The sequence below is a fragment of the Oleiagrimonas sp. C23AA genome (assembly GCF_011759385.1).
Lineage (GTDB): Bacteria > Pseudomonadota > Gammaproteobacteria > Xanthomonadales > Rhodanobacteraceae > Oleiagrimonas.
Map to the genome: position 1 here is coordinate 57,672 of NZ_JAARLY010000002.1, position 55,802 is coordinate 113,473.

General features: G+C 64.7%; 55 protein-coding genes (2 of these 55 cut by a window edge). 26 read left to right on the top strand and 29 right to left on the bottom strand.

Annotated elements, in window-relative coordinates:
- The 5 genes from HBF24_RS03260 to HBF24_RS03280 form a co-directional block, all read right to left on the bottom strand.
- On the bottom strand, window positions 1–272 hold the 5' portion of the coding sequence (locus HBF24_RS03260) for a hypothetical protein (protein ID WP_167168952.1). It extends 139 nt beyond the left edge of the window; 272 of the gene's 411 nt are visible here — the first part of the coding sequence; the start codon lies at window positions 270–272; its stop codon lies off the left edge, out of view.
- A gap of 3 nt (window positions 273–275) precedes the next feature.
- Window positions 276–617 (bottom strand): hypothetical protein, encoded by a 342-nt coding sequence (locus HBF24_RS03265; protein ID WP_167168955.1) that lies wholly within the window; start codon window positions 615–617, stop codon window positions 276–278.
- A 70-nt stretch (window positions 618–687) separates the two neighbouring features.
- Window positions 688–1,779, bottom strand: a complete 1,092-nt coding sequence (locus HBF24_RS03270) for an aminotransferase class I/II-fold pyridoxal phosphate-dependent enzyme (protein ID WP_167168958.1) — start codon at window positions 1,777–1,779, stop codon at window positions 688–690.
- Between the two features lie 271 nt (window positions 1,780–2,050).
- Complete coding sequence (locus HBF24_RS03275; protein ID WP_167168961.1) at window positions 2,051–2,641, bottom strand: NADPH-dependent FMN reductase; 591 nt, start codon at window positions 2,639–2,641, stop codon at window positions 2,051–2,053.
- 228 nt (window positions 2,642–2,869) lie between these two features.
- Complete coding sequence (locus HBF24_RS03280) at window positions 2,870–4,081, bottom strand: MFS transporter (RefSeq protein WP_167168963.1); 1,212 nt, start codon at window positions 4,079–4,081, stop codon at window positions 2,870–2,872.
- A gap of 348 nt (window positions 4,082–4,429) precedes the next feature.
- Here HBF24_RS03280 and HBF24_RS03285 point away from each other — a divergent pair, with 348 nt between their 5' ends.
- On the top strand, window positions 4,430–5,182 hold the full coding sequence (locus HBF24_RS03285) for a DUF1080 domain-containing protein (protein WP_240922172.1): 753 nt from the start codon (window positions 4,430–4,432) through the stop codon (window positions 5,180–5,182).
- Between the two features lie 63 nt (window positions 5,183–5,245).
- Entirely contained in the window at window positions 5,246–5,755 is a 510-nt protein-coding gene (locus HBF24_RS03290; protein WP_206064168.1) for a GNAT family N-acetyltransferase, read from the top strand.
- A 19-nt stretch (window positions 5,756–5,774) separates the two neighbouring features.
- Here HBF24_RS03290 and HBF24_RS03295 read toward each other — a convergent pair whose 3' ends face one another.
- Window positions 5,775–6,494 (bottom strand): spermidine synthase, encoded by a 720-nt coding sequence (locus HBF24_RS03295; RefSeq protein ID WP_167168969.1) that lies wholly within the window; start codon window positions 6,492–6,494, stop codon window positions 5,775–5,777.
- Between the two features lie 173 nt (window positions 6,495–6,667).
- Between HBF24_RS03295 and HBF24_RS03300 the strand changes: the two genes are divergently transcribed.
- From HBF24_RS03300 to mgrA, 4 genes are all read left to right on the top strand, one after another.
- Complete coding sequence (locus tag HBF24_RS03300) at window positions 6,668–6,907, top strand: hypothetical protein (RefSeq protein WP_167168972.1); 240 nt, start codon at window positions 6,668–6,670, stop codon at window positions 6,905–6,907.
- Window positions 6,908–7,488: 581 nt separating this feature from the next.
- Window positions 7,489–8,970 (top strand): methyl-accepting chemotaxis protein, encoded by a 1,482-nt coding sequence (locus tag HBF24_RS17390; RefSeq protein WP_167168975.1) that lies wholly within the window; start codon window positions 7,489–7,491, stop codon window positions 8,968–8,970.
- 129 nt (window positions 8,971–9,099) lie between these two features.
- Window positions 9,100–10,245 carry a DUF1615 domain-containing protein gene (locus HBF24_RS03310; RefSeq protein ID WP_167168978.1) on the top strand — a complete coding sequence of 382 codons (1,146 nt, stop codon included), beginning with the start codon at window positions 9,100–9,102 and terminating at the stop codon, window positions 10,243–10,245.
- Between the two features lie 89 nt (window positions 10,246–10,334).
- On the top strand, window positions 10,335–11,381 hold the full coding sequence (gene mgrA, locus HBF24_RS03315) for an L-glyceraldehyde 3-phosphate reductase (RefSeq protein WP_167168980.1): 1,047 nt from the start codon (window positions 10,335–10,337) through the stop codon (window positions 11,379–11,381).
- Here mgrA and HBF24_RS03320 read toward each other — a convergent pair.
- Both HBF24_RS03320 and HBF24_RS03325 read right to left on the bottom strand, forming a co-directional pair.
- Complete coding sequence (locus tag HBF24_RS03320; RefSeq protein ID WP_167168984.1) at window positions 11,341–11,862, bottom strand: hypothetical protein; 522 nt, start codon at window positions 11,860–11,862, stop codon at window positions 11,341–11,343. The genes mgrA and HBF24_RS03320 overlap by 41 nt on opposite strands.
- Before the next feature lie 311 nt (window positions 11,863–12,173).
- The gene (locus HBF24_RS03325) at window positions 12,174–13,118 is read right to left on the bottom strand and encodes a LysR family transcriptional regulator (protein ID WP_167168987.1); all 945 of its coding nucleotides are present in this window, start codon (window positions 13,116–13,118) and stop codon (window positions 12,174–12,176) included.
- Window positions 13,119–13,247: 129 nt separating this feature from the next.
- Between HBF24_RS03325 and HBF24_RS03330 the strand changes: the two genes are divergently transcribed.
- Entirely contained in the window at window positions 13,248–13,910 is a 663-nt protein-coding gene (locus HBF24_RS03330; RefSeq protein WP_167168990.1) for a peroxiredoxin-like family protein, read from the top strand.
- 12 nt (window positions 13,911–13,922) lie between these two features.
- Here the strand turns inward: HBF24_RS03330 and HBF24_RS03335 are convergent, their stop codons facing one another.
- The gene (locus HBF24_RS03335) at window positions 13,923–14,705 is read right to left on the bottom strand and encodes a hypothetical protein (protein ID WP_167168993.1); all 783 of its coding nucleotides are present in this window, start codon (window positions 14,703–14,705) and stop codon (window positions 13,923–13,925) included.
- Window positions 14,706–14,900: 195 nt separating this feature from the next.
- On the bottom strand, window positions 14,901–15,434 hold the full coding sequence (locus HBF24_RS03340; protein WP_167168997.1) for a DUF1697 domain-containing protein: 534 nt from the start codon (window positions 15,432–15,434) through the stop codon (window positions 14,901–14,903).
- Window positions 15,435–15,568: 134 nt separating this feature from the next.
- On the opposite strand from HBF24_RS03340, the gene HBF24_RS03345 reads away from it, so the two are divergent.
- Window positions 15,569–16,144 (top strand): DsrE family protein, encoded by a 576-nt coding sequence (locus tag HBF24_RS03345; protein WP_167169000.1) that lies wholly within the window; start codon window positions 15,569–15,571, stop codon window positions 16,142–16,144.
- An 11-nt stretch (window positions 16,145–16,155) separates the two neighbouring features.
- Here HBF24_RS03345 and HBF24_RS03350 read toward each other — a convergent pair whose 3' ends face one another.
- A complete protein-coding gene (locus HBF24_RS03350; RefSeq protein WP_167169004.1) occupies window positions 16,156–17,523 on the bottom strand; it encodes an Hsp70 family protein in 1,368 nt (455 codons plus the stop codon).
- 124 nt (window positions 17,524–17,647) lie between these two features.
- On the opposite strand from HBF24_RS03350, the gene HBF24_RS03355 reads away from it, so the two are divergent.
- The gene (locus tag HBF24_RS03355; RefSeq protein WP_167169006.1) at window positions 17,648–18,361 is read left to right on the top strand and encodes an HAD family hydrolase; all 714 of its coding nucleotides are present in this window, start codon (window positions 17,648–17,650) and stop codon (window positions 18,359–18,361) included.
- Here the strand turns inward: HBF24_RS03355 and HBF24_RS03360 are convergent.
- Entirely contained in the window at window positions 18,358–19,641 is a 1,284-nt protein-coding gene (locus tag HBF24_RS03360) for a diguanylate cyclase (RefSeq protein WP_167169010.1), read from the bottom strand. The two genes, HBF24_RS03355 and HBF24_RS03360, sit on opposite strands and share 4 nt — an antisense overlap.
- 428 nt (window positions 19,642–20,069) lie before the next feature.
- Between HBF24_RS03360 and HBF24_RS03365 the strand changes: the two genes are divergently transcribed.
- Window positions 20,070–21,344, top strand: a complete 1,275-nt coding sequence (locus tag HBF24_RS03365; protein WP_167169013.1) for a GDSL-type esterase/lipase family protein — start codon at window positions 20,070–20,072, stop codon at window positions 21,342–21,344.
- A gap of 383 nt (window positions 21,345–21,727) precedes the next feature.
- Here the strand turns inward: HBF24_RS03365 and HBF24_RS03370 are convergent, their stop codons facing one another.
- The 5 genes from HBF24_RS03370 to HBF24_RS03390 form a co-directional block, all read right to left on the bottom strand.
- The gene (locus tag HBF24_RS03370) at window positions 21,728–22,675 is read right to left on the bottom strand and encodes a sel1 repeat family protein (protein ID WP_167169016.1); all 948 of its coding nucleotides are present in this window, start codon (window positions 22,673–22,675) and stop codon (window positions 21,728–21,730) included.
- Window positions 22,676–22,770: 95 nt separating this feature from the next.
- The gene (locus tag HBF24_RS03375; RefSeq protein WP_167169018.1) at window positions 22,771–23,826 is read right to left on the bottom strand and encodes an aldo/keto reductase; all 1,056 of its coding nucleotides are present in this window, start codon (window positions 23,824–23,826) and stop codon (window positions 22,771–22,773) included.
- A 224-nt stretch (window positions 23,827–24,050) separates the two neighbouring features.
- The gene (locus HBF24_RS03380) at window positions 24,051–25,259 is read right to left on the bottom strand and encodes a GGDEF domain-containing protein (protein WP_167169021.1); all 1,209 of its coding nucleotides are present in this window, start codon (window positions 25,257–25,259) and stop codon (window positions 24,051–24,053) included.
- An 88-nt stretch (window positions 25,260–25,347) separates the two neighbouring features.
- Window positions 25,348–26,220: an endonuclease/exonuclease/phosphatase family protein gene (locus tag HBF24_RS03385; RefSeq protein WP_167169024.1), complete on the bottom strand. Its 873-nt coding sequence runs from the start codon at window positions 26,218–26,220 to the stop codon at window positions 25,348–25,350.
- A gap of 129 nt (window positions 26,221–26,349) precedes the next feature.
- The gene (locus tag HBF24_RS03390; RefSeq protein WP_167169027.1) at window positions 26,350–27,951 is read right to left on the bottom strand and encodes a carboxylesterase family protein; all 1,602 of its coding nucleotides are present in this window, start codon (window positions 27,949–27,951) and stop codon (window positions 26,350–26,352) included.
- A gap of 155 nt (window positions 27,952–28,106) precedes the next feature.
- On the opposite strand from HBF24_RS03390, the gene HBF24_RS03395 reads away from it, so the two are divergent.
- A complete protein-coding gene (locus HBF24_RS03395; protein ID WP_167169029.1) occupies window positions 28,107–28,334 on the top strand; it encodes a ChaB family protein in 228 nt (75 codons plus the stop codon).
- A 21-nt stretch (window positions 28,335–28,355) separates the two neighbouring features.
- Here the strand turns inward: HBF24_RS03395 and HBF24_RS03400 are convergent, their stop codons facing one another.
- On the bottom strand, window positions 28,356–29,111 hold the full coding sequence (locus HBF24_RS03400) for a YdcF family protein (protein WP_167169032.1): 756 nt from the start codon (window positions 29,109–29,111) through the stop codon (window positions 28,356–28,358).
- Window positions 29,112–29,358: 247 nt separating this feature from the next.
- Between HBF24_RS03400 and HBF24_RS03405 the strand changes: the two genes are divergently transcribed.
- Window positions 29,359–31,122: a peptide-N4-asparagine amidase gene (locus tag HBF24_RS03405; RefSeq protein ID WP_167169035.1), complete on the top strand. Its 1,764-nt coding sequence runs from the start codon at window positions 29,359–29,361 to the stop codon at window positions 31,120–31,122.
- A gap of 9 nt (window positions 31,123–31,131) precedes the next feature.
- On the opposite strand, the gene HBF24_RS03410 is transcribed toward HBF24_RS03405, so the two are convergent.
- Window positions 31,132–32,427, bottom strand: a complete 1,296-nt coding sequence (locus HBF24_RS03410) for a glycosyltransferase (protein ID WP_167169038.1) — start codon at window positions 32,425–32,427, stop codon at window positions 31,132–31,134.
- An 80-nt stretch (window positions 32,428–32,507) separates the two neighbouring features.
- Between HBF24_RS03410 and gph the strand changes: the two genes are divergently transcribed.
- Both gph and HBF24_RS03420 read left to right on the top strand, forming a co-directional pair.
- Window positions 32,508–33,158 carry a phosphoglycolate phosphatase gene (gene gph / locus HBF24_RS03415; protein WP_167169041.1) on the top strand — a complete coding sequence of 217 codons (651 nt, stop codon included), beginning with the start codon at window positions 32,508–32,510 and terminating at the stop codon, window positions 33,156–33,158.
- A gap of 144 nt (window positions 33,159–33,302) precedes the next feature.
- Entirely contained in the window at window positions 33,303–35,198 is a 1,896-nt protein-coding gene (locus tag HBF24_RS03420; protein ID WP_167169042.1) for an LTA synthase family protein, read from the top strand.
- A gap of 11 nt (window positions 35,199–35,209) precedes the next feature.
- Here HBF24_RS03420 and HBF24_RS03425 read toward each other — a convergent pair whose 3' ends face one another.
- Window positions 35,210–35,392 (bottom strand): hypothetical protein, encoded by a 183-nt coding sequence (locus HBF24_RS03425; RefSeq protein WP_167169045.1) that lies wholly within the window; start codon window positions 35,390–35,392, stop codon window positions 35,210–35,212.
- Window positions 35,393–35,544: 152 nt separating this feature from the next.
- On the opposite strand from HBF24_RS03425, the gene bglX reads away from it, so the two are divergent.
- Window positions 35,545–37,767: a beta-glucosidase BglX gene (gene bglX, locus HBF24_RS03430; RefSeq protein WP_167169047.1), complete on the top strand. Its 2,223-nt coding sequence runs from the start codon at window positions 35,545–35,547 to the stop codon at window positions 37,765–37,767.
- Between the two features lie 214 nt (window positions 37,768–37,981).
- Here bglX and HBF24_RS03435 read toward each other — a convergent pair whose 3' ends face one another.
- Entirely contained in the window at window positions 37,982–38,683 is a 702-nt protein-coding gene (locus tag HBF24_RS03435) for a pirin family protein (protein ID WP_167169050.1), read from the bottom strand.
- A gap of 408 nt (window positions 38,684–39,091) precedes the next feature.
- Between HBF24_RS03435 and HBF24_RS03440 the strand changes: the two genes are divergently transcribed.
- Together HBF24_RS03440 and HBF24_RS03445 are read left to right on the top strand one after the other, a co-directional pair.
- Window positions 39,092–41,164, top strand: coding sequence for a S46 family peptidase (locus tag HBF24_RS03440; protein WP_167169053.1), 2,073 nt, complete (start codon window positions 39,092–39,094; stop codon window positions 41,162–41,164).
- A 92-nt stretch (window positions 41,165–41,256) separates the two neighbouring features.
- Window positions 41,257–41,454, top strand: coding sequence for a CPXCG motif-containing cysteine-rich protein (locus HBF24_RS03445; protein WP_167169056.1), 198 nt, complete (start codon window positions 41,257–41,259; stop codon window positions 41,452–41,454).
- An 18-nt stretch (window positions 41,455–41,472) separates the two neighbouring features.
- Here HBF24_RS03445 and HBF24_RS03450 read toward each other — a convergent pair whose 3' ends face one another.
- Both HBF24_RS03450 and pncA read right to left on the bottom strand, forming a co-directional pair.
- Complete coding sequence (locus tag HBF24_RS03450; protein WP_167169058.1) at window positions 41,473–42,048, bottom strand: flavodoxin family protein; 576 nt, start codon at window positions 42,046–42,048, stop codon at window positions 41,473–41,475.
- A 166-nt stretch (window positions 42,049–42,214) separates the two neighbouring features.
- Complete coding sequence (gene pncA / locus HBF24_RS03455; RefSeq protein ID WP_167169060.1) at window positions 42,215–42,853, bottom strand: bifunctional nicotinamidase/pyrazinamidase; 639 nt, start codon at window positions 42,851–42,853, stop codon at window positions 42,215–42,217.
- Between the two features lie 96 nt (window positions 42,854–42,949).
- Here pncA and HBF24_RS03460 point away from each other — a divergent pair, with 96 nt between their 5' ends.
- From HBF24_RS03460 to HBF24_RS03470, 3 genes are all read left to right on the top strand, one after another.
- A complete protein-coding gene (locus HBF24_RS03460; protein WP_167169063.1) occupies window positions 42,950–43,321 on the top strand; it encodes a hypothetical protein in 372 nt (123 codons plus the stop codon).
- Window positions 43,318–43,713: a hypothetical protein gene (locus HBF24_RS03465; protein ID WP_167169066.1), complete on the top strand. Its 396-nt coding sequence runs from the start codon at window positions 43,318–43,320 to the stop codon at window positions 43,711–43,713. The genes HBF24_RS03460 and HBF24_RS03465 overlap by 4 nt, the downstream gene beginning before the upstream one ends.
- Before the next feature lie 175 nt (window positions 43,714–43,888).
- Window positions 43,889–44,182 carry an RcnB family protein gene (locus HBF24_RS03470; protein WP_343162718.1) on the top strand — a complete coding sequence of 98 codons (294 nt, stop codon included), beginning with the start codon at window positions 43,889–43,891 and terminating at the stop codon, window positions 44,180–44,182.
- A gap of 81 nt (window positions 44,183–44,263) precedes the next feature.
- On the opposite strand, the gene cls is transcribed toward HBF24_RS03470, so the two are convergent.
- Window positions 44,264–45,679: a cardiolipin synthase gene (gene cls / locus HBF24_RS03475; protein ID WP_167169071.1), complete on the bottom strand. Its 1,416-nt coding sequence runs from the start codon at window positions 45,677–45,679 to the stop codon at window positions 44,264–44,266.
- A 128-nt stretch (window positions 45,680–45,807) separates the two neighbouring features.
- Here cls and fnr point away from each other — a divergent pair, with 128 nt between their 5' ends.
- Window positions 45,808–46,587, top strand: a complete 780-nt coding sequence (fnr, locus tag HBF24_RS03480; protein ID WP_167169074.1) for a fumarate/nitrate reduction transcriptional regulator Fnr — start codon at window positions 45,808–45,810, stop codon at window positions 46,585–46,587.
- Between the two features lie 97 nt (window positions 46,588–46,684).
- Window positions 46,685–47,116, top strand: a complete 432-nt coding sequence (locus HBF24_RS03485; protein ID WP_167169077.1) for a universal stress protein — start codon at window positions 46,685–46,687, stop codon at window positions 47,114–47,116.
- 12 nt (window positions 47,117–47,128) lie between these two features.
- Here HBF24_RS03485 and ligD read toward each other — a convergent pair whose 3' ends face one another.
- The 3 genes from ligD to HBF24_RS03500 form a co-directional block, all read right to left on the bottom strand.
- Complete coding sequence (gene ligD / locus HBF24_RS03490) at window positions 47,129–49,495, bottom strand: DNA ligase D (protein ID WP_167169080.1); 2,367 nt, start codon at window positions 49,493–49,495, stop codon at window positions 47,129–47,131.
- Window positions 49,496–49,498: 3 nt separating this feature from the next.
- Window positions 49,499–50,458, bottom strand: coding sequence for a Ku protein (locus tag HBF24_RS03495; RefSeq protein ID WP_167169083.1), 960 nt, complete (start codon window positions 50,456–50,458; stop codon window positions 49,499–49,501).
- Between the two features lie 92 nt (window positions 50,459–50,550).
- The gene (locus HBF24_RS03500) at window positions 50,551–51,096 is read right to left on the bottom strand and encodes a cytochrome b (protein ID WP_167169086.1); all 546 of its coding nucleotides are present in this window, start codon (window positions 51,094–51,096) and stop codon (window positions 50,551–50,553) included.
- A 141-nt stretch (window positions 51,097–51,237) separates the two neighbouring features.
- On the opposite strand from HBF24_RS03500, the gene HBF24_RS03505 reads away from it, so the two are divergent.
- Window positions 51,238–52,260 (top strand): zinc-binding alcohol dehydrogenase family protein, encoded by a 1,023-nt coding sequence (locus HBF24_RS03505; protein WP_167169089.1) that lies wholly within the window; start codon window positions 51,238–51,240, stop codon window positions 52,258–52,260.
- A gap of 12 nt (window positions 52,261–52,272) precedes the next feature.
- Here HBF24_RS03505 and HBF24_RS03510 read toward each other — a convergent pair whose 3' ends face one another.
- Window positions 52,273–52,884, bottom strand: coding sequence for a cysteine dioxygenase (locus HBF24_RS03510; protein ID WP_167169092.1), 612 nt, complete (start codon window positions 52,882–52,884; stop codon window positions 52,273–52,275).
- A gap of 215 nt (window positions 52,885–53,099) precedes the next feature.
- Between HBF24_RS03510 and HBF24_RS03515 the strand changes: the two genes are divergently transcribed.
- Complete coding sequence (locus HBF24_RS03515; RefSeq protein WP_167169094.1) at window positions 53,100–53,390, top strand: hypothetical protein; 291 nt, start codon at window positions 53,100–53,102, stop codon at window positions 53,388–53,390.
- A gap of 82 nt (window positions 53,391–53,472) precedes the next feature.
- Here the strand turns inward: HBF24_RS03515 and HBF24_RS03520 are convergent, their stop codons facing one another.
- Window positions 53,473–54,312 (bottom strand): universal stress protein, encoded by an 840-nt coding sequence (locus HBF24_RS03520; RefSeq protein ID WP_167169096.1) that lies wholly within the window; start codon window positions 54,310–54,312, stop codon window positions 53,473–53,475.
- Window positions 54,313–54,907: 595 nt separating this feature from the next.
- Between HBF24_RS03520 and pdsR the strand changes: the two genes are divergently transcribed.
- Both pdsR and HBF24_RS03530 read left to right on the top strand, forming a co-directional pair.
- The gene (pdsR, locus tag HBF24_RS03525; RefSeq protein WP_167169099.1) at window positions 54,908–55,597 is read left to right on the top strand and encodes a proteobacterial dedicated sortase system response regulator; all 690 of its coding nucleotides are present in this window, start codon (window positions 54,908–54,910) and stop codon (window positions 55,595–55,597) included.
- Window positions 55,598–55,733: 136 nt separating this feature from the next.
- Window positions 55,734–55,802 carry the 5' portion of an ATP-binding protein gene (locus HBF24_RS03530; protein ID WP_167169102.1) on the top strand. It continues 1,923 nt past the right edge of the window, so 69 of the gene's 1,992 nt are visible here — the first part of the coding sequence; it begins with the start codon at window positions 55,734–55,736; its stop codon lies beyond the right edge, outside the window.

Here is a 55,802-nt window from a genome sequence, read left to right on the forward strand (position 1 = left end):
TCGCTGGCTGCAAGGCCACGCGGCATGGCCATGTGACGATTCCAGGCCTGGGTCAGCCAGGGGATCACGGTGCGTCCGGCGATCCCCGAGAGCACCAGCACCACCTGCATTTCGATCAGCATCAGCAGGCCGTCCACACCCACTGCGCTGACCACATCGGTAAGCATTGGCGCCAGCAGCTGCAGTTCCGGGCGGAACAAGGCCAGCAGCAAGGCGACCAGCAACAACCAGCGGGCCAGTTTCCAGAGTCGTCGCTGCCAGGCCGCCCGCATGGTTTACGCCTGCTGGATCGATGATGGCTTCACGCCGGCCCAGGTTTCCAGGATGGCCTTGAGCTGTTCCCGCTGCGCCTGGGTTTGCGGATGGTCCAGTCCGTTTGCCCGGTAGCTTTCGTCCATGGCCTTGATCACCGACATCGCCTCGCGCATGCGGGCCTTGCCCGGATCACCACGCTGCATGGCGAGCATCATCAAGCGCTCGACGTCGTTGCCCTGGGCAAATTGCCTCAGCGTGCCTGAGACCAAGGTGGACAGGCCGCTGCCGTAGCCCGCCAGCGCTTCGCTGGCGGTGCGCTTGTCGCGGCTGTCGACGCGAGCTTTGACGAGGTCATCCTTCATGCGACGGCTCCTGCGTATGTGGGGCTTTCACTCTATGCCGGTTGCCACCGATAAAGGTGGCCACAACGCGTCAGGCGCCACTTGCCGCGATGCCGGCAAACTGCCGGATCGCGGCAGCGGTGTCTTCGATGCGGTAGTGGTCGGACATGGGGCCGATTTCCACTTCCGTCATGGCATAGCCATACAGCGGCGCTTCGGCGAAGGCATCGAATAGCCACACGCCGTGTTCCTGCGCGAAGTGGCGATGTTGCTCGGCGAGCGAGGCCGGTGTGCCGGGAAGCCACAGCTGAAAAGCGTTGGTGTGCGGCGTGTGTGGATGAATGACCAGCCCGGGGATGTCGGCCAGCGCCGTCGCCAGTGCGCGGGCGCGGCTCACGAATTCGGGCAGTCGCGGCAGGCGATGCTGTAGCCCGTCCAGCGCCGAGATGGCTTGCGGGTAGGCGGTGAAAAGGTCGCCACCGTAGCGGGTCTTCCATACCTTGAGCGAGGCGACGAACGATTCGGAGCCTGCCACCAATGCACCGCCAAGCCCACCCAGACCCTTGTAGTAGGACACGTAGACGCTGTCGGCCAGCCCCGCCAGTTCCGCCAGCGACAGGCCATAACCGGCAGCCGCCTCCCACAGGCGCGCACCGTCAAAGTGCAGTGGCACCTGGTGCTCGCGACACCAGCGCGAGATAGCGTGCAGCTCATCGATATCGGGAAGCAGATACCCGGCGCGGCGCAGCGGCAGTTCGACGACCACCGCGGCCAGCGGCTCGGTGAGCGCATCCAGCTGCGCGGCAGTGAAGGGCAGGGTGCGACCCAGGCGGATCGGTTGCAGTCCAGCCACACGCTCGACGGCGCTGGCCTCGTCCATGCCAATGTGGCTCAAGGGGTGGATCACCACGTTGTTGCAGCTGCGCGCCTGCGCATAGGCGCGCAGCACGCACAACTGCGCCGTTACCCCCTTGATGAAGAACAGGCCCGCAGGCTTGTCCAGGTGCGCGAGGGTGGCCTGCTCCAACTCGGCGACCGCGCCGCCTTCACCGTAGACATCCACGGCGTCCGTTGCCTGCGGCAACTGGGCCAGTCGTGCCAGCGTTTGCGCCGCCGACGGGGGTGACGGACGCGAGAGAATCAGATGGCAGGACGCTTTGAGGTCGCGATCAATCTGGGGCATGAGCGGGTACCAGGACGACAAAGCGGCCATTTTAGCGCCGCGTCCTGTGGCCTGTTCGGCGGGTGCCAAGTGCCGAAAACCACTACGGCGGCGAAACTGGCCATTGTTGATAGCGACTGGCTACGTGAAAACCAAGCAGCGAGCGGTGGTCGCTACAGGGGAAGATGCCACGCCGCGAACAAGCGCGATGTGCCAGCGTGATGCTTCTGCCGCACGCTGCGCTTGGGCAAGCAGGACCAAGTCCGCAAGCCACGTATCGCGCACAGGGACGTCAGTAGGGTGGCTGCTTGCGCTCTCTTTGCAGGCGGGCCGCTTCAGTCCACCAGGCAAGGTCGTCTGCAAAGCGCACAAACGACGTTTCCAGCGCCTTCCCGCCTTCACCGATCGGCTGGCCTTCCGTGCTGAGTGTGCGGGTGATGGTGCCCACCGTCACTGTGCTGGAAATGACCACCATGCCCATTTCCGACAGCGTTCCGTGCCACATCAGGCTGGCGCGTGCGCCGCCTATGCGTCCGGCCGAATAGCTGACAATGCCGGCCGGTCGCCAGAACCACTCTTCCAGGAAATGGTCGGTAAGGTTCTTCAGGCCAGGCTGCATGCCCCAGTTGTACTCGCCAGTGACGAAGACGAAACCGTCGGCCTGGCGGATCTTGCCGGCGAGCGTTTCCATGGCTGCCGGTGCCTGGCCGGATGGATACTCCTTGTACATGCGATCGAGCATCGGCAGGCCGATGGCTTTGGCGTCGATCAATTCGGCCTCGAAACCGCGCGCGCAGAGGTTTCGGGTGGTGTAGTGGGCCAGTCGAATGCCGGCGCGGTCGGAGCGGTAAGAGCCATACAGGACAAGAATGTGGTCGGCCACGTCGAGATCCTCTTGGCTTTTGGGGTGTGCCCATGATGCCGCAAACGGTGGCACAGGCCACGCGCTCCCGCCGAGCAGCGCACAAGAAGGTTCCCGGCGGGGCGTGATTGGCACCACCGCTGCATGTGTGATGCGGTTCGGGGCTCAGTGGGGGGCGATACCGGTCGCCGCTCGAGGGCGTTTATCTCACCTGCGCGGACCGCTGGACGAATTCGGCTCGTCGGTGCTTCAGGTGTGGGCGGCAAGCGCCGGGCGCTGGCGATCGGACCACACCATCGTGCCCCAGATCAGCATGCCGCACACGGCCAGGACCACGCCGACCAGACCGGTGGCGTGCCAGCCGTAACCGGCGGCCAGTGCCAGGCCGGCCAGCCACGGACCAATCGCGTTGGCCATGTTGAAGGCGGCATGATTGAGCGCGGCGGCCAGTGTCTGCGCGTTGCCGGCCACGTCCATCAGCCGCGTCTGCAATGGCACCAGCAGGCCACCACTCAGGCCGATCACGAACAGTGCCGCGGCCATCAGCACGACGTTGCCTATTGACACCGCATAGAAGCCGCCGGCCAGCCCCAGCAGAATCTGGAAGCCGGCGGCCGACTTGAGTAGGCGGCCACCGGAAACGATGCCGGCCACGTAATTGCCCAACACGCTGCCGACACCGAACAGCATCAGAATCACCGACACGCCCCAGGCCGGCTCGTCGGTGGTGGCCAGGAATGCCGAGCTGAAATACGAGTACACCGCGAACATGCCGCCAAAACCGATCGCGCCCATGGCCAGCGTCAGCAGCACATCACGATTGCGCAGTGCGTGCAGTTCGGCCAGCGGGTGGGCATCGGGGTGCGGGCCTTTGTAGGGCGCGGTGCGGGCCACCATCACCACGCTCAGGCAGGCCAGTGCGCCGACCAGTGCGAAGCCGACACGCCAGCCCAGTTCCTGGCCAATGTAGTTGACCACCGGCACGCCGACCACGTTGGCAATGGCCAGGCCCATGATGACGTGGCTGACGGCGTGGGCGCGCCGGCCCGGGCCGGCAATGTCGGCCGCAAACAGCATGGCGATGCCAAAGAACGCGCCGTGCGGCAGGCCGGTGACAAAGCGCGCCAGGTCCATCATCAACATGGAGCTGGACATGGCGGTGACGAAGTTGCCCAGGCCGAACACCGCCATCAGTACCAGCAGCACATACTTGCGCGGCAGTCGCGAGGTGAACACCGCAATCAGCGGGGCACCCACCACCACGCCCAGGGCGTAGGCGCTGATGGCGTGGCCGGCCACCGTTTCGCTGGCGTGGAACTCGTGCGCGAAATAGGGCAGCAGGCTCATCGCGGCAAACTCGCCCGCGCCGATGGCAAAGGCGCCGGAAGCCAGCCAGAAAATCACCACGGCCAGCGAGTAGCCGTGGGATGAAGCGTCGGGCGTGTGGATGGTGCGGGCCATGAGCAATCCAGAAATACATCGGGCGTGGCCATGGCGCAGGCCACGGTCACGTGGGAGTACGAGGGTGAAGCGTGCCGGTTCGGCTAAGGGTGCTGGCAGCGTGACGGCACCGGCTGGCGAAGGTGGGTCGTCACGAAGCGTCCGGTGATTCCACCGGACACTCCGGCCATTCTACAGACGCATGTCGCGCGCAGATACATTCCCGGTATTAGACCTTCCGCTGAGGAAATCCGGCCAAACCCTCATGGCGATATCAGATATCGTTACCTTAGACGCATGCGCGCGCGCCAGCGATGGCTACATTGGAGCGATGGCGGCACGTGTTTGCCCTGGCTACCGGAGAGTTCCATGAAGCACCTTGTTCGCACATCACTGGTTTCGGCGCTGATGCTGGCCGGTCTTTCCGCGCCAGCCTGGGCGCGCGCGCCGGCGGCGGCCTCTGCCTCCGATGCTGGCGGCTGGCAGTCGCTGTTCAATGGGCGCAGCCTGGCCGGTTGGCATTCCTACAACATGAAGGGTGCGGCCAGCGGCTGGTCGGTGGTCGACGGCGCCATCCACCTTCAGCGCACGCCCGACAGCAAGCTGGAGCAGGTACAGGATCTGATCACCGATGCCAGCTATCAGAATTTCGATCTGAAGCTGGAGTGGAAGATGAGCCCGTGCGCCGATGCCGGCGTGATGTTCAACGTGCACGAAGATCCCAAGTACACCTACACCTTCGAGACCGGTGTGGAGATGCAGATTGCCGATCTGGCCTGCACCGTGCCCGACAGTCGCGTGTTGTACGAGCGCGCCGGCGACATGTTCGACCTGTATGCGGCGCCGTACGAGTCGGTACGTGCGGCCGGGCAGTGGAACCAGATCGAGATCCGTGTCGACCACGGCCACGTACAGTTCCTCCAGAACGGCAAGAAGACGGTCGATACGCATCTGTGGACGGCGGCCTGGAAACAACGCGTAGCCAAGACCAAGTTCGCCACGTGGCCGGGCTTTGCCAAATATCACCAGGGGCACATCTCGCTGCAGGGCACCGAGAACAAGGGCCGCGCCGGGCAGCCGATCCAGCTGTGGTTCCGCCACATCCGCATCAAGCGTCTGTAGGCACTGGTCGCCGGGTGGCGCCATTGCGCACAATGGCCGGCCACCCACAGATGGCAGGCATTGGTGCAGATTCGCGATATCCGGCCCGACGAATGCGGCGCGCTCGGGCTGTTGATGGTGCAGGTATACAGCGCCCTGCCGGGCTTTCCACAGGCCGACGCGCAGCCGCGCTACTACGCCACGCTGGCGCGGGTCGGCGATTTTGTCGACGTGCCCGGCGCGCGCGTGCTGGTGGCGCTGGATGAAAGCGGCACGCTGTTGGGCGGCGTGGTCTATTTCGCCGACATGGCTCACTACGGCTCGGGTGGGCCGGGCACCGATCTGCAAAAGACCTCGGGCATCCGCCTGCTGGTCGTGGACCCCGACCAGCGCGGCCGCGGTGTCGGCCGCGCCCTGACCGAAGCCTGCATCACGCTGGCCCGCCAGGCCGGGCATCGCCAGGTGGTGCTGCATTCGACCCGGGCCATGCAGGTGGCCTGGCGCATGTATCAGCGCATGGGGTTCGAACGCGTCCAGGCGCTGGATTTCATGCAGGGTGAGCTGGGCGTTTTCGGTTTCCGCCTGGCGCTTTGAGGCGCGTGGCGAACCGCCTTCAGCCGGCCGTGCGCGCCAGGTAGACGCTCTGCGTGAACGGGCGATCCTGCAACGGGTTGTAGAAGGTCACTTCCTCGCCCCAGGCATCGGCAAACACCTCGCGCAGGCGCGTGATGAAGGCCTCATCCGGTGGCTCGTTGGACCACAGCCCGAACACGCCGCCGGGCACCAGGTGGCGGCTGAGCGCGCGCAAGCCATCGGGCTGATAGAACGAGGTGCTGCGCGGGTCCAGCAGCGCTTCGGGCGAATGATCGATATCGACCAGGATGGCATCGAAGCGGCGCGCGGCTTGCCCGGGATCGAAGCCGGTTTCGCTGCGCGCCATGGCGAAAAAGTCGCCGTGCACGAAACGGCAGCGTGGGTCGCCGGTGAGCGTGGGCCCCAGCGGCAGCAGGCCGCTCTGGTGCCAGTCGATCACCGCTTCCAGGAAATCCACCACCAAGAGCGACTGCACGCCGCTGTCTTCCAGCACCGTGCGCGCGGTGTAGCCCAGGCCCAGGCCGCCAACCACCACATTGCGCGCCTGCCCGGCAAAAGCGGCCAAGCCCTGGCGCGCCAGCGCCACTTCCGAGTCGGTGAAAAGGCTGGACATCAGGAACTCGTCACCCAGCTTGATCTCGATCACCTCCACCTTCAGCAGCGGCTCGGTGCGGCGGCGCACGCTGAGCGCGCCGATCGGCGTGGGACGGTAGTCCAGTTCCTCGAAAATCATGTCCATGCAGGCAGGCTCCGGCAGCGGCGTGGCCGGGACGGCCAGGGGGCGGGCAGTGTCGCGCATCGCGCCGCAGTGGGAAAGCCGCAGACTGCATGCGGCGCGCTTGATTTGCCTCAATACGCCGTGTCCCCGGCGGCAGGACACTGCGCCCTGGAGACACAATGAGGATTGCTGCCATGAGCGGACACGATCAGGTCGACTGGAACCAGGCGCCGGAACAGGCCAAAGCCTGGGCCGTGGACAGCCAGGGCCAGGCGCACTGGCTGCACTGGGACGCGCGCCACGACCATTTCGATGACGGCGCCTGGGTGCAACCGGGTCTTACCAACAACGTGCAATACGCCAAGACGCCGGCACAACTGTTTGGATGGGATCCCAACCACGCCTGGCGCGAAAGTTTGACATTGCGTCCCTGAGGGCGGTCGCATCGTTCGGCCCATCCCGGGGCCACCATCTCCCGGTGAGGCGGCAGCCACGAATGTTGTGCCCCTAAGACACAACGCGCTGTCGCCTCGTTTTTGTCGATACCGGGACGCAACCAGTCGTGTATCGGGCGGGTGCCGGGCCGCGAAGGTCGTGTGCACCATCCACGGTTGGGCGCTCACATACCAGCGGAAGTATCTCGTGGGCGGCTTCGTGGAACGTTGAGACGCCTCCGTTGGCGTGGGTGGCGATGCGGCACGTCCTTTCCTGTTCCTCCCCGGACCCCTCGACGCATCAGCATGGCGGTTGCCTTTGTCTAACTTCGGGGCCGGGCAGCGAATCGGCATTCACTACCATGTCGATAATCATTCTCATACAGAATGATAGATATGTAGTTTTGGAAAATATCGCTCGAGCATTCGGCGTGCCGGTCGATAAAAGTCATGACTTAAGGCACATGCGTTGTTGGTATTGACGACGGCCTTCAATGGCCCTAGCGGGCTTTCTTCAGCGGCCGGCTCTAGAGAGACAGCCCGTCGCAATGTCCTCGCATGTTTGCGAGCAGGAGGCTGTGATGACGCGTCAGCGTGCTGTGGGTATCCAGGGTAACGACGTGCCCATGCTTGGTGCGATCGCCATTACATGGCTGGGTGCGATTTTCTATGCTTGGCGCGACAACGCCCTGGCCCCGGCATTGCTGGTCGGTCTGGTGTTACTGGCGGTCAGTATCACGGTCGCCCTGGTTTCGCGTGGCGCGCGGGCGTCGCAGATACTTCTGCCCGTGCTCGGCATGTTGATGGTTGGTGTCTTGATCCAGGCGGACATTGGCAGGAACGTGGCGCACTTTGGCGTCTTTGCCATGCTCGGGGTCACCGTGGTCTACCGGTCGGTGACCGCGACTATCGCGGCCGCGGCAGCGATTGCCGTGCATCACGTGTTGTTCAATTACCTGCAAGGCCTTAGCTGGTTTCAGATTTACGGTTGGTCGCCGATCTGCTTCACCACACCCAACTGGTGGGCCGTCTTGGAACACGCTTTGTATGTGGTCGCCGAAACGGTGGTTCTGGTGGTGCTCGCGCGCCGGTCCGCGCGTGATTTCGCAGCCGTGAGCCAGATCAGCGACATGGCACACCGTCTCACGGCCGACCCCAAGCGGCTTAATCTCAACCTGACCCAATACGGGCAAGTCACCGAGCCTGGCGCGCGCCAGCTGTACGGCGCCTTCGAACAGATCGCCGGACTTGTGCAGGAGGTTCGCAACGGCGCACAGTCAGTACGTGCCGCGTCGGCCAGCATTTCCAGCGGGAACGACGAGCTTAGCCGTCGCACGCAGGAGTCGGCTGCGCGCCTGCAGCAAACCGCCGCAGCGATGGAACAGATGACAGCTGCCGTTCGCCAGACAGCCGACCATGCCGAGCACGCGCACAAGCTGGCGCGCGAGGCGGTTGATTGTGCGGCCAGCGGTGGCGAGGTCGCGAGCCAGGCGGTCGACGCCATGCACGCGATTCAGAACGACAGCTCACAGATATCCGATATCGTGAGCCTGATCGACGACATCTCGTTCCAGACTAACCTGCTGGCCCTCAATGCCGCCGTCGAGGCGGCCCGCGCTGGAGAGCAGGGGCGGGGCTTTGCCGTGGTGGCCAGTGAGGTGCGAAATCTCGCTCAGCGAAGCGCTGGTGCGGCCAAGGATATACGCCGTCTTATCGAAGGTAGCGTGGAGCGCGTGCAGTCTGGAGCACAGCTTGTCACCCGCTCCGGCGAAGCACTCTCGCTGATAGTCGAAAGCGTTCGCCAGGCCAGCGTCATTGTCGAGGAAATCAGCTCCGCCACGGCCGAGCAGTCCACCAGCATTGACCAGGTCAACCAGGTGCTCACGCACATGGATCATGCGACGCAGAAGAACGCTGCCATGGTAGAGGAGGCGGCATCGGCCAGTCGCTCGATGATGGATAATGCTGAGGCGCTGGATTCGAAGGTGTCCGTATTCGAATTGGGTGAATCGCGGGCGGCGTTGCCCGGTATCACGCGTAAGTCACTTCCCGCAGCGGTCTGATATCGGGGGTTGCTGACCGGCCTGGGGCGGGGCCCTGATCCGGCTCATTGCCGCTCCGGATGCCATGGATGGGTCGAGGGGTGCGAACGACTCATCCCGGGTTACGGCGCATCACGTTAGGGTGGCCGGATGACGAAGCATCCGGCCGGATCGGCAAGCCGTTTTCCCATCGTCCGCAAGCGACGAACACTGTTTCCATTCGTGCTGCTGGCTCTGCTGGCCGGCTGCGCCACTCAGCGCACGGTGCAACGACCACAGCGTCGCCCAGCGCAGGTGCGCGCGCAGATCGTGCATCTGTTGCCCGGCCATGTGAGTGACAAGCCGGCCTGGGCTACGGATATCTACGCCGCCTTCGCCGCGCAGCGTCTTGATCCGGACACCTCGCAGCTGTGCCAGGTGATCGCGGTGACAGCGCAGGAGTCGGGCTTTCGCGTGCATCCGGTGGTGCCAAACCTGCCGCACATCGCACGCAAGGCCATCGACGAGCGCGCCAGCAAGGCGCACGTGCCGCAGTTTCTGGTGCGTGCCGCGTTGTGGCTGAAATCGCCCAATGGCCAGCGCTATAGCCAGCGCATCGCGCAGGTGAAAACCGAGCAGCAGATGAGTGAGCTGTTCGAGGATTTCATCGGCATGGTGCCATTGGGCAAGCACCTGTTCGGGGATCTGAATCCCGTGCACACGGCCGGCCCCATGCAGGTGAGCGTGGACTTTGCCAAGGCCCATGCGCAGCGCTATCCCTATCCCGTGCCCGGCTCCATCCGCAGCGAGGTGTTCACGCGTCGCGGCGGCATGTATTTCGGCATTGCCAATCTGCTCGGCAATCCGGTGGCCTACCCGTCGTCGCTGTATCGGTTTGCCGACTACAACGCCGGCTGGTTCGCCAGTCGCAATGCGGCATTTCAGCACGCGGTGAGCGTGGCCTCGGGCATCGCGCTGGCGCTGGATGGCGACCTGGTGGTGCCCGACGCCGGCTTTGACGCCAAACCCGGCGCCACCGAACGCGCGGTGCGCAGCCTGCGCCGGAAGCTGCGTATGAGCGATGGCGACATTCATGCCGCGCTGGAGCAGGGCAATGCCAGTGTCGATTTTGCTGGCAGCCGTCTATACCGCCGCGTGTTCGCGCTGGCCGACCATGTCGCTGGCAAACCGCAGCCACGCGCGATGCTGCCGCGAATCACCCTGCACAGTCCGAAAATCAGCCGCAAGCTGACCACCGCGTGGTTCGCGCGCCGCGTTGATCACCGCTACCAGCAGTGTCTGGCCCGCGCGCACTGACCTGACCAAAGACGTATCCGCGCGCCACCGGCGACGCGTTAGACTGCCCTGCTCAAATCCCCCATCCACCCGCATCCGGAGGCTCCACGATGTCCTACCGTGCCCACGCCGAGCGCTACGAGCGCGTCCCCTACCGTCGCTGCGGTCGCAGCGGACTGATGCTGCCGGCCATCTCGCTGGGCTTCTGGCACAACTTTGGCGACAACGTGGAGATTGACCGCCAGCGCGCGATGCTGCGCACGGCGTTCGATCACGGCATCACGCATTTCGATCTGGCCAACAATTACGGCCCGCCGTACGGCAGTGCCGAGATCAATTTCGGCCGCCTGCTGCGTGAGGATTTTTCCGCCTACCGCGATGAGCTGGTGATTTCGACCAAGGCCGGCTGGGACATGTGGCCGGGCCCGTATGGGCAGGGCGGCGGCTCGCGCAAGTACATGCTGGCCAGCCTGGACCAGAGCCTCAAGCGCATGGGGCTGGACTATGTGGATATTTTCTACCACCACCGCTTTGATGCCGACACGCCGCTGGAGGAAACCGCGCTGGCCTTGGCCGCAGCGGTGAATCAGGGCAAGGCGCTGTACGTGGGCATTTCCTCCTATTCGCCGGGCAAGACGCGCGAGATGGCCGCCCTCCTGAAGGAGCTGCGCGTGCCGCTGCTGATTCATCAGCCTTCGTACAACATGCTCAACCGCTGGATCGAGACCGACGGCCTGCTCGATGCCACCGAGGAAGTGGGCGCGGGCGTGATCACCTTCAGTCCGCTGGCGCAAGGTTTGCTGACCGACAAGTATCTGGATGGCGTGCCCCAGGATGCGCGCGTCAATCAGGCTGGCGGCGGCTCGTTCACCCAGGCGCACCTGTCGGAGGAAAACCTGGCCCATGTGCGTGCGCTCAACGCGATTGCGCAAAAGCGTGGCCAGAGTCTGGCGCAGATGGCACTGGTGTGGACGCTGCGCGACCCGCGCGTGACCACCACGCTGATTGGTGCCAGTCGGCCCGAGCAGATCGAACAGAACGTCGCCGCGTTGTCGAACATGGCGTTCACCGATGCCGAGCTTGCCGAAATCGACCAGCACGCCAAGGACGGTGGCATCAATCTTTGGAAGAAGCCGTCCACGGATCAGCGGGTTTAGGCAGCGCCTGGGCCGGCGTGGCGTCGTCTTCGCCGGCCTCTTCGATGCGGTGCGGGCAGCGGGCGCAGCGCGTGCCCTGAAAGTGCACGCAGTCGCAGCGGGGCGTGCAGATGCGTCGCCACGGCAGTCGCGCCGCCCACGGCACCCAGAACAAAGTGACCAGCTGCGCCAGTACGCCGCTGGTTGATGTGCTGGGGATGGCCGGCGGCGGCATTTGGACCACCGGCGCGCTGTCCGCGGCGGGCGGTGCCTCGCGTGGCAGGTTGGGCCATGGCATGGTCACGCTGGCCAGTGAAACCCCCGATGGCGCGCGCGCCTGGCCTGGCAACGGCGCCAATGGCGCGGCGGGCGCCATCATCTGCGTAGGCGCGGCCAAGATCCGTGGTTGGGTCTGGCGACTGGCATCCCAGGTCTGCAGCAGCTGGCCGATGGCGGTACCGCTGGCGGCGCCAGCTTGCCGTCGCCGTTCGTCGATCATCATGGCCGGAGCCATTGACGGCGTCGCGGTCGATACGCCGGATGTCGAGCCCCCGGGCGCGGCATCAACGGCGCCAGCACCGTGGGGTGCCTCGGGAACCCACGTGTCGAGCCAGCTGACCGGGCTTGGCGCATGGCCTCTCGGCCCATCCAGCAGGCGAGCGACATCTTCGGTTCCAGTGAGCAGGTAGCGCCCCAACCACGGGGCGAGCGACTCGATCGACATGTTGTCTCCGTGACGGGAAGGCACCGCGTGAAGCCACGGTGTGCACGAATCGCAGCACGGACCGTGCCAGCGCGATCATGCGGCGCGATTCAGGCGTCAGTTTGCGGTGGCACCGAGGCGCGTTGAATCAAAGCGTCTTCGTCGGCGCGGGCCGCGCTCAGATACTGGTGCAGGTAGTCGCCCAGCGCGCGTGCGGCAGGGCGCGCCGCGCGTGCGGCGGGAAACAGCGCATGCAGTTCGATCACGCCCATGTCCCAGTCCGGCAGCAGGCGTTTCAGTCGCCCGTCGGCAAGCTCGGTCAGGCAGCCCCAGCCACCGCTGGAGGCGATGCCAAGGCCGTGTACGGCGCCGACGATGGCGGCCTCGTTGAGCGTGGTCTGCAGTCGTGGCGACACGCGCAACGACAGGTGCCGATGGCCCTGGCGAAAACTCCAGGCCACCGCGCCGCCACCGGCCGGGCCGACAACCAGCGCATGCTGCTCCAATTGCCCCGGATGGGTCGGCGTGCCGTGCTCGGCCAGATAGGCCGGCGAGGCCACCAGCACCCGCGCCGTGCCCCCCAGCACTCTGGCGGTGGCGCGCGAGTCGGCCAGCGGGCCAAAGCGCAGCGCGATGTCGATGCCGTCGCGTACCAGGTCCTGCCGGCTGTCGCTCATGCGCAGGTCCACCTGCAGGGCGGGATGGCGCGCAAGAAAGCCCGGCAGTGCCGGCACCAGTCGACGGTTGGCGAAGCTGGACGAGACGGCCACATGCAAGGTGCCGCGAAGCTCCGTGCTGCCGCGCGCGGCGTGATCGGCCTCGTCCAGTGCGTCCAGAATCGGTTCGATGCGGGCCAGGTAATCGCGACCGGCGTCAGTCAGCTGGTTGGCGCGTGTGGTGCGGGCCAGCAGCTTGGTGCCCAGGCCTTGCTCCAGCGTGGCGATGATGCGCGATACCGATGGCTGCGACAGCCCGGCTTCGCGCGCTGCCGAAGAAAAACTTCCGGTATGCGCCACGCGGGCAAACAGCTTCAGGGCGGCGAGTCGATCTTGCATGGCGGCACGGTCTCGTATATTTGCAGCGCAAATATATGCTAGTTGATCAACGGGTCTACTCGAATATTGGCAAATAAATGATCGTATCCACAACGGGCCGCCGGCCCTTTTCTAGCCCTGGAGACGATCATGACCCTGCAAGCCCAACTGGATGCCCTGCGCGAAAAATTTGAAGGCTCGCTGCTGCCTGCCGAGGCCGTGCGCATCATGCACGATGCGACCGACCAGCTGGCCGCTTCCGGCCAGGCCGAGCGCGCGCTGAAAGCCGGCGATCGCGCGCCGGACTTCTCGTTGCCTGATCCGGACGGTGCGCCGGTCAGCCTGGCCTCGCTGCTGGCCGATGGCCCGCTGGTGCTCACGTTCTACCGTGGCGTGTGGTGCCCGTATTGCAACGCCGATCTCAAGGCGATCGAGGCCACCGCATCGCGCATCCGCGAGCTGGGTGCGTCGCTGGCGGCGATCTCACCGCAGGTGGCGGCCAACAGCCGCAAGTCGCAGCGCGACAACGACCTGAGCTTTCCCATCCTGAGCGATCACGGCAATCAGGTGGCGGCCGCGTTCGGTTTGCGCTTTGCGCTGCCGCCGGCGCTGGTGGATCTGTACAAACGCCAGTTCAACAACGATCTGGCGGTGGTCAACGGTGAACCGAGCTGGACGCTGCCGATGCCGGCGCGCTACGTGATTGGCAGCGATGGCGTGATCGCCTACGCCGAGGTCAATCCCGATTACACCCGCCGCCCGGAGCCGGCCGATTTGCTGCCGGTGCTGGAGAAACTTCACGCCAACGCGTGATGGCAAAAGCGCCTAGACCACGGCGCCCAATAGCAGGCCGGGACTGATCAGGCTCTCCAGCCCGGCGCCGGCGCGGCTAAGGTTGCCCTGCAGCTGTTCGAGAAACCCACGCAGGCTGGTGGTATGGCTGGCCTGTGTGGCGCTCTTGCCCTCGACGCCGGGGGTGGTGACGGCGGCCTCATCGGCAAAACGGGCGTCGCCGGTGTGGCCGCTGCGGTCGCTCAGGGCCTGGAAGGCGGCGTTCAGTCTGGATAGCGATCCGGCGGCACCATCGTTGGCGTCGCTGCGCGTGCTGGCATCGGCGCGGTTTTCCTGGCTGCCCAGTTGTCCGATCAGCTCGCCCAGGCGATTGCTGAAGCGCTGATAGGCCTGCACTGCGCGCTGCCCGCCGCTGCTGGCGGTGCCGGTTGTGCTGGCCTGGGATGAATGGGGGGGGCCATCCAGCGCCTGGCCCAGCGCATAAAGAAAGCCATGCAAGGCCTGGTCGCCTTCCACGCTGCCCGTGCTGGCAAGACCTGTGCCCGCCGCGGCGAGGGTGGATGAGGAGGTTGCACGAGTGGAGGTGACCGCGGCGGTGTCGGTGCTGGCCTGCACGCCCTGGGTTGGCGCGGGCTCCAGTCCGGCCTGCTGCAAGGCCTGCACAAAGGCCTGGGCCAGACCATTGACGGTGGCCGCATCCTGGCCGTCATGCGCATTGACGGTGCCACGCGTGGCCGCCGCAGCCTGACTGTTGGCCAGGCTGATGTCGGTGGACAGGTAACTTCCCAATGCCGCACCGATCGCACCGATGGACATGCCGTTCTCCGCACAGGCTGATGGCGCGTCCCCATGACGCGCATTCGGGCCGCTCCCATGGCGGCGGCTCCCACTGGGTAAGCAGGGAGCGTGCCAGAACGTCTACGCGAACCGGTGGCGCGATCTGGCCGTGTCTGGCGCTTGCTTTGAAATGGTAATCGCACCTGGGCGGCAAGTTTTTGCCGCTGCGGGCGGTCAGGATTTGCCGTTCTCTGCCGCTTGGCTTTTGGCCATGGCCACCAGGCGGGCCACGGTATTCATGTTGCGAGCCGTGCTGATCACACCCGACGGCAGACGCCACCGTGAGTCGGCCATGCCGCTGGGGTAGTACGCGTAGATTTCCGTGCCGGCCACCACCAGCTGCTCATCCTGAAGGCCGCGCACTTGCGATATCAGATCCTTCGCTGCGGGCCGGTCGAGAAACAGCACCGCCACGCGGTTGCCAGGCACATCGGTAAAAGGCTGACGCTCCGCGATGGTCTGCATCTGTCGGGCGTCGCGCACCAGCACGTCCACCGCGCGGCCGGCGTAGCTTGCCAGCTCCGATGCCAGCGCCTGTTGCACATGCGAGGCCGGTCCGTCGCTTTCGACCAGTACATTGCCGCTGGCGATGTAGGTGCGCGCGCCGTGCAGCCCCGCGCGTGCGCACATCGCGCGCAGTTCGGTCATGGGCAGTTTGCCGGTGCCACCCACGTTGACGGCGCGAAGCAGGGCGATGTAGCAGGTCATCAAGCTCAGTCACAGCAGCACTGTCGCGACCTTGCCACAGGCGGCGCCGGCTGCGCGAGTGCTAAGCCTTAGCCAAGTGGCTGGGGCTAGACTTAAGTTTGATCGGCGCGCATGCCAAGCCCGGAGTATCGAACATGTCCTTTTCTTCTGTTAAACGCTGGTTGATCGTCGGCCTGCTCACGTTGTCAGGTGGCGCGGTGGCGCAGGCGGCTCCGCCCGATTCGACCGCATCGGCCGCCTGGGTCTATCCGGTGATCGCCGGCCATGGTGGCGTGCATCCGCGCCCGGACGCGGCGGTGCGCCCTGATCCCAAGGCCGACTACAAGTTGCTGGTGGATGTGGTGCACGGGCCGCATGCGACCGGCAAGGTGCCGCGCTCGCTGGAACGTCTGGCGCGGCTGGTCAACCTGATGACCTACGCCGGAGTGCCCGCCTCGCATGTGCACATCGTCGCCATCCTGGATGACCAGGCTGCGTTCAGCGCCATGACCGACGCCACCTGGCAGGCGCGCCACAAGGGCCATAACCCCAGCCTGGCGTTGCTGCATTCGCTCAGGCAGGCGGGGGTGAAGCTGCTGGTGTGCAGCCAGGCGCTGGCCAAGATGAAGCTTGCCGACAGCAACGTAAGCCCGGATGTCACCGTGACGCTGTCGGCGCTGACCGATATGGCCGTTTACGGACAGCGCGGCTACGTCACCATGCAGCTTTAGAAGGCGTGATTTCAGGCCGCCTGCTGCGCTTCGGCGGCGGCCACGGCCAGCCCCGAGACCACGCCCAGTGACGGATCGCCCTGCACCAGCGGGATGGATGGAAAGCAGGCCTCTACCGCCGACTTCACCTGCGGCGAGCGCGAGGTGCCGCCGGTCAGGAAGACGCTGGCCGGTGCCTGCGGCAGCGCCTGGCTGACCTCGCCCAGCGTCTGCTGAAGGCCTTCGATGAATGGCGCGATGGCCTGGGCGAAAGCGGCCGCGTCGGTATCGGCGGTGAGGCCTTTTTCCAGAAAGCCCAGGTCGCTGCGGTGCTCGTCGGCACGGCTGAGCACAATCTTGGTGTGCTCGGCCTCCTGATTGAGCCGCGTGGTCGCGCCCAGCTCCTGCAGTTCGGTCAGGCGGCTGCGATACGGTTCGGGCACGCGGCGGTAATCCTGCTGCCGGAACTCGCGCTGCTTGGGCATGTTGTGCACGCTGGCCGCCTCGATGAAGTGGTGCGGCGGCACCGCGGTCACGTTCTTGCCCAGTAGCGGCATGAAGCTTTGCAGGCTGACGCCCACGTCCAGGTCGGTGCCGCCCTTGGGCAGGCCCCAGTTGCGGCTGACCTTGGGATGGGCGCCGCCCAGCTCGGCGAAGGTCACATCGGTGGTGCCGCCGCCGATATCGACGATCAGCGCCGGCTGCGCATGGTCCAGACGCTTGTGATAATGCATGGCCGCGGCGGCGGGTTCTTCCAGAAAGCTGATGCTGTCAAAGCCCGCTTCGCGCGCCGCTTCCTCAATGATCTCGATGGCCTGCTGCTGGCCTTTTTCGCCCATCGAGCTGCGGAAGGCCACCGGCCGGCCGATGACCGCGCCGCGCACCGACTCGCCCAGCTGGCGGCTGGCGGTCAGGCGGATGTGCTCCAGAATGTGCGTGGCAATGTGCACGATGACGCGGCGGACCTGCGGGTCGAAGCGGAAACCGAACATCGACTTGGGCGATTCGATCAGGTTGCCGTCGCCGGCCTCCAGGTAAGCCTCGACCGCCTCCTCGCCGAACAGGGCGTGCTGGAAGCTGGCGATGGACACGGCGCTGTCGCGGCTCTGATTTTCCATCCACTGGCGGCGCACCACGCGCAGTGCGTCGCGGCGAATCTGCGCTTCGGAGCGTTCCACGCCCATCTGCCGCGCCTGTGTGCGGGCGGCGCGAATCTGCGTCTCCAGCTCGGCCTCCAGCTCGCCGGTCAGCTCGAAATCGTTGGGATCGGGCACCACTTCGGGGAAGAACACGGCGGTGCGGAATTGTTCTTCCTGGCCGAAGCGGATCAGGGTCAGCTCGCCGTCCACCACCGCGGCGGCGGCCGAGTAGCTGGTACCGAAGTCGATGCCGATGTGCATGGGTCGCGGGCTGTCCGTCAGGTTCGGGGAACCGCGTAGTATGCGGCGCGCCGGGGGCAATCTCCAGGTGTCCATTCATCGGCGGTTGTTGGCAGACGCGCCGTGGCCGCTACACTCTCGCCCCATGATTGAACTGATCGGATTCGACGGCGACGACACGCTGTGGCACAGCGAGGGCTACTACCAGGCGGCCAACGCCGAGTTCTCGCGCATCGTCGGCCAATACGTGGACCTGGATGATGCCGGCGTGCGCGCGCAGATGCTGGCCACCGAGCGGCGCAACCTGGCGCTGTTCGGCTACGGCGCCAAAGGCATGACCTTGTCGATGGTGGAAACGGCCATCGCCGCCACCGGCGAGCGTATCACTGCGGCCGATATTCATCGCATCGTGGAGATGGGCAAGGAGGTGCTGCGCCATCCGGTGGAGCTGTTGCCGGGCATCCGCGAGGCGGTGCAGGCGGTGGCCAGGCAGGCGCAGGTGGTGCTGATCACCAAGGGCGATCTGTTCCACCAGGAGAAGAAGGTCGAGCAATCGGGCCTGTCCGACCTGTTCCATCGCATCGAGATCGTGTCGGAGAAAAACCCGGCCAGTTACCGGCGTGTGCTCGATGAGTTCGGCTTGCCCCCGGAGCGATTCCTGATGGTGGGCAATTCGCTGCGCTCGGACATCGAGCCGGTGATTCGGTTGGGCGGCTGGGGCGTGCACATGCCCTATCACGTGACCTGGTCGCACGAGCTCGATCACGGCCTGGGCGAGGACGAATCACACATGCTCAGCGTGGATGGACCCGACGATATTGCCGCGGCCGTAGAGCAGCTGATGGCCCGCGCGGGCTAATTTTCCCTGTTGGCCCCGACCTGGCGATGGCGCTGCTTGGTCTGGTATAGCGCCTGGTCAGCGGCATCGATGAGCGTGGCCGCCTCCCAGCCGCTAAGGCTGGTGCTGGCCACGCCCACACTGATGCCGGGATGTCGTGGATCGCTGGCCGCCGCCTGCATCACCGTGTGCGTCAGGCGCCTGGCGATCTGCTGCGCCTGTGCGTGGCTGGTGGTGGTCAGGATGGCCAGAAACTCATCGCCGCCATAGCGCCCCAGATAATCGGTTTCGCGCAGCGCCTCGTGCATCTTCTCGGCCGCCCAGATCAGGGCGCGGTCGCCGGCGCTGTGGCCGTATTCGTCATTGATGGCCTTGAACCGGTCCAGGTCCATCATGAACAGACTCAACTCGCGATGCTGGCGTTGATGCGCGGCCAGTTCGGTGTCGAGCGTGTCGAGGATGCCGCGGCGATTGAGCAGGCCGGTTAGCGCGTCCTGCGTGGCTTCGCTGAGCAGATGCTGGCGGCGGGTTTCCCACAGCGATGCCATATCGTTGAAGCGCTCGGCCAGCGCGGTGAGCTCGTCATTGCCCGCCACCGGCGCACGCACGCCGGCCTCGCCATTGCCCAGCCTGGCCGCCGCGCGGCCCAACTGGCGGATCGGGCGCAACAGGGATCGCAGCAACACGGTAAGCATCAGCGCGGCCAACACCATGATCAAGGCCCAGCCCCAGACCAGGCTGATCAGTTGTTGATGACGTTGCCTGGCGGCGCGTGCATAGCGTGATCGGATGATGTCGGTCAGCCGCTGGCGGGCCAGACTGACATCATGAATGGCTTGCTGCAGCTCGCGCTGGGTCGACGCCTGGCTAGCGGCGTCAATGGCAAGATCGGCACTATGGGCTTGTTCCACCAGCTTGCGCACGGCCGGGCGCGCCTGACTCCAGGCCTGGTGAGCCTCATCGATCAACTGGCGAGGCAGGTCCTTCGTGGCGCCCGTGCTCTGGATGGCTGAAAAACTGCGATCAATGTTGTCGGTCAGGGCGGCGAAGTCGGGTACCGACTCGTGGGTCTCGGTTTCCAGTTCGTCAACCAGCGAGCGCTGCAGGTAATGCTCGAGCGTGGTCAGCGGCAGCAGCGTATGGATAGACTCATCCACCGAAGCGCGATAGCCCATCTCCTGCTGGTTGAGAACGATCATGCTGATCGCGCTCATGGCCGCCAGCGGCAGCAGCAGCACGCCGAGCATGATGGCCATGCGCTGACCCACGGAAAGCGCGCGCAGACGTTGCTCTAGAATCATTACTTGTCGTGTGTGGGTCGCCAGGGCATGCCGCGCATCATAACGTTGTTGCTTATGGTCGGCAGTGCACGTGTTGGCAGACGGCGGAAAGAGTTCCGTCCGTTACCGGGCAGGCCTGGCTCAACGCCAGGGCGCGCGCAGGCGCCGTGCCATTTGCGCCGATTCACACGGAAGCCTTGGACAGGTGGGATCGCGCGTCTAGAGTAAGGTTGACCTTGCCCTGAGGACGGCTTGTTCTCGTCGGGCCTCTGCAAAATGAACAGGTGCCGGAAGGTACCGAGAACGGAGGGGGTGGCATGAGTGGTGGGCAACATCTAGCCAGGTGCGCTTGGCGCAGACTCTGGCTGGCGACCTCAGCGTTTGCGTTGCTTGCGCCATCTTTGGCCTGGGCAGCATCTGCGCACTGGGTGGTCAGCTGGGAGCAGGCGATGACGTCGCATTTCACGCAGGTCACGCAAGGCGGCGAGGTACAGAAGGACGCCTATGCCCGGCCAGAAGTAACCGTGCCCACGGTGCACGATGCGACGCTGCGCCAGACACTGCACATTACCCGCGGCGGCCAGCAAGTGCGCGTGCGGCTGTCCAACTATTTTGGCACTACACCGCTGACCATCACCGCGGCGCACCTGGCCCGTCATGCCGCTGGCAGCGCCGACCTTTCGGCCATCGATACGGCCAGCGATCATGTGCTGCGTTTCCATGGCCGTTCGTCGGTGACCATCGCGCCAGGGCAGCAGGTGGTGTCCGATCCGGTGCCGCTGGCAGTCAAGCCGTTGTCCGATGTCACGCTGAGCCTGTATGCCCGTGGCGCCATGGCGCTCTCGTCCATGCACCCGATGGAGCACGACAAGCCGGCCACTTTGGTGACGGGCAATGCGGTTGCGGCCGCATCGCTGAAGGGCAAACACGGCGTCGCCGATGCGCCCAAGGATGTGCGCGAGCACGTGTATGTGGTCACCGGCATCGAGGTGGCGGCACCGGCGCACGCGCGCGCCGTGATCGCGTTTGGCGACTCTATCACCGATGGCGCTTATGCCACCGCGCCGGACAAGCCCTGGCCTGACCAGCTGGCCAGCGTGGCGCATGAGCAAGGCAAGGCGCTGGCTGTGGGCAACGCCGGCATCAGTGCCGATGAGCTGACCGTCGATCAGGTCGGCTGTCCAGGTTGCGGCGTGAGCGGCTTGAAGCGCTTTCTGCGTGATGTGGTGGATCGGCCGGGGGTCACCGACGTTATCGTCATGCTGGGCACCAACGACCTCAATCGAGGCGCGGGGCCGGCCGGATTTCCCACCGGCGCCTCGGCGCCCGACATCGTTGCCGGACTGCGCATGCTGGCCGATGTGGCGCACCAGCATCACCTTCGCATCTACGCGGCGACACTGACGCCGATTGCCGGCTTCTCCGAGCCGAACTGGTACTCGCCCGAGCACGAGGCGGTGCGTATCAAGGTCAATCAATGGATCCGCCATAACCACGTTTTCGACGGTACGGTCGACTTTGCAAAAGCCGTGACCGGCCCTTACAAGCCGTCCCCGTTGGCCGCGCGGCAGTCGCCGTTGCCTCCGGGGATGGCCAATGCCTGTGCCGGTGATCCCGGCCTGCATCCCAACGATCGCGGTTATCGCGCCATGGCGGTGGCCGCCTACGACGCGCTGTACCAGGTGTACCAGGCCCAACTCAAGCCGGCGCATCCCTGCCAGTAGCCAACGAGGCACCGACACCGTGGTGGTGTCGGCGCCCATTGATTACGGCGACTTGGGTTCGGGCAGGCGCACAAAGGGCAGGGCGCCGGTGCCGTTGTAGGTGGGCAGCTGGCCGTTCCACTTTTCCACCGCGCTCATCTCGACCACATTTTGTGGTGGATCGAAGCTTTCCGCCGTTTATACAGAAGGCCTGGGAGGCGGAGCTGCCCGCAAGCTTGAAGGCATAGGCCCATGGAGACTATTTGCGATGACTGTCTTTATCGGATGCCAGACCGTGGCGGTATTTGGGCAGTTGTACCTGCCCAATGAATAAGCTTCTGGCACTCCACCTGACCTGACCTCCAATACACGGCCGCAGGAAGGCCCGCGGCCGTGCTGGCACGCTACTTGGCGGCTTCGGTGTTTCGATCTTTGGAAAGGTCACCAAAAATTTGCGTGATCGTGCCGATGGTGACGTGTGGCTCAAGTCCAGAGAACTCGGTTCGCGCCTGCCTGCGGATCAGCTGATCAATGCTGAACGCGCCGGAAGCACCCCCCACGTTCATGGCCAGTGAGTTGGCTCCGCCAAGACCGGCATCACCCATGATCGAGGGCGGGCTTGCACCGCGGACGATGGCGGTCCCACCGCTCGCTTCAGCATTACGCACTTGCTCAATGTATTGTTCATATTTGCGTTGAGCGCGACGTGCGGCGTACTTGTCACCATAACGGTGGTACATCTGCTTCCATAATGCATTTGCAGATGCCACTTCGCTCGCACTGGCGCGCGCCCTGGCCGCAGCGAAATGCTCCATGTAAGGATGCTGATCTCGCTCGGCGGCAAGGCCCAGCCAGACAAGACCCTTGGCTTTGTCTGCGGGAAGACCCAGCTCACCATTGTAATTGGCTACACCCAGAAGGTACTGAGCGGGTTTGTCACCCCAATAAGCGGCCTCACGCAGCCTGGAGACGGCACGGCGGGTATGACCCTGCTTGAGGTCACGCTTGGCTTCACAGGAGTAATAAGCTCCGGGAAGAATGGTCTCCAGGCCAGCCATGCAATGCGATGGGGCATGGAGGTTGGAAAGCTCCATCTCATTGGTGTGGATGTTGGGTTGAGCAAAAGCGGGGCTGATACCTGTTACGCACAGAGCTGATAGAACCGCAATTGAATTAAGCTTGATGACACGCATATCGCAGACCTCCTTTCCATATGATGGCAGGTGCACGACGTCGGGCGTGGTGCCAAACATATCCAATTGCGAGCCGTCGCGACCCGTTGCAGTCACCTTTATATCGGCTGCAAGATCCAATCTACTACCAAGCCTGTTGTCTGTCATCTGGACGGCCATTCAGGCGCTGGCCGGTTCAGTATCTAGGAGCGTTGAGCCACGGCAGGCCGGGCCCAGTGCGTGACATCAGGCCCGGCTTAGAAGAAAGCGTGTAGCTAATCCAGATGCGGCGCGAACAGCACGCGGTCGGCGTCGCCGAAGCGATCCTTGGCCGTTTGCAGCTGGTGCCAGTAGGGGTACAGCAGCGGCAGTTCGCTGACCTTGTCGATGCGCGCGCGCTCCTCGGTGCTGAGCTTGAGGTCGGCAGCCTTGAGGTTGTCCTCGAAGTGCTCGAGCTTGCGCCCGCCAATGACCAGCGAGGTGACCGTGGGGCGGCCCAGCAGCCAGGCCAGCGTCACCTGGGCGGCCGACACCTGATGCGTGTCGGCGATCTCGACCAGGGTGTCGACCAGATCCCACAGCGCGTCCTCGTTGCGCACCGGCGGCTCGCTCCAGCCGGCCAGCTGGCGTGTACCTTCGGGCGTATCCTGGTTGCGCCGATGTTTGCCCGAAAGCAGGCCACCGGCCAGTGGGCTCCAGACCAGCGTGCCCAGGCCCTGGTCGTGTGCGGCCGGCAGTAGTTCGTACTCGGCCTCGCGCGCCTGCGGCGTGTAGTGAATCTGCTGGCTGACAAAGCGCGGCAGCTGGCGGGCATCACTCACGCCCAGCGCCTTCATCAGGTGCCAGGCCGAGAAGTTGGAACAGCCGACGTAGCGCACCTTGCCCTGGCGAACCAGCAGATCGAGCGCTTCCAGGGTCTCTTCCAGTGGCGTGCTGCCGTCCCACTGGTGTAGCTGATAAAGGTCGATGACGTCGGTATTCAGGCGCTTCAGGCTGGCTTCGCAGGCACGCACCAGGTGATAGCGCGAAAGGCCACGGTCGTTGGGGCCATCGCCCATCGGGAAGCGCGCCTTGCTGGCCAGCAGCACGCCGTGCGGACGCTTGCCGCCGAGCACCTCGCCGATGATCTTTTCCGAGGCGCCATTGGAGTACACGTCGGCGGTATCAATGAGATTGACGCCGGCATCCAGGCAGGTGTCGATCAGACGCCGGGCTTCCTTGGCGTCGGTGTTGCCGACCTTGGCGAAGGCGCCTTCGCCACCGAAGGTCATGGTGCCCATGGTGAGGGTGGAGATTTTCAGGCCGGAACGGCCGAGCGTGCGGTATTCCATGTCGCATAGCCTTTTGCGTGGGGGGCTCTCCAACTTAAGGCCAGCGCATCGATCCGTGAAATGGAAAAACTGATGCGTTTGATCGTCTGTTCAGATGGGTGCTCTTTTCCCGTCGGCAGCAAACGGCGTGCAGGGCTGGCGTGGCAACATGCTGTGCCCCGTTGGGGGCGGGTCGCCGTTGCCATCTGGTCCGCCAGGCCGGTGCGCCAGCGCTAAGCCCTGGCTCAGGCTGGTGAAGGTGAAGTGAGCGAATCGGGGCTGTCCATCGGGGGTGCCACGCCGGCGACACAGACCCGGTCACGCCCGCTGCGCTTGGCCTGGTATAGCGCGGTATCGGCGCGCGCCATCAGCGCGGCCAGGCGCTCTTCCGACGCCGCACAGGCGACGCCGACGCTGGTGGTGGCGGTGATCGGCTGCGCGGCGATGTGTACCGGCTGTGCCGCCAGTTCGCTGCGTATGGTCATGGCCAGCGCGTGCGCGGCATCAAGGTTCATGCCCGGTAGCATCAGCACGAACTCTTCGCCGCCGTGGCGGCACGCCAGCGCGCCCGGATGGGCTTCGGCAGCACGCAGCAACAGGGTGGCAAAGCGTTGCAGTACGGCGTCGCCAGCATCATGGCCGAAACTGTCGTTGATGTGCTTGAAGTGGTCCAGGTCGAACAGCAGCAATGCGGCAGGCTGCTGCGTGTTGCGGCATTGCGCCAGCAGCGGACGCGCCAGTGCCTGCAGCGCGCCGCGGTTGAGCAGACCGGTCAGGCCATCGGTGCGTGCGGTGCGGCGAAGGTCGTTGGTGATGCGCTCGGTCACCAGCATGATCTGCGACAGCATCAACGCCAGCCCCAGCATCAAGGTGAGCGTGTAGGTGAAAATGGCGATGCCGCTGGCCTGGTCGAAGGCACTGCCGCCGCTGGTACTGAGCGGCATGGCCATGCGTGCCAGCGAGGCCAGCGCATCGGCGGCGAACACCGTGCTGGCCAGTCGTGCGCTCAGGTGCAGGTCGCGCCAGCCATGGCGTATCAGCAGCGCCATGGCCCACAGATCCCAGATCACTTCCTGCACGGCGAACAGGCGCAAGCGCATGCGAAGGTCCGGCACGATGAAAGCATAGACGCCAAGACCCGCCAGCAGTGCCGTCACCAGCCCGATGGCCGGCCACCAGTGAAAACGGCAATGCAGGTGTACCGACAGGCCTTTCAGTAGCAGCACGCTGTCCAGCGCGAACAGGCCGTTGCCCAGCAGGATGGAAAGACTATCGGGAATGCTGCCGCGCAGCGCGATCAGCACCAGTCCCAACGTCGAACACCACCAGCCGACGGTCCACCAGCGCATGGCCGGCTGGCGGCGAAGAATCAGCAACAGCAGGCTGAACGCCAGTGCCTGGCCGATGCTGATCAGAAAGCTGACAAAGGCCAGGGTGAAGGCATCCAGGTGCATGGCGCAAGCGCGAACAAGCAAAGTCAGCGCTCATAGTAGCGCGCTGCCGCGGTGGCTCGTCGGCCACCGCGGCCATGGTCGAACGTGCTTACTTCTTCCAGCTGAAGTCGGCAACCACCGGGAAGTGGTCAGACGGATACACCTTGCCCTGGTGGGTGGTCACGGTGCGCACGTCCTTGGCGGTCAGGCCGCGGTACAAGATCCAGTCGATGCGCTTGGTGGCCTTGCCGGTGAAGCCGTGGAAGGTATGCGCCGGGCCGCTCTTTTTCGGCGCGCTGTCCCAGGCGTCGTGAAGGTGTTGGGTGAGCACCGCGTGGGCGTGACTGCCCGGCGTGGTGTTGAAGTCACCGGTCAGCACGAACGGCAGCGACTGCGGCAGCTTGGCCATGCGCTGGGCGATTTCCTCGGCGCATTTCTCGCGGATGGCTTCGGCCTGCTCGCGGTACGGGAAGTGCGTGTTGTAGTAGTAAAAGCGCTTGCCGCTGGACTTCATCTGGAACTCGGCCCAGGTGACCATGCGCGGGAACGGCTGACCCCAGGTGCTGCTGCCGGGCACATCCGGCGTGTCCGAGAGCCAGAAATTGCCGGACTTGAGCAGCTTCAGGCGTTTGGTGTTGTAGAACACGCCCATGTGCTCGTTGTCGTCGTGGTCCTCGTTGTAGCCATTGCGGCCGATACCGAACCAGACGTAGTTCTTCAGGTGATCGACCACGTAGTTGCCCTGCACGTCGAACAGCTCCTGCGTACCCATCACATCCGGATGTTCCTCGCGGATGGTTTTCACCATCAGGTCGCGGCGGTGCGGCCAGGCATTGATGCCGTCATCGCCCGAAGCCAGGCGCACGTTGAAGGTCATCACGCGAAGCTGGTTGGCATGCGTATCGGCAGCATGCGCACCAGGGGCGGCAAACGCGGCGGCGGCCAAGCCAGCGGCCATGGCGAAACGCAGGGACAGGGACATGGGACTTCTCCGACTGAGGGAACGATACCTCGAAATTATCACGAACCGCCTTCAGCACCATGACGCACGGCACGAAAGCGCGTCGCTGCCGGGCGCGGCGTGTAGCGGCGACGCGCCCGGCGGACCGGCTCAAAGGTGGGCGTCTGGCGCGATGCGCTCCAAAAATTCATAGCGCGGTGCATCGTGATCGACCCGGGTGTGCGTGTGCGCGCCGATCACCTGCCGCAGCAGACCGCCCTGGCTTTTTGCCGTGGCCGGCCAGTGCGGCAGGCTGTCGCCATTGGGATTGCCGGTCTTGATGAAGTTGGCCCAGTAGCCTTCCATGGTTTTGGACACGTTGCGGTCGGTATCGGTCCATGCAAAGACGTGGTTGCCGTCGAGGTTGCCCAGCGCGTATTCGATCTCGCCACTGTGCACCGCGCCCCAGTCGGGGCCGGCGCTGCCATCGCGCTTGGCCGGGCGTGCCTTGTCGAAATAGTAGTAATACACCGGTGCCTGGCCGGTCTGGTGTTGCAGATGCATCCAGCGCCAGGTGGCGAAGGCGATGAACTGGTCACCGACCAGCGCCGAGCCGGAGGCTTCGATCTGCTTGGCATCGTTGCCCGGATAGAGCTTCAGCGCCTCGGCCGCGTGTTTGCCCATGCGCTGTTCCATCGCCGCGCGATAGTTGGCCGGTGTGACGGCTTTGCCGTTGAGCAGGGCGCCGTAATAGCCTTCCTGCGAGTTGGAGCCCACCAGCAGCGGGATGTGCGCCTGCTTGCCGGCGCGGTAGATGGCCTTGGGTGACTCGGGCAGGAAGTAGCCGTCGATGGTCGGGTCGAACGGCGGCGCATCCTTGGCACCGGTGGCCTTGAGCAGGGCGCTGGCGTCCATGGCGCGAAGCTGTGCCAGCGAGTGGACGCCCACCTGGTGCTCGAACGTCTTGCCCTGGGCTTCGGCCTGCTTGCGCGGACGTGGCTTGAGATTGCCCAGCACCGCGCCGCTTTCACCGATGGCGCGCGCCATCAGTCCCTTGGACAAGGGCGAGGCCATCTGCGCCGACACCGACATGGAGCCGGCCGATTCGCCGCCAATGGTCACCTTCGAAGGATCACCACCGAAGGCGGCGATATTGCGCTTGACCCAGCGCATGGCAGCATTCTGATCGAGCAGGCCATAGTTGCCGGTCGCGTGATGCGGCGATTCGGCGGCCAGGGCCGGCAGGGCCAGGAAGCCGAACACGCCCAGGCGATAATTCACCGTGACCGTGACGATGCCCTTCTGGGCCAGGCTGGCGCCGTCGTAGCGCGGCTCGGAGCCGTCACCGGCGATGAATCCGCCGCCGTAGAAGTACACCAGCACGGGCAGCTTCTTGCCATGGGTGTGCGCCGGTGCCCACACATTGAGATACAGGCAGTCTTCGCTCATGCCGTCGGAGCGGAACACCATGTCGCTGAACACGGCGCGCTGCATGCAGCGCGGACCAAAGTGATCGGCGGCGCGTACCCCCTGCCAGGCGTGTACCGGTTGCGGCGCCTTCCAGCGCAGCGAGCCGACCGGCGGCGCTGCGTAAGGAATACCCTTGAACTCGTCGAGCCCGGAGTGGGCATCGTGCAGGCCCGACAGCGTGCCGCTGGCCACGTGCACGGTGGGAGCCTGATTGGCCGCCACGGCCGGCAGACTGAGCAGGGCTGCTGTTACGCCAAGGGTTAGCGCACGCAGGCGCGGCGTGGAAAAGGGGAGCAAGCGCATGGGACATCCTCGAGCGTGATACGGAACCGGTCCATCTTAGCGCGGCTTTGAACGCTGGCTGACGCGCGCGGCGACGCATGGCTGATGTGCGCCGACGGTTAAGCCGGTGCGCGCCAGCATGGGGGTTGCGACGGATTCAACCAGAGGTGCGCGTTATGCCCTACAACAGCATCAGTCAGCTACCCGACTCGGTCCGCAAGCATGTGCCCAAACAAGGGCAGGACATTTACAAGGAAGCGTTCAACAGCGCCTGGGACGAATACGCCAGCGCCAAGGATCGCCGCGGTGATGCCTCACGCGAGGAGGTGGCGCACCAGGTGGCGTGGTCGGCGGTGAAGAAGCAATACAGCAAGGGCGACGACGGCGACTGGCACCGTAAATAGTGCATCGTCGTTGAAGGTCACTTACGGATCGCCGGCATGCTTGGAGGCCGCGTTCCAGCCCATCGCCTGATAGACGTGATAGCGCGCCACGCCGATGTATTCGTGCAGTGCCACGTCGGTCAATGTCAGGTTGTAGGCCTGCGGCAGCCAGCTCGGCGAGGCGGTGAGGTAGTCGCCGCGAATCGGCGTGGCGTGGATGCCGAAGTGACCGAAGTACAGCTGCGCGCGGCGCAGGTGCGTGGCCGATGACACCAGCACCAGGCGGTCGGCGTGAAACTGCGCCAGCAGGGGCGCGCTGAACTGCGCGTTCTGCCAGGTGTTCATGCTGCGCCCCTCCAGCAGCAGGTCGGCCTTCGGTACGCCCAGCGCAAGCAATTGCCGAGCGTAGACCTGGGCCTCCGATTCGCCCAACCCGCGCGCATCACCACCGCTGACCTCGATCGCGCACACCGCGCCGGTCTGCTTGCAATCGCGATACAGCATCACGGCGCGCAGCATGCGTCCGTGTGCAAACAGGCCCGGTTCCAGCGGGCCGCTGTCGCCACGCACGGTGCCGGCGCCCAGGAGGATAATGGCGTTGCGCTGGCCCCAGTGATCAACACGCGTGGCGTAACCGCGCTCAAGGTTCGACAGCAGCCAGCGCGGCAGCGGGCCATCGCCGGCCAGCAGTACCAGCAGCAAGGCGACGACACCCAGCGCCAGTCCCGTGCGTCGCCGGCGCAGGCCAACCAGCACCGCGGCCAGTAACGCCAGCACGAAGATCCACTGCAACACCATCGTCGAATGCCCTTTTATCAGCCGCGACGATTATGGCGTGTCGGGTATGACAGTGACGAGCGCGCGAGTGCTTGCCACTCCTCATGCCAACTGTTTCTTGGACGCGCCGGCGCGCCGGTGGTTGCATGTTCTTTGCCTTGGTGGCCGAAGGGGCGGCTGCCGGCAAGGGGAGAGGTGCCAGGGGGAACCTCGCCATGTGCATGGTTATCGGGGGCCTATCCCGATGGCCGTATCCGGGAGAAGTCACATGACGATTCGTGTTCGTTCGTATCCGCCCGTATGGGCGAGGTCGCTGGTCCTTGCGCTCACTGCCGCCGCATGGACGGCACCGTCGCCGGCAGGTGATACGCCGGTGCCGGGAACCACCGGCGCCGTCACGGCGGTGCCGGACATTGCGGTGCCGCACAGCCGGCCCTGTGTAGTGCCCCTGTTCGACAAGGTGAACTTCACCAACTTCAGTCCGAAGACATTCGACTACGCGCCACCGGCGCGTTGCCGTGGCCCGTGGGCGAAGGTGGTGCTGGAGGCCGACTACAGCGTCAACAAGGGTGTGCAGTTCGATCGCACGGCCAGCATCTGGATCGGCAACGTCAACGTCTACTTCGGCACCACGCAGGAGCCCTCGTCCACGGCGGCGCCCGCCTGGCATGTGGAGCGTGACCTGACTGACTACTCAAGCTGGCTGCGACAGCCGCATTCGGGGCGAACCCTGCTCGGCAATATCGTCAATGACACCTATACCGGCATCATCACCGGCAGCGCGAAGTTGGTGTTCTATCCCGGCCCCGCGCCGCGCGTGCCGGATCAGGTGGTGTCGCTCTCACTGAATGCCGATGGCGACGTCAACAACGTGCAGCCGGGTTCACCCCGACTGGGCCGGACCTTGACGTTGCCGCGCAACATGGTGGCGATCTACATGGATGTGTTCGCGCAGAGCCAGCAGGGTGATGAATTCTGGGAGCTGTGCGTGCCCGATGCCGTGGCCGACACGCTGCAAAGCTGCAGTGGCTCGGGATTCCGTCAAAGCGTGGTCTATATCGATGGCCAGCCGGCCGGCGTGGCGCCGGTGTATCCATGGATTTATACCGGGGGCGTCAGTCCGGCGCTGTGGCGGCCGATTCCCGGCGTGCAGACGCTCAATTTCCGTCCGTTCCGGGTCAACCTGACACCCTTCGCCGGTCAGCTCGACGACGGACAGCCGCACGATGTCGAGTTGGGCGTGGTCAACGCGCAGTCGTATTTTTCGACCGTCGGCACCTTGCTGATCTACACCGACCCACATCGCGAGGTGGTACGCGGGCAGCTGCTTCGCAACACACTGGACGATGATCCCGGCCAGCACGATACCGTGACCGACCAGGGTGGCGGTCAGACATCGGTGAGCACCACCGCACAACGGCGTTTTGCCATTGCCGGCTACGTGGACACGTCACGTGGACGCATCCGTACCGAGGTCGATCAGAGTGTGGACTTCTCCAGCGAGCAACAATTCACGCTCAGTGACACGCAGTATCGACAGCACCTGGTGCAATCGACCCAGACCCAGGTCAGCACGCGGGTATCTGGTCCAGGTCGCTTCAGGCAGACCACCACACGTCACTTCAGCTATCCATTGGAGCTGGACTACAACGACCAGAACGCCAGCGATGGCACCGAGTCAGTGAATCTCGCCGTGACACAGTCCTATCAGCGACGGCGCGAGCGCACATTGAGCGGGCATCGGGTATTCAATGACACCCTTTCCAATACGGTAAGTCCTCATGTCACCTATCACTTCGATGCCGCCGGCAACCTCAGCATCGAGCCATGGGCCAGCACGCAGCGCTACACCTACGCCAATAGCCTGGGCCAGTGCTTCGACCGTCGCATCGCCAGCAGCCATTATGAGTTGACCGAGGTTGAGGATGGCGTCGCCTGTGGCGGGCACAATCACTACGCCTGGTCGCCGTTGCAGAGTGTGGCGGGCCATAGTTGGAACCTGGGGGACGAAGCCGACCTCTGGACCTGGTAGACCTGCCGGTCAGCGCCGGGCATCGGCCGATGCCCGGCGCGCCAGCGCGGCCTCGATGACATCGGCGGCCCGTTCGGCGCCGCGCTCGGCCTGCAGCGTGCGTGCGATGCTCGCGGTGCGATCCCGATAGTCACGTTCGCCGGTCAGACGCGCCAGCTGGCGTGCCGAACCGGCGGCGTCGTAACGGCTGGCGGGCAATATCTCGGCCACGCCCAGGCGTTGCAGCCGCGCCGCATTGTCGGGCTGGTCGAAGCCATGCGGTACCACCAGCATCGGCACGCCGGCCCGCAGTGCCTCGGCGCTGGTACCGATACCGCCGTGATGCACCACGGCAGCGGCTCTTTCGAACAGCGGTGCGTGATCGGCCGCCTCCAGCGCCAGCATGTCCGACGACAGGGCCGGCAGCTGTCGGCGTACCGTCTGCGACCCGCAAAGCAGGATGGCGCGCATGCGCAGTGCACGGGCAGCCATCATGCTTTCGCGCAGGAAGTGCGCGCCAGCATGTACCGCGGCCGAGCCCAGCGTGAAAACCACCGGTGCCGGTCCGGCATCAAGGAATTGGCGCAGCGTATCGGGCAAGGGGTCGGCGTCCGGCCGATAACGCGCAAAGCCGGTGACATGCGTGTGTGGCGGCCAGTCCGGCTGCGCTTGGGCCAGCAGGGGCGAGAACAGGGCGAGTACGCCGTCGCGGCCATGTTGCCCGGCATGGAACGGGTCGCCGGCGGCCGGCTGTGGCGCCAGTCCGAGCTGGCGCCGGAACTGGCGTACCGGCGCCGTCCAGGGGCGACTGATCCATTGCGCACCGCGCTGCAGGATACGCCCACACGAAGGGGACTGGCGTGACCAGCGATCGACCAGACCAAGGCCGGTCGCAGGTGGCTGGTAGGCGCTGATGAAACCGGCAGGGGCCAGCACCACCGATAGCCAGGCCAGCGGAAGTTGCTCGCCAAGAATTTGCGCGCCGAAGGCCAGGGTCGAGGTCAGCAGGACGTCGGCCTCGGCACAGACTGGATGCAGGCGCCGGTAGCTTTCGGCGGTATCCTGAGCCGCCAGTTCGCGCACCACAAAGCGTGGCCCGCGCCAGGGGTGGAAGGCGCGGGCCATGAAGGCGACCTTGTCCTCAGGCTCGGGCAGACCGCTGGCATCGACGAAGGCCTGTCCGGCCTGGCGCACTTGCGACTCATGCATGGCGTGACTGGCCACGGTGCAGCGATGACCGCGTGCCGCCAGCGCCTGGGCCACGGCCAGGAACGGATAAAGATCGCCGGCCGAGCCGACGGTGGCCATGACGATATGGGCGTCCATGGCGGCAGCCTAACGGCGCGCCGCGCTCGCCGCGAGTGCCCGCTACAATGATCAGCTTGGCCTCTTGCAACGGATGTTCGATGTTCCCGTATGACCTGGTGATCTACGACCTCGACGGTACCCTGCTCGATAGCGCGCCCGATATCGCCACCGCGGTGGATCGCACACTGGCCCAGTGGGATCTTCCCGTGGCCGGCGAAACCAAGGTGCGTCAGTGGATCGGCGATGGCTCGCGCAAGCTGATGCAGCGGGCGTTTGCCGACGCTGGCCATCCGCAGGTGCCCGTGGCCGAGCTCTACGAGGCCTTTCTCGCGCACTATGGCGATTGCATGCGCGATGACTCGCACGCCTATGCCGGTGTGCCGGAGACACTGCATGCGTTAAGCGAGCGAGGTGTGCGCCAGGCCGTGTGCACCAACAAGCCCGACCCCTTCGTGGCATCGCTGATCGAGTTCATGGGTCTGGATGACTATATCGCTGCCTGGCTGGGAGGCGATTCCCTGCCCGAGCGCAAGCCCAGCGCCTTGCCGCTGCGACATCTGGCCGAGAAGTTCGACACGCCCATCGAGCGCTGCCTGATGGTGGGGGACTCGGGTACCGACATGGCCGCGGCGCGCAATGCCGGCATGCCGCTGGCGTTGGTCACCTACGGTTATCACCGTGGCGTGGATCTCAGCGCCGGCAAGGCCGTGGCGGTGGTGGACGACCTGCGCGAGTTGCTGACGCTGTAAGCGCGGATCCACTCGTCACCACGCCGACAAACAGGTGGCCCGTTCACGACAGCGCGGTTACAGCTACCATGGTGTGTTTGTCGACCGTGGTGCGGGGGAGGTGTCCGTGCCATCACGTCTGATTGGCACGGAGTATCGGATCCCATGTTGCAGTTGTCCTGGCGGTTTTTCCTGGCCGCCTTCGTGATGCTGAGCATCAGTCGCCTGCTGCTGTCCGCCTGGCAGTGGGGGCGGGTGCGTCAGGCTGGTGGCTTGTGGCCCGTGATGCTGGGGGGCTGGCGTATCGATGCCAGCTTCCTGGCCATGGTCTCGGGATTTCCCTTCCTGCTGGCACCCTGGCTGGATCGCTTCGATTGGGCGCTGGGCGCCACGCATATCTGGTTCGTGGCCTGGTGGCTGCTGCTGGTGTTGCTGGAGGTGTCCACGCCACAATTTGTGATCGAGTACGACACGCGGCCCAATCGCCACTATGTGGAATACCTCAATAGCCCGCGTGAAGTGTCGGCGATGCTTTGGAAGGGCTACAAGAAGGTTCTGATAGGCGCGTTCCTGGGCCTGGGGCTGCTGGCGTGGGTTGGCTGGAACTGGCTGGATGTGCATGGCAGCGAACCGCAGATGGGCTGGCTGGGGCGCAGCCTGACCACGCTGGGGCTATTCGTGGTGCTGTTCCTGGTGGGTCGTGGCACGTTGCAGCATCGTCCGTTGAATGCGGCGCAGGTGGCCTTCTGCAACGACTCGATGGTCAATTCGCTACCGCTCAACTCCACCTTCACGGTGATCAATGCCATCCGCGCCATGCGCACCGAGCTGTCGTCGGCCGAGCTTTACGGCAAGTTGCCGCCGGACGAGGTGCAGCGGCGGGTGCTGCAGGAGGCGGGCCTGCCCTATCCACCGACCGACCCGACATATCCGAGCGAGCATGCTCACACCGCCACAGTGCGTCATACCCGGCCAAAGCGGCTGGTGATCATCGTCGAGGAGAGCCTGGGGGCGCAATTTGTCGGCAGTCTCGGCGGGCGAGGCCTGACACCATCACTGGATGCGCTGGGTGAGCAGGGTTGGATGCTGGCACGCACTTACGCCACCGGTACGCGTTCGGTGCGCGGCCTGGAGGCCATCTCTACCGGTTTTTGGCCGACACCGGCCGACGCGGTGCTGAAACTGCCGCGCAGTCAGCGTGGTTTCTTCACCCTGGCCGGCCTGCTGGGTCAACACGGCTACCACTCGCGCTTCATCTATGGCGGCGAAGCGCATTTTGACAACATGAAGGGCTTTTTCCTCGGCAATGGTTTCACCGAGGTGATCGACCGTGCGCTGTTCAAGGTCAAGCCGGGATTCTCGGGTTCCTGGGGCGCCTCGGATGAGGACATGTTCAACGAGCTGCATCAGCGCCTGATGGATGACGGCAGCGATGCGGTGTTCAACATGGCCTTTTCGGTGTCCAACCATACGCCGTGGGAGTATCCGCAAGGACGCATCGAACCGGAGGGGGCGGCGGCCACGGTGGACAACACGGTGCGCTATGCCGACTGGGCGCTGGGCCAGTTCTTCGAACGCGCCAAGGCTTCGCCGTACTGGGAAGACACCGTGTTCCTGGTCGTGGCCGACCATGATGCTCGGGTCTCGGGCGCCAGCCTGGTACCGGTGCGCCACTTCCATATTCCGGCGCTGATTCTGGGCGGCGGCATCGAGCCACGTCGCGACGAGCGCTTGATCAGCCAGGCCGATCTGGCGCCGACGTTGCTCTCGCTGATGGGCATCGACAGCGTGCATCCGATGCCGGGCGCCGACCTTACGGTCAGCACGCCCGACCGGGCCATCATGCAATACGGCAACAACTACGGTTACCTGCGCGGTGACCAGTTGCTGGTGCTCGAGCCGCAGCGCACACCGCGCCAGTTCCGCTACCTTCGCGATAGCCACGAACTGGAGCCGGTGGCGCTGGATGACGAACTGCGGCGTCTGGCGCACGCACATGCGCTATGGCCAAGCTGGGCCTACCAGAACGAACGCTACCGGGTGCCGCCGCGGGCTGGCTAAAAGGCGCGACCTCAGTCGTCCTTGGAGAAGTCGCCGTCCTTGCGGAATTCGCCGTGCGCGGGATCGTGTTCGGGCGGCTGCGGCGGCCCGTGAAGGCGATCCTCGCGGCGGTCACGATCCGGGTGCTGGCCGGGAATTTTTTGCGGATTCACCGGCGTGTCGGGTACGTTCTTGGGATCCTTGGACGGATTCATGTCACCTCCGTGCAGGTGCAAGGGGAAGGATCACCATGCTGCGCAGCCGCGCGTGAACCTCGGCTTCATGCCGGGGCACGCGGTGGACGGCGCATTCAGGCCCGGCGCAGCGTACGCCGGGCGTCCATACGCTGTAATCGGGAGAGACACCGATGCCTGTTGCCGCCTTGCTGCTTGCCGCCACCGCCCTGAACACCGCCGCGCCCACCGCTGCCGTCTCGACACAGATGACACCGCTGTCATCGGCGGCCAGAGACAAAATCAACACGCTCATCGGGCGCATGACGCTGAAGGAAAAGGCCGGTCAGCTCAGCATCTTCGGCGTCGATCAGAAAAACCTGGCACAGCGGGTGGCTGACGGCGAGGTCGGGGGCACCAATGGCATGCTGCCGGCCAAGGCCCAAGGGCGCCAACTGCCCGACTACATTCGTCACATGCAGGACCTGGCCGTGCACTCGCGCCTGGGTATCCCGATGTGGTTCATGGGCGACACCATCCATGGTTTCCGCGTGACCTTCCCGGAACCGCTGGCGTTGGCGGCAACCTGGCATCCATCCTTGGTCAGCCGCGTGATGCGCGCGTCGGCCGAGGAAGCGACGGCTTCCGGCGTGAACTGGACCTTCGCGCCGATGGTGGATATCGGTCGTGATCCGCGCTGGGGCCGCGTGGTCGAGGGCGCCGGCGAAGATCCATTCCTGGATGAAGCGATCACCGGCGCGGCCACGTTCGGTTTCCAGGGGCGTTCGCTATCGGCCGCCGACACCATGCTGGCCACGGCCAAGCATCTGGTCGGCTACGGCGCGGTGCAGGGCGGGCGCGACTACAACGCGGTGAATCTTTCCACGCGCGAGCTGAAGTCGGTGTACCTGCCGCCGTTCCAGCATGTGGTCAAGCGCGGCATCGGTTCGGTGATGGCCGCGTTTATTTCGCTCAACGACCGCCCGACCACCGCCGACGGCGCCCTGATCAACGGCACGCTGCGCCGGGATTTCGGTTTTGGCGGTGTGGTGGTGTCCGACTACGATGCGGTGGCGCAGCTGCAGCAGCATGGCATCGCCGCCTCGCCGCGGCAGGCGGCGCGGCTGGCCTTCGATGCCGGCGTGGATATCGATCTGCACAGCGGCACCTACCTGGCGCAGCTGCCGGCGCTGGTGCGCGCAGGCAAGGTGTCTGAAAAGGCGCTCGATGCGGCGGTGCGCCGCGTATTGGCGATGAAGTGGCGGTTGGGCTTGTTTGCCGACCCGTATCGCTATCTGCATGCCAAGACGCTGATCCCGCACAAAGCCGAGCATGTGACGCTGGCGCGCAAGAGTGCCGAGCAGTCGATGGTGCTGCTGGAAAACCACGGGGTGCTGCCGCTCAAGCCCAACGTGGGCTCAGTGGCAGTGATCGGCCCGCTGGCCGATGATCGCGCCGACCTGCTGGGCCCGGTGCATGCACTGGGTCAGCCGGATCGGGTGGTCAGCATTCTCGATGGTCTGCGCCAGAACGCGCCCAAGGGCACGCAGATCACCTACGCGCAGGGAGTTCCCGTGGACGGCGAGGACACCCAAGGCATCGCGCAGGCGGTTGCCGTGGCGAAGGCGGCCAAGGTGGCGGTGGTCGTGGTCGGCGAAAGCAATGCCATGATCGGCGAAGGTCACAGTCGCTCGCGCATCACCCTGCCGGGACGCCAGCGCGCGCTGCTCAAAGCGATCAAGGCCACCGGCACGCCGATGGTGGTGGTGCTGGTATCCGGCCGTGCCATGGCCTTGCCGTGGTTGCATGACCACGCCGACGCCCTGCTCGATGCGTGGATTCCGGGCGAACAGGGCGGGCCGGCGGTGGCCAATGTCTTGTTCGGCAAGGCCGAGCCCGGCGGCCGCCTGCCGGTGACCTTTCCGCGTGACCTGGGGCAGGTGCCGCTTTACTACAGCTATCGTCCGACTGGCCGTCCGTACAACCCAGCCGACAGCTACACCACGCACTATGTGGATGTGGCCAACTCGCCGCTGTATCCGTTTGGCTACGGCCTTAGCTACACGCAGTTTGCCTTCGGCAAGGTGACGTTGGATCACACCACCCTGGGTGCGCACGACGTGCTGCATGCCTCGGTCAAACTCACCAACACTGGCCGGCGTGCCGGCACCGAAGTGGTGCAGCTGTATGTGCATCAGAAAGTAGGGCAGACCAATCCGCCGGTGCGTCTGCTGCGTGGGTTCAAGCGTGTGCATCTGGCAGCCGGTGCCTCGACCACCGTGAAATTCATGCTGCCGCGTTCGGCTTTTGCCTGGTGGGACTGGAACAACCACAAGGTGGTGGCGCCGGGCGATTACGAGGTCTACATCGGCGCCAATGCACAAGCGAGCAACAAGGCCGATCTGCACATCGACTGACGCCGTCGCGGGCCTGGGATTTGTAGACTCCAAGCGAGGTGGATCGTGTGGGTCTGCAGGTCGCCGGTGGGTCTGGCGCAGTGGCTGGCCGCCCTGGCCCAACCGGAAAGGGCCGCCGTATGGTCCCGAGGGGGAGCGCCTTAACGGCCTCCCCCTGTCTCTTCCTCGCCCCCGGCAGGCGCCGCGGCAGCGCCCGCGGGGGGCATGACACGTCCTAGCGCGGCAGGTCGAATACCAGCACTTCGGCCTGCTCGCCAGCTTCGATGGTCACCGCCGGCTCATCGGTCAGTTTCAACGCATCGCCGGTGTCCAGCCATTGATCGTTGACCTTGGCGCGGCCGCGCGCCACGTGCACGTAACCCAGCCGGCCGGATGCCAGCGGTAGGCGGGTATCGGCGGCGCCGTCGAGCAGTCCGGCGTACAGGCGCGCATCCTGGTGGATGCGCAGCGAGCCCTCGGCGCCGTCGCCGCTGACCAGCAGCCGCAGCTGATCACGCTTGTCGGCCGCGACCACATGGGTCTGCTCGTAGGACGGCGCCACTTCCTGCTCGGCCGGCAGAATCCATATCTGCAGGAAATGCGACAGCTGCGTCTGGCTGGGGTTGTATTCCGAATGCGTGACGCCGCTGCCGGCACTCATGCGCTGCACGTCGCCCGGGCGGATGGTGGAGCTGTTGCCCATGGAATCGCGATGGGCCAGCTCGCCTTCCAGCACGTAGCTGATGATCTCCATGTTCTGGTGGCTGTGCGTGGCAAAGCCCTTGCCCGGCTGCACACGGTCCTCATTGATCACGCGCAGCGCGCCAAAGCCCATGTGCTCGGGATCACGATAGCTGGCGAACGAAAAGCTGTGCCAGGAATCGAGCCAGCCATGGTCGGCGTGGCCACGCGCCTGATGGTGACGAAGCGTAAGCATGATCGACTCCTTGGGAAGCCGTGGAATATGGGCGCAGTGTGGGCTCGTGGTCATGTCGGCGGTAGCCCTCGGCTTCGGAACGCGTTGTTCCTTGAAGTGAACAAGCGGCGGGTAGCCATGATGGCTAGGTGCACTTGAGTGAGCTCGAGGTGCCTGGGCCCGGCGTGCCGGTTCAGTTTGCCTGCACCTTGGTATGACTGCAGCGTCAGTCTCTTCGCTTCGGTCGTCGACTTCGTCGGGCTTGAAGCCGGTGATCTTCGCAGTGGGCCGTGGACACGCCACGGGTGTACGCTCGCGCGGTGTGACTGGTGGCAGGGGGCGGTTGCATGGGATTGTTATAACGTAACGTTTTAGCCTCGACCGACATGATGCCGGCCGGGCGTTGGGGTGTCACGGGAGGAGCTTTCCATGAAGCGCATGATGTACGTGGCCGCCATAGCGGCGGTAACGGTGTTTGCCGGCCGCGCCATGGCCGATGAAGGCATGTGGACGTTGAACCATCTGCCACTCAAGCAGATGAAGCAGCGCTACGGTTTTGCGCCTGACAAGGCGTGGGTCGATCGCGTGCAGCACGCCGCCGTGCGTCTGGCGGAGGGCTGCTCGGGCTCGTTCGTGTCGGCCGATGGTCTGGTGATGACCAACCACCACTGCGCCAACGGCTGCCTGTCGCAGCTCTCGCACAAGGGCAACTACATGCAGGACGGCTTTACGGCCGATTCGCTGAAGGATGAGCCCAAGTGTCCGGACGTGGAGCTGAACCAGCTCGATTCGATCACGGATGTCACCGCCAAGGTCAACGCGGCCACCGATGGCAAAAGCGGCAGCGCGCGCATCAAGGCGCAACGCGCGATCGATGCCAAGTTGGAGCAGGGGTGTGTGGGCGGCGATGCCAAGCACTGGCGCTGCGACGTGATCAGCCTGTATCACGGCGGTCGTTACGCGCTGTACAAGTACCGCCGCTTTCAAGATGTGCGTCTGGTGTTCGCGCCGGAGCAGTCGATCGCTTTCTTCGGTGGTGATCCGGACAACTTCAACTTCCCGCGTTACGACCTGGATGTCACCTTCTTCCGCGCCTATGTCGACGGCAAGCCGGAGCATACGGCCGACTATCTGAAGTTCGATCCCAAGGGCCCTGAAGCTGGCGAGATGACTTTCGTGGTGGGCAACCCTGGCTCCACGCAGCGTCAGACGCCGTGGATCGAACTGGCCAACATGCGCGATCGTGTGCTGACGCCGTTTTTCGGCTACCTGTCGGAAAAGCGAGGTGTGTTGTGGGAATACAGCCGCGGGGGGCAGCAGCAGGCCAAGGCGGCCCAGGATGCGCTGTTTGGCATCGACAATTCGCTGAAGGTGTTCAAGGGCTGGCTGAGCGCGCTGGGCAACGAGTCGTTCATCGAGAAGAAAAAGTCAGACGATGCCGCCTTGCGCAAGTGGATCGCCGCCGATGCCTCGCGCCGAACCAAGTACGGCGACCCATGGGGCGAGCTGGAAAAGGCGCAGCAAGCCAGTGCCCGCCTGCGTGATCGTTACGCCATGATCGAGCGTGGCCAGGGCTTTGATGCCGGCCTGTTCGACGATGCGCGCATGCTGGTACGTGCCGCCGCCGAGCGCGCCAAGCCCAACAGCGAGCGTCTGCCGGCCTATCGGGATGCCAACCTGCCGGCGCTGGAGCAGGAGTTGTCCTCGACCGCGCCGGTGTATCCAAAGTATCAGGAAACCACGCTGGCCTGGTCGCTGGAGAAAATGCGCCAGGCGCTCGGCGCCGACAGCGATTTTGTGCACGAGGTGCTGGGCGACAAGTCGCCTCAGCAGCTGGCGCAGGCGGTGGTCAGCGGCACCAAACTGGGTGATCCCAAGGTGCGCGAGCAGCTGTGGAAGGGCGGCGAGAAGGCCATCGAAGCCTCGGATGATCCGATGATCCGCCTGGCGCTCAAGATCGACCCGCAAGCGCGCGCGGTGCGCAAACAGTACGAGGCCGAAGTGACCGCGCCGATGACCAAGGCCGACGAGGCCATTGCCAAGGCCCGCTTTGCGCGCGATGGCGCCACCAGCTATCCCGATGCCACTTTCACCCTGCGCCTTAGCTACGGCAAGGTGGTCGGCTGGCAGGAGAAGGGCAAGCCGGTGCCGCCGTTCACCCACTTCGATGGGCTGTACAAGCGCGCCACCGGTGCCGACCCGTTCAAGCTGCCCGAGAGCTGGCTGAAGGCCAAGTCGTCGCTGGACCCGGCCACGCCGATGGATTTTGTCACCGACAACGACATCATCGGCGGCAATTCGGGCAGCCCGGTGATCGACAAGCAGGGCCACGCGGTGGGCCTGATCTTCGATGGCAACATCCACTCGCTGGCCGGCAATTTCTACTTCGACCCGTCCAATAACCGCGCGGTTGCGGTGGACACGGCGGCGATCGACCATGCGCTGCGCAAGGTCTATCACCTGCCGCGGCTGGCCGAGGAGCTGGAAAATGGCCACCTGTAACCACGGCATGATGGTGCGTTTTCCGCACCGTGCCTGAATATGCGCCCCGGTGCCCGGCGCCGGGGCGTTTTTCATGGCGTACCATGCGCGCCATGTTTGCCGGAACCGATCTTGTGGGCATCCAGTGCCCTTACTGTGGCGAGCCGATCGACCTGGTGGTCGATTGCTCGGTCGAAAGCCAGCACTACATCGAGGACTGCCAGGTCTGCTGCCAGCCCATCGAGGTGAGTGTCAGTGTGGACGTGTCCGGGGATGCCCAGGTGGACGTGCGCGGCCAGGACGAAACCTGAGCGCGCACGCCGCAGGCGTCACAGTGCGATGCGTCCGGCAAACTGGGCCACCCGTTTGCCCAGGTGGCGAGCGGTATCCAGGTCACCCTTGCGCGGCGCTTCCTCGGGCGAGGCATCGACTGGTGAAATTGCCATGGCGCCTGAAAAGCCGCCAGTCCAGTTCAGGTCATTCGGTCCATTTCGCTTGTAGTTGGCCGCAGGCAGCCCCGTGCCGATCCAGATCTGACCGTGTTGTTGCGACAGCGTGAACAGGTAAGTCAGAGTTGAGAACTTGTCGCCATTGAGGGCGCCCGAGTTGGTGAATCCGGCCGCGAGCTTGTCCTTCCAGGCCAAGTCCTGCCATGGCCGTGAAGACGTATCGGCGAAGCGTTTGAACTGCCATGCCGGCCCGCCCATGTAGGTGGGGCTGCCATAGATCACCGCATCGGCATCGGCCAGACGCTTCCAGGCACCATCAGGCAACTGGCCTTCGTCATCGATACGCAGCACATGGACTACGGTGTTCTCGACGCTCAGTGCGCCTTCTTCCACAGCCTTGGCCAGCTTCGCGGTATGGCCATAGCCGCTGTAGTAAACCAGTGCGATATTTGCCATCAGGATGGCTCCTTCCAACTTGTTATGCATGTAGAGCGTCCAGGCAGGGCGCTCTCAGGTGGTTCCCGGGCGGGGGTACAGGTGCGCCAGACCGCGCGAGGGATGGGGATACCTCACGGACCCTTCGGGCGCCAGCGTCACGCGGCGTCCATCTGTATGCGCCCCGTCAGGGAGGCGTGGGAGAGCTTTCGATGTGGATGCCTGCCGCGTTGCAGGCGTGGCGTGTGGCGTTGTCGGTATCGGGGCTGACCGGTCGCGTCAACGGCCAGAGCAAGGTGACGTCCAGCCCCAGGGCGCGCGCATCCTGCGCCGACCAGAGCACGCAGACGTCCCGCGCCAGGCCACACATATGCACTTCGGTCACGCCGCGATCGCGCAGCCAGCCAGCCAGTCCGGTGCTGGGGCGCGCGCCGTTGGGATCATGGTTGTTGCGGAAGGCCGAGTACGAATCCACTCGTGAATCGGCTCCCTTGCGCAAGATCATGTCCACGGCGGACCAGTCTACGTCCGGATGCAGTTGGGCTCCGGGCGTATGCTGGACGCAGTGATCGGGCCACAGAGTCTGTGGCTGTCCGTAGAGTTCGATCTGCTTGAATGGCTCGCCACCATCATGCTGACTGGCGAAAGAGACATGTTGGGGAGGGTGCCAGTCCTGACTGGCCACTACGTGGCTGTAGCGACGCGCTTGCAGCAGCGATTGGATGCCCGGCACGATGTCATGACCCTGGTGGCAGGCGAGCGCTCCACCGGGCATGAAGTCCGGTTGCACGTCGATCACTAGCAGGGCGGTGTGTGCGGATGGCATCGGCTCGGCCGTGGCCAGGGAAGGCTTCGCAGCCTAACCGTTCAGGTATGTGATGGCCAGCGTTGTGTCTTACAGCGGGCCGTGAGAGTAGTTGTCGTGGCCATAGCCACCATGGTCGTCACGTCGGTCATCGCGGTGATCGTCACCGTGTTCATGGCGACGATCGGTGTGGTGGTCGTGCCAACCTTGCTGGTGATGCGAGTGTTCGCCGCCGCCATGATGTGGGCCGGGCAGGTAGCAGGCGGCCAGTCCGGCGCCCAGGGCAAATACCAAGCCAAATCGCAGCAAGACACGCATGTTGTTGTGATCCCGGAATCGAAAGTCTGCCCGCATGGTGGGTGCTGGCAGCTGGCTGAAAGCTGTCTGCGTACATGGTGTTGTCGGCGCCGGTTCACCCGTGTCGAGGGCGCGTATAGGCTAGCGGTTATCATGCTCACGCCAAACGCACACAAAGGGACCGACGGGTGAATCTGAGCTTTCTGGACATGGGCATGCTGGGCGCTTTCGAAGCGGGCGGCATGGCGTTGCTGATCGGCTTTCTCGTGCACGGACTGTGGCAGGCGTTCGGCCGGCGCGAGGGCTGGAGCCATGCCAAGGTGATCGGCTGGGCGTATCTGACCGCATTGGTCATTGGTGCCGGTGCCGATGCCTGGCATCTGCTTTATCTGGGCATTGTGCCGTTGGATGCGGTGGTCAGCATGCAGCGCAGCGTGGCCGGTGTGCACGACCCGGATTATCTGAGCGTGCGGGTATTCATCGAGATCGTGGCGGCCGGCGTCGGCGTGATGATCGGCTGGCTGGTGTGGGCCGGCGCCCTCAGGCAATACTTGCGTGGAACACGCGGCCAGTCGCGCGACTGAACGGCTCGACGCTCGTCAACGCATCGATACCTGTTGCGTTCAGTATGCCTGCAACACGCTTGGCAACAAGCCCGCTCCGGCCCATGCCGGAAGTTTCCGGGCGCTGACGAGGAGACATGCCATGAAACGTTTTGTGATGCTGTGTTCGGGTCTGCTGGCCGCCTCCACCATGTCGATGGCCATGGCCGCACCGGCGCCGCTCGATCCGCCTTCATGGAGCCACGCCGGTGGCCACGGGCACGATCACGACCGCGACTACCACCGTGATCACCGTCGCGATGATCATCATCACTGGCGCCGTGGTGACCATTACCGCGCTGATCGGGTGGTGGTGGTGCGTGATTACCGCACCCGTCACCTGCGTCGTCCGCCGCGGGGCTACCACTGGGTGCGAGATGACAGCGGCCAGTACCTGCTGGTGGCCATCGCCAGTGGCGTGATTGCCGATATCGTGCTGCACAGCCACTAAGCGGCGCCGCTTGGCCGCAACGGTGCAAGGCCCGGGTATCTCGCCCGGGCCTTTTTCTTGCCTGGCCTTTGGCCGCGCGCTTCAGAGAATGGGGTCGAACAATCGCGCCACGTGCATGCCGACGCGGCGTAGCGCGGCGATACGTGCGTAGTCCGAGGGCGTGACCCTGCGCGCGCGGGCAAAGTCGCGCGCCAGCATGGCCTCGGTGCGCGCGGCAAAGTCCTCGTCCACGGTCAGCACGCCGATCTCGAAATTGAGCCGGAACGAGCGGTTGTCCAGGTTCATCGAGCCGACCAGCGCGGTGTCGTCGTCGATCAGTGCAACTTTCTGATGCATGAAACCGGCACGGTAGCGGTACACGGCGATGCCGGCGCCGATGGCCTCGTGCGCATACAGCGACGACACTGCGAATACGATGCGGTGATCGGGTCGCGCCGGCAGCAGCAGGCGCACTTCCACGCCACGCAGCACCGCCAGGCGCAGCGCCGACATCACCGCGTTGTCTGGCACCAGGTACGGCGTGGTCAGCCACAGTCGCTTGCGCGCGCTGTTGATCAGGGCCACAAACGCCAGCGAACAGGTTTCGAAACGGTCGGCCGGACCGCAACTGAGGGCCAGGCAACTGGCCCCGCCCTCGTTCGAGCGCGGCGCGCGCAGCGTTAGCGCAGTGCCAGTGACCCAATACCAGTCCTCGGCAAAGCTGCGCTGCAGCTCGTCCACGGCTGGACCGGCGATACGCAGGTGCGTGTCGCGCCACGGCGACAGCGGTGGCTTGTCGCCCAGATATTCATCGCCGACATTGTGGCCGCCGACATAGCCACAGTCACCGTCGACCACCACGATCTTGCGGTGGTTGCGGAAATTGAGCTGGAAGCGATTGGTGAAAGTGCGGGTGGCGAAGGCGTGTATCTTCACCCCTGCCGCCCGCAGGCGCCCGATATAGCGGCTTGGCAGGTCATGACTGCCGATGCCGTCGTACAGCACATGCACGGCCACACCGGCCCTGGCGCGCTGGATCAGAGCGTCGGCGAACTCGGTGCCGATGGCGTCATCGTGAATGATGAAAAACTGCGCCAGCACGTAATGTTCAGCGCGGGCGATATCGGCCAGGATCGCATCGAAGGTGGTTCGACCATTCTCCAGCAGCTTGAGGGCGTGGCCCGGACGGAACGGGCGACCCATCAGCCGCGCCAGTGCGTCCAGACGCTGGCAGTTGGCGTGTGGCGGACCGTGCGTGGTGTGACTGGATGGTCGCCCTTGGCCATCGCGCCAGCGTGCGCGCCGCCGTCGGTGTGCCACGATGTAGCCGTGAAATCGGCTATGCCCGAGGAATAGATACGGTATCAGGGTCAGATAAGGCAGGCTGACCAAGGCAACAGCCCAGCCGACAGCCCCCTGCGGCGTGCGCGTGTAGATCACCGCATGCACTGCCGCCAGCAGGCCTAACAAATGCAATGTCACGGCCACGCCGGCCAGTGTCAGCAGGTTGAAGCTCACGATAACTCCATTACGAGTCGGCCATATGTTGTAGGTGTTTGCGGATCTACGCTCAAGCGTATGGCGACGCTGGGCAGGCTTTCGTTCACGTGTCAGAATGCGGTCACGGAATATTCCAAGGTACTTTCATGACGGATCCTTCAGGCGAAACCGTGGTGGATATCGCGCGCCTGCGCCGCTCGTGCGGGGCATGTGCGCTGTCTCAACTGTGCCTGCCGGCCACGATCGGACACGAGGACATGCCCAAGCTGGAAGCGGCGGTGCGTCAGCATCGTCCCTTGGATGCAGGTCGTACGCTGTTCGCCGAAGGCAGCCCGTTCAACGAGCTGCATGTCGTGCGTTCGGGGTCGTTGAAGACCGTTTCGGTGCAGTCCGACGGCACCGAGCAGGTGCTGGGTTTTCACTTGCCCGGCGATGTGGTGGGGTTGGATGCCGTGGCCGAAGGCCAGCATCGCTGCACCGCGATGACTCTGGAGCGCACCACGGTGTGCGATATCCCGTTCAACGCCATCGAAGATGTCGCCCGCCGCGTGCCGGGTCTGCAGCGCCAGCTGTACCGCGTCATCAGCCGCGAATTCGTGCGTGACCAGGAGCATTTGGCCACCATGGGCCGCAAGCAGGCGCCCGAGCGTCTGGCGATCTTCCTGAAAAGCCTGTCCGACCGCCGCCGTGCGCTCGGGCTGGAGCCGCTGGAGCTTACCTTGAGCATGTCGCGCTCAGATATCGGCAACTATCTGGGGTTGGTGATCGAGACGGTCAGCCGCCTGTTCAGCCGCTTTCAGGACGAGGGGCTGCTCACGGTGCAGCGCAGGGCCTTGCGCATTCTCGATTACGATGCCCTGGCGCGCCTGGCCGCCGGCATGAACGATGCCACAGAAGGCTCGCGCCAGCGTTCGCCGCTACGCTGAGAGGCGCCGCGCCAAGCTGGCGCTGGCTTGATCAGGGTCAATCCACGGCACCGGCACCGCGCCTAGCATGGCATCCATGTCCCTTGGAGCGCGTGCCATGAAGATTCTTCTTGCCCTCGACGGTAGCGATCAGAGCCGTGAAGCGTGCCGTTATCTCATCGAACACCGGGACAACTTTGGTAAGGACAGCCAGGTGACACTGATGCATGTCGCCACGCCGTTGCCGGCCGACATCGAAATGGCGCTCGGTACCACGGGCGACGGCTCACTGGCGCGCTATTACGAGGAAAGCCATGAAAGCGCGCTGAGCGAGGCCGGCAGCCAGCTCGACAAGGCCGGCATCAGCTACACCAAGGAAACCGCCCTGGGGCCGCCAGGCCCCACCCTGGCCCGCTTTGCGGAGCGTCAGGCCATGGACCTGGTCATCATGGGCTCGCACGGCCGTGGTGCGCTGGGCTCGCTGGTGCTGGGATCGGTCACCGCGCGCGTACTGGCCAGCTGCAAGGTACCGGTGCTGATCATCCGCTGACGTGGCGCGCCTTCAGGCCTCCAGGTCGGGCAGCGACTGCCTGAGCTTGTCGATGCCTTGCCACGGGTCGCGCTTGAGCTGATGCAGGCGTCGCGAAATGGTGTGCACGGTGTAGTGGGCGCCGCTGTCGATGCGTGACAGCTCATCCCAGCGCAGCGGCGTGGCCACGGGTGCGCCGGGCCGCGCACGCACGCTGTAGTTGGCAATGGCGGTGGCGCCTCGGCTGTTGCGCAGATAGTCGATGAAGATACGGCCCTGGCGCTTGGCCTTGCTGGCGGTGGCGATGAAGCGCTCCGGTTCGGCTTTCGCCATGGCCGTGGCCACGCCGTGGGCGAAGTCTTTCACCGTGTCCCAGTCCGGTCCGGGTGTGATGGGCACCACCACGTGCAGCCCCTTGCCGCCGCTGGTGCGCACGAAGCTTTTCAGCGCCAGCTCGCCCAGGCGCTTGCGCAGATCGCGCGCGGCGCGCCGGACCTCGCCGAAATCCACGTCCTCGGCCGGGTCCAGATCGAACACGATGCGGTCGGCGTGCTCGACATCGTCGACATGGCTGCCCCAGGCGTGCAGCTCGATGCCGCCCAGTTGCACCAATCCGACCAGGCCCTGGGCATCATCCACGTACAGATAGTCCGAGTGGCCGTTGCTGTCGTCGATGGCGGTGGTATGCACCGCCTGGGGCAGGCCGCTGCCGGCGTGCTTCTGGAAAAAACACTCGCCATCAATGCCATCCGGGCAACGCAGCACACTGACCGGACGGCCGCCGGCTTCGGCCAGCAGCCGGTCGCTGACGCTGCGGTAATACTCGGCCAGTTGCGCCTTGGTCAGCGGCGGATCGTCGAACAGATGCTTGTCCGGGTGTGTGAGCATGGCGTTGTCTCCTTCGCGATCGGAGGGCTCGTGGCGCAGGGTGTCGGCATCCTTGTCGCGGCGAATGCCCTTGAGCGACGGCTGACGCAACAGCCCGCTGCCGGTACGGGCGCGATAGTCCACCTCCACCACTACGCGCTGCGAAAACCACACCGGAGAGGCGCCGCGAAGCTCGCTTTTGTCCGGCAGCCGAGCGATGTCGTCAGGCGCACTTTTGCGCGTGGAAAGCTTCAGCAGGCGCTGGATGTCGGTATCGCTCAGGCCGCTGCCGGCGCGACCGACATAGCGCCAATTCCTGCCGTGGCGTTCGGCCAGCAGCAGCGAGCCCAGCTCGGCGCGCGCGCCCTGGCCGCGAGTGTAGCCAATGGCCAGGAACTCATCGCCCTGGATACATTTGAGCTTGAGCCAGTGCCGGTTGCGACCACCCTGATAGGGCGCCTTGGTGTCCTTCAGGATGATGCCTTCCAGGCCGTGCTCGCAGGCAGCCTGGCGCAGCTTTTCCGCCGGCCCGTCCAGCTGTTGCGACAGGCGCAGCGGTTTCCTGGCCTGGTCGAGAATCGACTCCAGCCGCGTGCGGCGCTTGGCGCAGGGCTCGTCGCGCAGGTCGTGACTGTTGTGCAGCAGCACGTCGAAACACATCACTTCGGAGTGGTCGATATCGCGGCTGCCAAAGGCCTGTTGCAGCAGGCCAAACTGACTGACGCCGTCGCCATCGAACATCACCAGTTCGCCATCGAGCACGCAGTAGCGGGTGGAAAGTTCGGCCACCGCCGCGGCCACTTTGGAAAGCTCCTGCGTCCAGTCCTGACCGTTGCGCGAGCGGATGCGCACCTTTTTGCCGTCCTTTTCGATCAGCACGCGATAGCCATCGTATTTGACCTCGGCCTGCCACAGTCCACGACGCGGTGCCTGATCGGCCAGGGTGGCCAATTGCGGGCTCAGCTGCTTGTGGTGGCTTTGCATGGCGCGCTTCCCTTGCGTGCGTTGGTTGGGCTGGTCGGGCGCCTGACGCTGGCTGGCCGTATCGTGCTCGACCACGTGCCGGTCGCGCGCCTTGATCAGCAGCCATTGCTTGCCGCGCCCGGTACGCACCAGGCTCCACTCACCCTTGAGCGTGTCGCCGTGCAGAGTGAAGTGAAGATGGCCCTTGTCCAGCGCCTTGGCCGGGTCGTCGTCGCGGTAATCGACGGTGCCGCGATCCCAGCAGCGCACCACGCCGGCACCGTAGGAACCGGCCGGAATGGTGCCTTCGAAATCGGCGTAATCGAGCGGGTGGTCTTCCACCTGCACGGCCAGGCGCTTGTCCGAAGGGTCGCGCGACGGGCCCTTGGGCACGGCCCAGCTGCGCAGCGTGCCACCCATTTCCAGACGAAAATCAAAGTGACGACTGGAGGCATGGTGCAGTTGCACCACGAAGATCGGCTGGCCATCACGCCGCTTGCGTCCGCCGCCGGGCTCGCGACTGTGGCGCAGGTTGCGCTTGGCACGATAGTCGTCAAGTGGCGACGCCATCGTCTAGCCGGCCTTCTTTTTCTTCGGGGGCGCGGGTTTCTTGCTGGCGGGCTTGCTTTTGCCGTCCGAGCTCTTGGCTTTCCTGGACGCGGCGTCATGCTTGGTCTTGCCGGCCTTTTTGCCGCTGGCCTTCTTCTTGCCGGCCGCTTTGGCGGGCTGGCGTTTGTTATCGGCGATGCTTTTTTTCAGCAAGGCCATGAAGTCGACCACCTTGCCGTCGTCTTGCTTGCCGTCATCGTCGTCATCGCCTGTTTCCGGCTCCACTACGTCCTTGTCGGCCAGACGCTTTTCGATCAGCTTGCCGAGCTTGTCGCGATACTCGTCGCGATAGTCGGACGGCTCGAAGTCTTCCTGCATCGATTTGACCAGCTTGGCGGCCATGGACAGCTCGCGCTCGCTGATCTTCAGGCCCGCCTTGCCCGCACCGGGCAACTCGTAAGTGTCATCGGCGATCAGCTCCTGCGGATAGCGCAGCAGCACCAGTCGCAGCGCCTGTTTCTCGGCCACCACCATGGCCAGATGCTCGCGCGTGCGAATGACAATGCGGGCGATGCCGGCCAGGCCCGTTTCGCGAAGGGTTTCGCGCAGCAGCACGTAACCCTTGCCGGCGCGCTTGGCTGGCACCAGCACATAGGGTTTGTCGTAGTAGCCGACATCCACCTGTGCCGGGTCGACAAAGCGCTCGATGTCGATCGAGTCGGCCGTCTCCGGCGAGGCCGCCTTGAAGTCCTCGGGCCTGACCACGACGTAGTTTCCCTTGTCGTACTCGAAGGCTTTGACTATCTGCTTCCACGGCACTTCTTCGCCGGTGTCGCTATTGACCCGTTCGTAGCGCACCGGTGCCTCGTCGCGGCTGTCCAGCAGTCGGAAGTGAAGCTCGGCGCGGCGTTCGCCACTCATCAGCTGCACGGGTACCTGCAGCAGACCAAACGACAATGTGCCGGTCCAGATCGGTCGGGCCACTTGGGCGAACCTCCCTTGGCGATGGGAGCCCCATTCAAGCGCAGCCAAGGTGAATCGCCGGCAAGTCCGGCCCGACCCCGTTTGGCTGGCGCTTAGCTGGCGTCTTTGCGACGGGGACCCAGCATGCGCCGCAGCGTGGTGTCGTGACGGAAGAAGTGGTGCCAGAGCGCGGCGGCTACATGCAGCACCACCAGCCACAGAATGATGTTGCCCAGGGTGCGGTGCAGCGAAATCAACGTGTGGCCCAGCGACTTGTCAGGGGTCACCAGTGTGGGCATGGGCAGGCCAAACAGACTGGGGCCGTGGCCCAGCGCCTGTGTGGCGACCAGGCCCAGCACGGGGAGTGCCAGCATCAGACCATACAAGGCCAGGTGCGTCAGTCCCGACAGTGCCTTCTGCCAGGTCGGCAGCGGTGGTTCGACCGGCGGCTTGGTCGAGGTCACGCGCAACAGCAATCGCGGTATGAACAGCAGCAACACAGCCAGGCCAAACTGCATGTGCGCGGCCATCATGTCCTTGTGTAGTGCAGAACCGTCCGGGGCGAAGTCGTGGGTTTCCACCAGGATCAGTGCGCTGATGACACAAATGGCGGTAATCCAGTGCAGATAACGGTGCCAGGGTCGGAAATGGCTGGGCATCGGTGCGAATCCTCTCGATCTGGGGCGACACGATCAGTATTACCAGTCGGTCTTAGCCAAGACTTATCAACAGCCGCGCTTGAAGCCGGGGCGTCGTGCCCGCATCGCCTAAGTATCCATCCCACGTTCAAGGAGTGCACCATGAAAGCCGTTGCCTATCGCCATAGCCGTGCCATCGAGGCCGATGACAGCCTGCTTGATGTCGAGCTGGACAAGCCGCAGGCACCATCGGGCCATGATCTGTTGGTGCGCGTCGAGGCGGTGTCGGTCAATCCGGTCGATACCAAGGTGCGTCGTGGCATGGATCCGCAGGGCGACACCCGCGTGCTGGGTTGGGACGCAGCCGGCATTGTCGAGGCGGTGGGGCCCGACGCGCAGGGGTTTTCGGTGGGCGATGCGGTGTACTACGCCGGCGTCATTGATCGGCCCGGCTCCAACGCCGAGTACCAACTGGTTGATGCGCGCATCGTGGCGAAACGCCCGGCCTCGCTGAGCGCCGCTCAGGCGGCGGCCTTGCCGTTGACCTCGCTGACTGCGTGGGAGCTGTTGTTCGATCGCCTGCGCGTGCCGTTCGGCAAGCATCGCTCGCCCGGCACGGTGCTGGTGACCGGTGCCGCTGGTGGCGTCGGTTCGATGGCATTGCAGCTGGCGCGCCAGCTGACCGGGCTCACCGTAATCGGCACGGCCTCACGGGATGAAACCCGCGCCTGGGCCAAGAAAATGGGCGCGCACGCGCTGGCCAATCACCGTCAGCCGCTGGCACCGCAGCTGGCCGAGCTGGCCCCGGACGGCATTCACTACGCGCTTTCGCTCACTCACACCGGCGAGCATTATGCCGATATCGTCGAGGCGATGGCGCCGCAGGGGCATATCGGCCTGATCGACGATCCGGAAGGCGGCATCGACGTCAGCGCCCTGAAGAACAAGAGTCTGTCGCTGCACTGGGAGTTCATGTATACCCGGGCGCTTTACACCACGCCGGATATCACTGCCCAGCAGCGCATTCTCACGGCCGTGGCCGAGTATATCGATGCCGGCGTGCTCACCTGCACGCAAACCGAGCACTTCGGCCTCATCAATGCGGCCAATCTCAAGCGCGCGCACGGCTTGCTGGAAAGCGGCAAGGCCATTGGCAAGGTGGTGCTGGAAGGCTTCGAGCGCTGACGGCCGGCGTGCTCAGCCGGCCAGCTGACCGGCAAAGCGCGTGGACAGGCGACGGCGCTGCCAGCGCGCATGGTGGCCGTCGCCGGCCGGCTCATAGGCGTGGTAGTGGTCCAGCCGTGCCTGGTGCACCAGCAGGGTCCAGGCCACGTGATCGCGCGAAAGGTTGCGGCAGCGATGCGCGTGCGGCTCGTGCGCGTCGTACCAGACCGCATCGGCGGGACCGAGCCAGGTTTTCTCCGCCTCGTGCAGCTGCTCGCCCTGGCGGGTGAAGTTGCGCACTTCCAGCGCGCCGAGCAGGACGATTTCCAGGCCCCAGCGGCTGTCGTGATCGTGCACCGGCGTGGTGTGATCGCCGGGCCAGGCCATCAGCGTGACATGCGCGCCGCGCGCTCGCCGTGGCGTCAGGTGCCAACGGCGCAGGCGATCCACCTGCATGTTGAGCGGTGCCAGTGCCTGGGCAATGGCACCGCCTTCGCGATGCACGTGCTGGCCAAGGCTGCGCGCCATGCTGGCGAGGTCCGGGTGGTCGGCACACACGTGCTCGTGCGCCAGCCGGCGCAGTCGGGAAAGGGCGGGAATGTTCATCGGTATGTTGTTCTTGTTCTGGGCGATCTGGCCGCGCATGAAAGCAGATACTGCGTGAATCGGTTGCAAACACGGCGCCGGGAACCGCGCCTGGAAGTCGTGACCTGTGGCCTATAGGTAATTGAAATAAAAGGCGGGAAGGCGCATATATGAACGTGCTTAAACGTTTTGACGGCGACCGGCATCAAAACGTTGTAGGGACGGTTGCGCATGGTGCGCTGGCTGTCTGGCCCGACCGTTGGGAGGCCTTTTCCATGTTCGAGTTGATGATCATTTTTGCTGTGCTGGCCGGCTTCTGGTTGCTGGGCAGCGTGCTGGCGCTGGCCTTCAAGCTGGTGTTCGGTCTGATCGGCGGCGTGTTCTCGCTGCTGGGCGGTGCCATCGGCCTGCTGGTCGGAGCCCTGGCCCTGCTGGTGGTATTGCCGTTGATGGCGTTTGCGCTATTGCCGCTGCTCCTGCCGCTGCTGGCGGTGGGCGTGGTGGTCTGGGCGCTGGTACGCGCCGCGCGCCGTCCTGCGCCAGTGCAGGCGCATCCGCACGGCTGACGCTTCTGCTCAGGCTTACGGCGGCGAGCGTGGTTGCCGATAGGCCCGGTTGCCCTTGTTTGGCACCGGGCCTTGTTTGTTTTCAGTGTGCCACCAGCATGGGCACATCGCTCTCGGCGAACAGGTGTCGGGTGGCGCCGCCAAGCAGCATTTCACTGACGCGCGAACGTCCCCACGCCCCCATGACGATGAGGTCGGCCTCGGTGTCGTGCGCCGCCCGTAAAATGGCCGCCCCGGCATCGTTGCCCGGATCAAAGGCCCGCACATTGGCGGTGATGCCGCGTCGGCGCAGCCAGTCGGTCAACTGCAGGGCAGGTAGCTCATGGGACACCCAGGGTTGTTCTGCCGTGCCTTCGAGCACCGTCACTGATTCGGCATGACGCAGGATAGGCAGGGCATCGCGCGCGGCCAGTAACGACTCACGACTACCGTTCCATGCCAGCAGGATGCGACGCCCCGGCTGTACAGCCCGGGTCTTGGCCGGGACCACCAGTACCGGCGCGCGACATCCGAAGATGGCGCGCGAGACCGTGCCAAACCCCAGTGGGGCCTCGCCGCGACGATCGTCGCGTTCCAGCACCAGTAGATCGTAGCCGGCAGTGACGTGGCACAGCGTCTGTACCGGGTCGCCCTGAGTGACCTGCCAGCGCCCTTCCAACGTGTGCTGGCGCAGCAGCCCGTCGTACCAGGTGCCGTTATGTTCGGCCTGTTGGCGGCGAAGTTGGATTTCGTCCAACTGCTGGGTCGTGATTTCTGGAACGCTGACGTTGCCGGTCATGGGCGGCACGATGCATAAGGCATCCAGGCGCGCGTCCAGGCGCTTGCATAGGAACGTGGCTGCCTGAAGCGCAGCCGTTTCCTCACCGCCGTGAGGAAGATTCACCAGCACGTCGAGTGTACTGGCGTACGCGTGGGTATCCATTCAGTGCCCCCTGAATTGAAGCGGCAATGTTAACGTTGATACTGACTTCGTCCTGTGGTGTAGCGCACAAAAAAGACGCCTTCCCTATGGCAGGGAAGGCGCTCGGAAAGCCACCGGTGGGGTGGACGGGATGGAAGGGGGCGGACGGATTATCCAGGCCCTGGACGGAACGGCTCAGACCGGCAGCCAGTCCGGGTCAGGATCTTCTTGGTGGTGCACATATGTCGTGCTCATGGCGATACCTCGCAAGCTCGGATCCGGGAAGCTCAGCGTATGCCCAACAGCGCACCCAGAATCAGCGCGCCCAACGCCAGGCAGACCCGCAGTGGTTCGATGCCTCGCGCCAGATCGGGGTCGTGATGTTCAAAGCTCATCGTCGTCGCTCCGCTGCTGTTGCCGTGATGGTGTGATGCATGACATCGCACGACGCGGTCGCCATCGGGGGCACATGCGGGCAGGGCGCAGGCAAGATATGGCCAAATGCGGGCAAGGCGTCTGATGTGCTTGCGCAGGCGGTATCCGCGCGTCAGGCTGCGATAACGGCATCGCGCATGCCCTCTAGACTTTGCCTTCAGACCAGGAATAGGAACCTGCCATGGCCCGCAACATCGCCATCGTCGAGGACGAACCGGCCATTCGCGCCAACTACGTAGAGGCGCTGACGCGCTTTGGCTACGAGGTGCGCGGTTATGCCTCGCGGCCCCAGGCGTCGGCGGCGTTCGAATCGCGTTTGCCCGAGTTGGTGATCATCGACATCGGTCTGGGTGATGAGCCCGAGGGTGGCTTTGATCTGTGCCGCGAGCTGCGCGCCAAGTCGGCGACGCTGCCGATCATTTTCCTGACCGCGCGCGATTCGGATTTCGACGTGATTTCGGGCTTGCGTCTGGGCGCGGACGATTACCTTTCCAAGGACACCAGCCTGCATCAGTTGGCGGCGCGCATCGCCGCGCTGTTCCGGCGCATCGAGTCTTTGAAAACGCCGGCCAGTGCCGAGACGGTAATCGAGCATGGCCTGCTAAAGCTCGAATCCGAGCGCATGCGCATTAGCTGGAATGGCATCGAGATTCCGCTCACCGTCACCGAGTTCTGGATGGTGCACACGCTGGTACGTTTCCCTGGTCACGTAAAAAGCCGTGATCAGCTGATGCGTGAGGCTGAGCTGGTGGTGGACGACGCCACCATCACCTCGCACATCAAGCGTATCCGCAAGAAGTTCATTGCCCTGGCACCGGATTTCGATGCCATCGAAACCGTGCATGGCGTGGGCTACCGATGGAAGCCCTGAAGGTTGGATCATCGGGAACGTAGGCATCAGAGCACGTGAGGCTGACTGCTGGCGCAAGCCGCCATGCGCGTGACCTCAACGAGACGATGATGCCAAGCCCGTGCTCCGCTTCCCATCCCCGCTTTCTGACACGGCCATGACCCTGCGACGCAAACTGATGCTGGTGGCATTGTCCACACTGGTGCTGCCAGTGGTCGGTGCGTGG

Bases quoted from the DNA above. Each gene is read 5' to 3' on its own strand.
- HBF24_RS03265 (WP_167168955.1), bottom strand. From the start codon at position 617: ATGAAGGATGACCTCGTCAAAGCTCGCGTCGACAGCCGCGACAAGCGC.
- HBF24_RS03270 (WP_167168958.1), bottom strand. From the start codon at position 1,779: ATGCCCCAGATTGATCGCGACCTCAAAGCGTCCTGCCATCTGATTCTC.
- HBF24_RS03280 (WP_167168963.1), bottom strand. From the start codon at position 4,081: ATGGCCCGCACCATCCACACGCCCGACGCTTCATCCCACGGCTACTCG.
- HBF24_RS03285 (WP_240922172.1), top strand. From the start codon at position 4,430: ATGAAGCACCTTGTTCGCACATCACTGGTTTCGGCGCTGATGCTGGCC.
- HBF24_RS03295 (WP_167168969.1), bottom strand. From the start codon at position 6,494: ATGGACATGATTTTCGAGGAACTGGACTACCGTCCCACGCCGATCGGC.
- HBF24_RS03300 (WP_167168972.1), top strand. From the start codon at position 6,668: ATGAGCGGACACGATCAGGTCGACTGGAACCAGGCGCCGGAACAGGCC.
- HBF24_RS17390 (WP_167168975.1), top strand. From the start codon at position 7,489: ATGACGCGTCAGCGTGCTGTGGGTATCCAGGGTAACGACGTGCCCATG.
- HBF24_RS03310 (WP_167168978.1), top strand. From the start codon at position 9,100: ATGACGAAGCATCCGGCCGGATCGGCAAGCCGTTTTCCCATCGTCCGC.
- mgrA (WP_167168980.1), top strand. From the start codon at position 10,335: ATGTCCTACCGTGCCCACGCCGAGCGCTACGAGCGCGTCCCCTACCGT.
- HBF24_RS03320 (WP_167168984.1), bottom strand. From the start codon at position 11,862: ATGATGATCGACGAACGGCGACGGCAAGCTGGCGCCGCCAGCGGTACC.
- HBF24_RS03325 (WP_167168987.1), bottom strand. From the start codon at position 13,118: ATGCAAGATCGACTCGCCGCCCTGAAGCTGTTTGCCCGCGTGGCGCAT.
- HBF24_RS03330 (WP_167168990.1), top strand. From the start codon at position 13,248: ATGACCCTGCAAGCCCAACTGGATGCCCTGCGCGAAAAATTTGAAGGC.
- HBF24_RS03335 (WP_167168993.1), bottom strand. From the start codon at position 14,705: ATGTCCATCGGTGCGATCGGTGCGGCATTGGGAAGTTACCTGTCCACC.
- HBF24_RS03340 (WP_167168997.1), bottom strand. From the start codon at position 15,434: ATGACCTGCTACATCGCCCTGCTTCGCGCCGTCAACGTGGGTGGCACC.
- HBF24_RS03345 (WP_167169000.1), top strand. From the start codon at position 15,569: ATGTCCTTTTCTTCTGTTAAACGCTGGTTGATCGTCGGCCTGCTCACG.
- HBF24_RS03350 (WP_167169004.1), bottom strand. From the start codon at position 17,523: ATGCACATCGGCATCGACTTCGGTACCAGCTACTCGGCCGCCGCCGCG.
- HBF24_RS03355 (WP_167169006.1), top strand. From the start codon at position 17,648: ATGATTGAACTGATCGGATTCGACGGCGACGACACGCTGTGGCACAGC.
- HBF24_RS03360 (WP_167169010.1), bottom strand. From the start codon at position 19,641: ATGATTCTAGAGCAACGTCTGCGCGCGCTTTCCGTGGGTCAGCGCATG.
- HBF24_RS03365 (WP_167169013.1), top strand. From the start codon at position 20,070: ATGACGTCGCATTTCACGCAGGTCACGCAAGGCGGCGAGGTACAGAAG.
- HBF24_RS03370 (WP_167169016.1), bottom strand. From the start codon at position 22,675: ATGGCCGTCCAGATGACAGACAACAGGCTTGGTAGTAGATTGGATCTT.
- HBF24_RS03375 (WP_167169018.1), bottom strand. From the start codon at position 23,826: ATGGAATACCGCACGCTCGGCCGTTCCGGCCTGAAAATCTCCACCCTC.
- HBF24_RS03380 (WP_167169021.1), bottom strand. From the start codon at position 25,259: ATGCACCTGGATGCCTTCACCCTGGCCTTTGTCAGCTTTCTGATCAGC.
- HBF24_RS03385 (WP_167169024.1), bottom strand. From the start codon at position 26,220: ATGTCCCTGTCCCTGCGTTTCGCCATGGCCGCTGGCTTGGCCGCCGCC.
- HBF24_RS03390 (WP_167169027.1), bottom strand. From the start codon at position 27,951: ATGCGCTTGCTCCCCTTTTCCACGCCGCGCCTGCGTGCGCTAACCCTT.
- HBF24_RS03395 (WP_167169029.1), top strand. From the start codon at position 28,107: ATGCCCTACAACAGCATCAGTCAGCTACCCGACTCGGTCCGCAAGCAT.
- HBF24_RS03400 (WP_167169032.1), bottom strand. From the start codon at position 29,111: ATGGTGTTGCAGTGGATCTTCGTGCTGGCGTTACTGGCCGCGGTGCTG.
- HBF24_RS03405 (WP_167169035.1), top strand. From the start codon at position 29,359: ATGACGATTCGTGTTCGTTCGTATCCGCCCGTATGGGCGAGGTCGCTG.
- HBF24_RS03410 (WP_167169038.1), bottom strand. From the start codon at position 32,427: ATGGACGCCCATATCGTCATGGCCACCGTCGGCTCGGCCGGCGATCTT.
- gph (WP_167169041.1), top strand. From the start codon at position 32,508: ATGTTCCCGTATGACCTGGTGATCTACGACCTCGACGGTACCCTGCTC.
- HBF24_RS03420 (WP_167169042.1), top strand. From the start codon at position 33,303: ATGTTGCAGTTGTCCTGGCGGTTTTTCCTGGCCGCCTTCGTGATGCTG.
- HBF24_RS03425 (WP_167169045.1), bottom strand. From the start codon at position 35,392: ATGAATCCGTCCAAGGATCCCAAGAACGTACCCGACACGCCGGTGAAT.
- bglX (WP_167169047.1), top strand. From the start codon at position 35,545: ATGCCTGTTGCCGCCTTGCTGCTTGCCGCCACCGCCCTGAACACCGCC.
- HBF24_RS03435 (WP_167169050.1), bottom strand. From the start codon at position 38,683: ATGCTTACGCTTCGTCACCATCAGGCGCGTGGCCACGCCGACCATGGC.
- HBF24_RS03440 (WP_167169053.1), top strand. From the start codon at position 39,092: ATGAAGCGCATGATGTACGTGGCCGCCATAGCGGCGGTAACGGTGTTT.
- HBF24_RS03445 (WP_167169056.1), top strand. From the start codon at position 41,257: ATGTTTGCCGGAACCGATCTTGTGGGCATCCAGTGCCCTTACTGTGGC.
- HBF24_RS03450 (WP_167169058.1), bottom strand. From the start codon at position 42,048: ATGGCAAATATCGCACTGGTTTACTACAGCGGCTATGGCCATACCGCG.
- pncA (WP_167169060.1), bottom strand. From the start codon at position 42,853: ATGCCATCCGCACACACCGCCCTGCTAGTGATCGACGTGCAACCGGAC.
- HBF24_RS03470 (WP_343162718.1), top strand. From the start codon at position 43,889: ATGGCCATGGCCGCACCGGCGCCGCTCGATCCGCCTTCATGGAGCCAC.
- fnr (WP_167169074.1), top strand. From the start codon at position 45,808: ATGACGGATCCTTCAGGCGAAACCGTGGTGGATATCGCGCGCCTGCGC.
- HBF24_RS03485 (WP_167169077.1), top strand. From the start codon at position 46,685: ATGAAGATTCTTCTTGCCCTCGACGGTAGCGATCAGAGCCGTGAAGCG.
- ligD (WP_167169080.1), bottom strand. From the start codon at position 49,495: ATGGCGTCGCCACTTGACGACTATCGTGCCAAGCGCAACCTGCGCCAC.
- HBF24_RS03500 (WP_167169086.1), bottom strand. From the start codon at position 51,096: ATGCCCAGCCATTTCCGACCCTGGCACCGTTATCTGCACTGGATTACC.
- HBF24_RS03505 (WP_167169089.1), top strand. From the start codon at position 51,238: ATGAAAGCCGTTGCCTATCGCCATAGCCGTGCCATCGAGGCCGATGAC.
- HBF24_RS03510 (WP_167169092.1), bottom strand. From the start codon at position 52,884: ATGCGCGGCCAGATCGCCCAGAACAAGAACAACATACCGATGAACATT.
- HBF24_RS03515 (WP_167169094.1), top strand. From the start codon at position 53,100: ATGTTCGAGTTGATGATCATTTTTGCTGTGCTGGCCGGCTTCTGGTTG.
- HBF24_RS03520 (WP_167169096.1), bottom strand. From the start codon at position 54,312: ATGGATACCCACGCGTACGCCAGTACACTCGACGTGCTGGTGAATCTT.
- pdsR (WP_167169099.1), top strand. From the start codon at position 54,908: ATGGCCCGCAACATCGCCATCGTCGAGGACGAACCGGCCATTCGCGCC.